This window comes from Pseudomonas sp. MF6767, from assembly GCF_016405475.1.
Taxonomy (GTDB): domain Bacteria; phylum Pseudomonadota; class Gammaproteobacteria; order Pseudomonadales; family Pseudomonadaceae; genus Aquipseudomonas; species Aquipseudomonas paracarnis.
The window spans coordinates 1-56,659 of sequence record NZ_JAEKCY010000005.1 but is presented as its reverse complement, the minus strand read 5'-3'; the positions used below and the strand labels follow the sequence as shown (position 1 = coordinate 56,659).

56 protein-coding genes and 2 rRNA genes (1 of these 58 cut by a window edge) are annotated in these 56,659 nt (G+C 60.2%); 13 read left to right on the top strand and 45 right to left on the bottom strand.

Annotated elements, in window-relative coordinates; all coding sequences use genetic code 11:
* From araH to JFT58_RS10500, 5 genes are all read right to left on the bottom strand, one after another.
* Window positions 1–527: the 5' portion of an L-arabinose ABC transporter permease AraH gene (araH, locus tag JFT58_RS10520; protein ID WP_054897942.1), read on the bottom strand. The gene continues 439 nt to the left of window position 1, outside the view; the window shows 527 of its 966 coding nt (coding positions 1–527); its start codon is at window positions 525–527; its stop codon lies beyond the left edge, outside the window.
* Between the two features lie 22 nt (window positions 528–549).
* Window positions 550–2,049, bottom strand: coding sequence for an L-arabinose ABC transporter ATP-binding protein AraG (gene araG / locus JFT58_RS10515; RefSeq protein WP_140915352.1), 1,500 nt, complete (start codon window positions 2,047–2,049; stop codon window positions 550–552).
* Window positions 2,046–3,026 carry a substrate-binding domain-containing protein gene (locus JFT58_RS10510; protein ID WP_082423423.1) on the bottom strand — a complete coding sequence of 327 codons (981 nt, stop codon included), beginning with the start codon at window positions 3,024–3,026 and terminating at the stop codon, window positions 2,046–2,048. Before JFT58_RS10510 ends, araG begins: the two co-directional genes overlap by 4 nt.
* Window positions 3,027–3,058: 32 nt before the next feature.
* On the bottom strand, window positions 3,059–3,880 hold the full coding sequence (locus JFT58_RS10505; protein WP_054897940.1) for an SDR family oxidoreductase: 822 nt from the start codon (window positions 3,878–3,880) through the stop codon (window positions 3,059–3,061).
* 267 nt (window positions 3,881–4,147) lie between these two features.
* Entirely contained in the window at window positions 4,148–4,627 is a 480-nt protein-coding gene (locus JFT58_RS10500; RefSeq protein WP_034128422.1) for a GNAT family N-acetyltransferase, read from the bottom strand.
* 188 nt (window positions 4,628–4,815) lie between these two features.
* Between JFT58_RS10500 and JFT58_RS10495 the strand changes: the two genes are divergently transcribed.
* The 4 genes from JFT58_RS10495 to JFT58_RS10480 all read left to right on the top strand — a co-directional run bounded on the left by JFT58_RS10495 (window position 4,816) and on the right by JFT58_RS10480 (window position 7,183).
* A complete protein-coding gene (locus JFT58_RS10495) occupies window positions 4,816–6,012 on the top strand; it encodes an MFS transporter (RefSeq protein ID WP_034128423.1) in 1,197 nt (398 codons plus the stop codon).
* An 85-nt stretch (window positions 6,013–6,097) separates the two neighbouring features.
* Entirely contained in the window at window positions 6,098–6,436 is a 339-nt protein-coding gene (locus JFT58_RS10490) for a hypothetical protein (protein WP_034128424.1), read from the top strand.
* A 51-nt stretch (window positions 6,437–6,487) separates the two neighbouring features.
* Window positions 6,488–6,754 (top strand): hypothetical protein, encoded by a 267-nt coding sequence (locus JFT58_RS10485; RefSeq protein ID WP_032895690.1) that lies wholly within the window; start codon window positions 6,488–6,490, stop codon window positions 6,752–6,754.
* Between the two features lie 48 nt (window positions 6,755–6,802).
* Window positions 6,803–7,183: a hypothetical protein gene (locus JFT58_RS10480; protein ID WP_054897938.1), complete on the top strand. Its 381-nt coding sequence runs from the start codon at window positions 6,803–6,805 to the stop codon at window positions 7,181–7,183.
* Between the two features lie 116 nt (window positions 7,184–7,299).
* Here JFT58_RS10480 and JFT58_RS10475 read toward each other — a convergent pair whose 3' ends face one another.
* From JFT58_RS10475 to JFT58_RS10380, 20 genes are all read right to left on the bottom strand, one after another.
* Window positions 7,300–8,211 carry a PfkB family carbohydrate kinase gene (locus tag JFT58_RS10475; RefSeq protein WP_034128426.1) on the bottom strand — a complete coding sequence of 304 codons (912 nt, stop codon included), beginning with the start codon at window positions 8,209–8,211 and terminating at the stop codon, window positions 7,300–7,302.
* On the bottom strand, window positions 8,204–9,670 hold the full coding sequence (locus tag JFT58_RS10470) for a purine-cytosine permease family protein (RefSeq protein ID WP_103299809.1): 1,467 nt from the start codon (window positions 9,668–9,670) through the stop codon (window positions 8,204–8,206). The genes JFT58_RS10475 and JFT58_RS10470 overlap by 8 nt, the downstream gene beginning before the upstream one ends.
* Window positions 9,671–9,800: 130 nt before the next feature.
* A complete protein-coding gene (locus JFT58_RS10465) occupies window positions 9,801–10,802 on the bottom strand; it encodes an ADP-ribosylglycohydrolase family protein (RefSeq protein ID WP_034128428.1) in 1,002 nt (333 codons plus the stop codon).
* Entirely contained in the window at window positions 10,799–11,512 is a 714-nt protein-coding gene (locus JFT58_RS10460; RefSeq protein ID WP_054897937.1) for a GntR family transcriptional regulator, read from the bottom strand. The genes JFT58_RS10465 and JFT58_RS10460 overlap by 4 nt, the downstream gene beginning before the upstream one ends.
* 70 nt (window positions 11,513–11,582) lie before the next feature.
* On the bottom strand, window positions 11,583–12,143 hold the full coding sequence (locus JFT58_RS10455; RefSeq protein ID WP_034128430.1) for a DUF1285 domain-containing protein: 561 nt from the start codon (window positions 12,141–12,143) through the stop codon (window positions 11,583–11,585).
* A 16-nt stretch (window positions 12,144–12,159) separates the two neighbouring features.
* Window positions 12,160–12,765 (bottom strand): DUF4823 domain-containing protein, encoded by a 606-nt coding sequence (locus tag JFT58_RS10450; RefSeq protein ID WP_034128431.1) that lies wholly within the window; start codon window positions 12,763–12,765, stop codon window positions 12,160–12,162.
* Window positions 12,766–12,876: 111 nt separating this feature from the next.
* Window positions 12,877–13,845, bottom strand: a complete 969-nt coding sequence (locus JFT58_RS10445; protein ID WP_019817203.1) for a GTP 3',8-cyclase MoaA — start codon at window positions 13,843–13,845, stop codon at window positions 12,877–12,879.
* Between the two features lie 139 nt (window positions 13,846–13,984).
* Entirely contained in the window at window positions 13,985–14,650 is a 666-nt protein-coding gene (locus tag JFT58_RS10440; RefSeq protein WP_034128432.1) for a TetR/AcrR family transcriptional regulator, read from the bottom strand.
* A gap of 445 nt (window positions 14,651–15,095) precedes the next feature.
* Window positions 15,096–15,881 carry a TatD family hydrolase gene (locus JFT58_RS10435; RefSeq protein WP_054897936.1) on the bottom strand — a complete coding sequence of 262 codons (786 nt, stop codon included), beginning with the start codon at window positions 15,879–15,881 and terminating at the stop codon, window positions 15,096–15,098.
* Between the two features lie 62 nt (window positions 15,882–15,943).
* A complete protein-coding gene (locus JFT58_RS10430; RefSeq protein WP_034128434.1) occupies window positions 15,944–16,933 on the bottom strand; it encodes a DNA polymerase III subunit delta' in 990 nt (329 codons plus the stop codon).
* Window positions 16,926–17,558, bottom strand: coding sequence for a dTMP kinase (gene tmk, locus JFT58_RS10425; RefSeq protein ID WP_054897935.1), 633 nt, complete (start codon window positions 17,556–17,558; stop codon window positions 16,926–16,928). The genes JFT58_RS10430 and tmk overlap by 8 nt, the downstream gene beginning before the upstream one ends.
* A 19-nt stretch (window positions 17,559–17,577) precedes the next feature.
* Complete coding sequence (mltG, locus tag JFT58_RS10420) at window positions 17,578–18,714, bottom strand: endolytic transglycosylase MltG (protein WP_034128436.1); 1,137 nt, start codon at window positions 18,712–18,714, stop codon at window positions 17,578–17,580.
* Window position 18,715: 1 nt separating this feature from the next.
* Complete coding sequence (pabC, locus tag JFT58_RS10415) at window positions 18,716–19,531, bottom strand: aminodeoxychorismate lyase (protein ID WP_054897934.1); 816 nt, start codon at window positions 19,529–19,531, stop codon at window positions 18,716–18,718.
* A complete protein-coding gene (fabF, locus tag JFT58_RS10410) occupies window positions 19,531–20,775 on the bottom strand; it encodes a beta-ketoacyl-ACP synthase II (RefSeq protein WP_034128438.1) in 1,245 nt (414 codons plus the stop codon). Before fabF ends, pabC begins: the two co-directional genes overlap by 1 nt.
* A gap of 110 nt (window positions 20,776–20,885) precedes the next feature.
* On the bottom strand, window positions 20,886–21,122 hold the full coding sequence (acpP, locus tag JFT58_RS10405; protein WP_003175607.1) for an acyl carrier protein: 237 nt from the start codon (window positions 21,120–21,122) through the stop codon (window positions 20,886–20,888).
* Window positions 21,123–21,313: 191 nt separating this feature from the next.
* On the bottom strand, window positions 21,314–22,057 hold the full coding sequence (gene fabG / locus JFT58_RS10400; protein WP_003189275.1) for a 3-oxoacyl-ACP reductase FabG: 744 nt from the start codon (window positions 22,055–22,057) through the stop codon (window positions 21,314–21,316).
* A 24-nt stretch (window positions 22,058–22,081) separates the two neighbouring features.
* Window positions 22,082–23,020 (bottom strand): ACP S-malonyltransferase, encoded by a 939-nt coding sequence (fabD, locus tag JFT58_RS10395; RefSeq protein ID WP_054897933.1) that lies wholly within the window; start codon window positions 23,018–23,020, stop codon window positions 22,082–22,084.
* Window positions 23,021–23,146: 126 nt separating this feature from the next.
* Window positions 23,147–24,157 carry a phosphate acyltransferase PlsX gene (gene plsX, locus JFT58_RS10390; protein ID WP_082423422.1) on the bottom strand — a complete coding sequence of 337 codons (1,011 nt, stop codon included), beginning with the start codon at window positions 24,155–24,157 and terminating at the stop codon, window positions 23,147–23,149.
* A gap of 4 nt (window positions 24,158–24,161) precedes the next feature.
* Entirely contained in the window at window positions 24,162–24,344 is a 183-nt protein-coding gene (gene rpmF / locus JFT58_RS10385) for a 50S ribosomal protein L32 (protein ID WP_003179396.1), read from the bottom strand.
* Between the two features lie 13 nt (window positions 24,345–24,357).
* Entirely contained in the window at window positions 24,358–24,888 is a 531-nt protein-coding gene (locus tag JFT58_RS10380; protein ID WP_003175611.1) for a YceD family protein, read from the bottom strand.
* Between the two features lie 105 nt (window positions 24,889–24,993).
* Here JFT58_RS10380 and JFT58_RS10375 point away from each other — a divergent pair, with 105 nt between their 5' ends.
* Window positions 24,994–25,572, top strand: a complete 579-nt coding sequence (locus tag JFT58_RS10375; RefSeq protein WP_054897931.1) for a Maf family protein — start codon at window positions 24,994–24,996, stop codon at window positions 25,570–25,572.
* 131 nt (window positions 25,573–25,703) lie between these two features.
* Here JFT58_RS10375 and JFT58_RS10370 read toward each other — a convergent pair whose 3' ends face one another.
* From JFT58_RS10370 to rluC, 3 genes are read right to left on the bottom strand one after another with little or no spacing between them, the layout of a single operon-like run.
* On the bottom strand, window positions 25,704–26,687 hold the full coding sequence (locus JFT58_RS10370) for a S49 family peptidase (RefSeq protein ID WP_054897930.1): 984 nt from the start codon (window positions 26,685–26,687) through the stop codon (window positions 25,704–25,706).
* 21 nt (window positions 26,688–26,708) lie between these two features.
* Entirely contained in the window at window positions 26,709–27,371 is a 663-nt protein-coding gene (locus JFT58_RS10365) for an HAD-IA family hydrolase (RefSeq protein WP_034128443.1), read from the bottom strand.
* On the bottom strand, window positions 27,358–28,317 hold the full coding sequence (rluC, locus tag JFT58_RS10360) for a 23S rRNA pseudouridine(955/2504/2580) synthase RluC (RefSeq protein WP_034128444.1): 960 nt from the start codon (window positions 28,315–28,317) through the stop codon (window positions 27,358–27,360). The genes JFT58_RS10365 and rluC overlap by 14 nt, the downstream gene beginning before the upstream one ends.
* A gap of 758 nt (window positions 28,318–29,075) precedes the next feature.
* Between rluC and rne the strand changes: the two genes are divergently transcribed.
* Window positions 29,076–32,234, top strand: coding sequence for a ribonuclease E (gene rne / locus JFT58_RS10355; RefSeq protein WP_435531708.1), 3,159 nt, complete (start codon window positions 29,076–29,078; stop codon window positions 32,232–32,234).
* Between the two features lie 551 nt (window positions 32,235–32,785).
* On the opposite strand, the gene JFT58_RS10350 is transcribed toward rne, so the two are convergent.
* The 3 genes from JFT58_RS10350 to JFT58_RS10340 all read right to left on the bottom strand — a co-directional run bounded on the left by JFT58_RS10350 (window position 32,786) and on the right by JFT58_RS10340 (window position 35,818).
* Window positions 32,786–33,370, bottom strand: coding sequence for a nucleotidyltransferase family protein (locus JFT58_RS10350; RefSeq protein WP_054897928.1), 585 nt, complete (start codon window positions 33,368–33,370; stop codon window positions 32,786–32,788).
* A complete protein-coding gene (locus JFT58_RS10345) occupies window positions 33,367–34,353 on the bottom strand; it encodes an XdhC family protein (protein WP_054897927.1) in 987 nt (328 codons plus the stop codon). Before JFT58_RS10345 ends, JFT58_RS10350 begins: the two co-directional genes overlap by 4 nt.
* Before the next feature lie 133 nt (window positions 34,354–34,486).
* On the bottom strand, window positions 34,487–35,818 hold the full coding sequence (locus tag JFT58_RS10340) for a dicarboxylate/amino acid:cation symporter (RefSeq protein WP_003189258.1): 1,332 nt from the start codon (window positions 35,816–35,818) through the stop codon (window positions 34,487–34,489).
* 338 nt (window positions 35,819–36,156) lie between these two features.
* Here JFT58_RS10340 and JFT58_RS10335 point away from each other — a divergent pair, with 338 nt between their 5' ends.
* Entirely contained in the window at window positions 36,157–37,155 is a 999-nt protein-coding gene (locus JFT58_RS10335) for an AraC family transcriptional regulator (protein WP_054897925.1), read from the top strand.
* Between the two features lie 32 nt (window positions 37,156–37,187).
* On the opposite strand, the gene JFT58_RS10330 is transcribed toward JFT58_RS10335, so the two are convergent.
* Genes JFT58_RS10330 through JFT58_RS10320 form a run of 3 tightly spaced genes read right to left on the bottom strand, consistent with a single transcriptional unit; the run spans window position 37,188 to window position 39,535 of the window.
* A complete protein-coding gene (locus tag JFT58_RS10330) occupies window positions 37,188–38,534 on the bottom strand; it encodes an ATP-binding protein (protein ID WP_019817208.1) in 1,347 nt (448 codons plus the stop codon).
* Window positions 38,531–39,208, bottom strand: coding sequence for a response regulator (locus tag JFT58_RS10325; RefSeq protein ID WP_003193559.1), 678 nt, complete (start codon window positions 39,206–39,208; stop codon window positions 38,531–38,533). Before JFT58_RS10325 ends, JFT58_RS10330 begins: the two co-directional genes overlap by 4 nt.
* 18 nt (window positions 39,209–39,226) lie before the next feature.
* Window positions 39,227–39,535, bottom strand: coding sequence for a hypothetical protein (locus JFT58_RS10320; protein WP_054897924.1), 309 nt, complete (start codon window positions 39,533–39,535; stop codon window positions 39,227–39,229).
* 138 nt (window positions 39,536–39,673) lie between these two features.
* On the opposite strand from JFT58_RS10320, the gene JFT58_RS10315 reads away from it, so the two are divergent.
* Window positions 39,674–40,393, top strand: coding sequence for a 4'-phosphopantetheinyl transferase family protein (locus tag JFT58_RS10315; protein ID WP_054897923.1), 720 nt, complete (start codon window positions 39,674–39,676; stop codon window positions 40,391–40,393).
* A 79-nt stretch (window positions 40,394–40,472) separates the two neighbouring features.
* On the opposite strand, the gene JFT58_RS10310 is transcribed toward JFT58_RS10315, so the two are convergent.
* Together JFT58_RS10310 and JFT58_RS10305 are read right to left on the bottom strand one after the other, a co-directional pair.
* Window positions 40,473–42,083: an ATP-binding protein gene (locus JFT58_RS10310; protein ID WP_054897922.1), complete on the bottom strand. Its 1,611-nt coding sequence runs from the start codon at window positions 42,081–42,083 to the stop codon at window positions 40,473–40,475.
* Window positions 42,080–42,805 (bottom strand): response regulator, encoded by a 726-nt coding sequence (locus JFT58_RS10305; RefSeq protein ID WP_054897921.1) that lies wholly within the window; start codon window positions 42,803–42,805, stop codon window positions 42,080–42,082. The genes JFT58_RS10310 and JFT58_RS10305 overlap by 4 nt, the downstream gene beginning before the upstream one ends.
* An 861-nt stretch (window positions 42,806–43,666) precedes the next feature.
* Between JFT58_RS10305 and JFT58_RS10300 the strand changes: the two genes are divergently transcribed.
* Complete coding sequence (locus JFT58_RS10300; protein WP_032895655.1) at window positions 43,667–46,561, top strand: ribonucleoside-diphosphate reductase subunit alpha; 2,895 nt, start codon at window positions 43,667–43,669, stop codon at window positions 46,559–46,561.
* A 257-nt stretch (window positions 46,562–46,818) separates the two neighbouring features.
* On the opposite strand, the gene flgE is transcribed toward JFT58_RS10300, so the two are convergent.
* The 6 genes from flgE to JFT58_RS10270 all read right to left on the bottom strand — a co-directional run bounded on the left by flgE (window position 46,819) and on the right by JFT58_RS10270 (window position 51,880).
* Window positions 46,819–48,141: a flagellar hook protein FlgE gene (flgE, locus tag JFT58_RS10295; protein ID WP_054897920.1), complete on the bottom strand. Its 1,323-nt coding sequence runs from the start codon at window positions 48,139–48,141 to the stop codon at window positions 46,819–46,821.
* Window positions 48,142–48,171: 30 nt separating this feature from the next.
* Complete coding sequence (gene flgD, locus JFT58_RS10290) at window positions 48,172–48,891, bottom strand: flagellar hook assembly protein FlgD (protein WP_034128455.1); 720 nt, start codon at window positions 48,889–48,891, stop codon at window positions 48,172–48,174.
* 16 nt (window positions 48,892–48,907) lie between these two features.
* Window positions 48,908–49,351: a flagellar basal body rod protein FlgC gene (gene flgC, locus JFT58_RS10285; protein WP_032895649.1), complete on the bottom strand. Its 444-nt coding sequence runs from the start codon at window positions 49,349–49,351 to the stop codon at window positions 48,908–48,910.
* 3 nt (window positions 49,352–49,354) lie between these two features.
* On the bottom strand, window positions 49,355–49,762 hold the full coding sequence (gene flgB / locus JFT58_RS10280; protein WP_034120825.1) for a flagellar basal body rod protein FlgB: 408 nt from the start codon (window positions 49,760–49,762) through the stop codon (window positions 49,355–49,357).
* Window positions 49,763–50,077: 315 nt separating this feature from the next.
* Window positions 50,078–50,905, bottom strand: coding sequence for a protein-glutamate O-methyltransferase CheR (cheR, locus tag JFT58_RS10275; RefSeq protein WP_014719581.1), 828 nt, complete (start codon window positions 50,903–50,905; stop codon window positions 50,078–50,080).
* 42 nt (window positions 50,906–50,947) lie between these two features.
* Window positions 50,948–51,880, bottom strand: coding sequence for a chemotaxis protein CheV (locus tag JFT58_RS10270; protein ID WP_034128456.1), 933 nt, complete (start codon window positions 51,878–51,880; stop codon window positions 50,948–50,950).
* A 74-nt stretch (window positions 51,881–51,954) separates the two neighbouring features.
* Between JFT58_RS10270 and flgA the strand changes: the two genes are divergently transcribed.
* The 4 genes from flgA (at window position 51,955) to JFT58_RS10250 (ending at window position 54,549) form a co-directional block, all read left to right on the top strand.
* A complete protein-coding gene (flgA, locus tag JFT58_RS10265) occupies window positions 51,955–52,719 on the top strand; it encodes a flagellar basal body P-ring formation chaperone FlgA (protein ID WP_054897919.1) in 765 nt (254 codons plus the stop codon).
* 141 nt (window positions 52,720–52,860) lie between these two features.
* Window positions 52,861–53,184 (top strand): flagellar biosynthesis anti-sigma factor FlgM, encoded by a 324-nt coding sequence (flgM, locus tag JFT58_RS10260; RefSeq protein WP_054897918.1) that lies wholly within the window; start codon window positions 52,861–52,863, stop codon window positions 53,182–53,184.
* A 48-nt stretch (window positions 53,185–53,232) separates the two neighbouring features.
* Window positions 53,233–53,703: a flagella synthesis protein FlgN gene (locus JFT58_RS10255; protein WP_034128459.1), complete on the top strand. Its 471-nt coding sequence runs from the start codon at window positions 53,233–53,235 to the stop codon at window positions 53,701–53,703.
* A 96-nt stretch (window positions 53,704–53,799) separates the two neighbouring features.
* Entirely contained in the window at window positions 53,800–54,549 is a 750-nt protein-coding gene (locus tag JFT58_RS10250) for a flagellar brake protein (RefSeq protein WP_054897917.1), read from the top strand.
* A gap of 60 nt (window positions 54,550–54,609) precedes the next feature.
* Here JFT58_RS10250 and JFT58_RS10245 read toward each other — a convergent pair whose 3' ends face one another.
* The 3 genes from JFT58_RS10245 to JFT58_RS10235 form a co-directional block, all read right to left on the bottom strand.
* On the bottom strand, window positions 54,610–55,983 hold the full coding sequence (locus tag JFT58_RS10245; protein WP_034128461.1) for an MFS transporter: 1,374 nt from the start codon (window positions 55,981–55,983) through the stop codon (window positions 54,610–54,612).
* Between the two features lie 334 nt (window positions 55,984–56,317).
* Window positions 56,318–56,433, bottom strand: a 5S ribosomal RNA gene (gene rrf / locus JFT58_RS10240).
* Between the two features lie 151 nt (window positions 56,434–56,584).
* Window positions 56,585–56,659 (bottom strand): 23S ribosomal RNA (locus tag JFT58_RS10235); the annotation flags it as partial.

Below are 56,659 nucleotides of genomic sequence, written 5' to 3'. Positions count from 1 at the left end.
ATGATCGGCACCGGCACGCCCAGCAGCTGGCCGTTGCCGAACACGAAGAACCCTTCGTTCATCACCCCCACCGCCTTGCCGTTGGAGAAGATGTAGGCCAGGCCACGTACGATCTGCATGCTCGCCAGGGTGGCAATCAACGCATTGATGCGCAGCTTGGCGATCACAATGCCGTTGATCAGCCCTACCACCAGGCCCATGGCCAAGGCCGCCGACACGCCGAGTACCACGCTGTCGGTGTCACGCATCACGATGCCCGCCACCACCCCGGCGCAGGCGATCACCGAGCCTACCGACAAGTCGAAGTGCCCTGAGGCCAGGCAGAACAACATGGTGCACGCAGCAATACCGACAGTCGAAATCGCCAGGCCCAGACCGCGCATGTTCAGCGGTGAGAGGAAGTTATCGATGAACACCGCGCTGAGCACAAAAATGCCCAGTGCCGCCAGCAGCATCACCCAGTCATCGAGAAATTTGCGCTGATTGAAACCCGGCCAGAAACCCTTTGCAGTTTTTACCTCAGACATAGCCAAACCCTCTTATTCTTGTTCAAGCCCGCGACTGTGGCAGCGCCAGTTGCAGCAGGCGCGCTTCATCCGCTTGGGCGCGGGGCAACTCACCGGTCAAGGCGCCTTCACTCATCACCAGGATGCGGTCGGAGATGCCCATCACCTCCATCAGGTCGCTGGACACCACGATCACCGCAATGCCACTGGCCGCCAGGTTATGGATGATCTGGTAGATCTCCGACTTGGCGCCGATGTCGATACCCCGGGTGGGCTCGTCCAGCAGCAGGACCTTCATCGGCATCGACAACCAGCGGCCAAGGATGGCTTTCTGTTGGTTGCCACCGGACAGGTACAGGATTTTCTGCTCGGCACTCGGCGTCTTGACCTTCATGGCCTGGATCTGCCGCTCGGCGTTGTCCCTCTCCCAGCCGTCGCGCAGCAACCAGCCGAACGAGGCATGGGCACTACGGGCGCTGATGTTGATATTTTCCGCCACGCTGGACAGCGGAATGATGCCTTCCTTTTTGCGGTCTTCCGGACACAGCAATACCCCGGCGGAGATGGCGTCCCGGGGTGAGCGCAGTTGCAGCGCTTGCCCGCACAGTTCCAGGCTGCCGGCACTGGCGCGCTCTAACCCACTGAGCAGGCGAAACAGCTCGGTACGCCCCGCGCCCACCAGCCCGAACAGGCCCAGGATCTCGCCCTTGCGCACCTGAAAACTGATTGGTTCACGCAGGCCAGGACCGAGCAAGCCGTCTACCTTGAGCGCCACTTCGCCCTGCTCACGCGGTCGGTAATCGTAGATATCCTGGATATCGCGACCGACCATGCAGGTCACCAGCTGATCGTGGGTCAACGTGTTCATGTCCTCGAACGTGCGCACGTAGCGACCGTCCTTGAACACCGTCACTGCGTCGCAGATACGGAACACTTCTTCCATACGGTGCGACACGTAGAGCACCACTTTGCCCTCCTCGCGCAGGCGCGTGATGATCGCCATCAAGCGCTCGATTTCCCGCGCCGAGAGGCTACTGGTCGGCTCGTCAAAAGCGATCACATGGGCGCCACGGGACAGCGCCTTGGCGATTTCTACCAGTTGGCGCTGGCCCAGGGACAGGCGCCCGAGTTTCTCGTCGGGGTCGATTTCATCGGCCAGCCCCTTGAGGCAGGCCAGGGCCTGCTTGCGCAGCAGGCGCCGGTTGACCACGCCAAAGCGCGTGGGTAAATGCCCGAGGAACAGGTTCTCGGCCACGCTCATTTCCGGCACCAGATGCAGCTCCTGGTGAATCACCGCCACACCGCTGGCGATGCTGTCGGCGGCGCATTTGAAGGCCATGGTCTGCGCGCCGATCTGCACCGTACCGCTGGACGGAATGTAGGCGCCGCCGAGGATTTTCAGCAGGGTCGACTTGCCGGCGCCGTTCTCGCCCATCAGCGCGTGCACCGAATGCGGCCGCGCTTCAAAGCTGATCTGCGCCAGGGCTTTCACACCGGGAAACTCCTTGCCGATGCCATTGAAACGCAGGGCCGCGCCGCTCATTTCCACAGGCCGATCTTGGTCAGTTCTTCCTGGAAATTGGCGCGGGTGATCAAGGTCACTTCGTCCATGGCGGTGTATTTGGCCGGTTCCTTGCCGGTGGTGACCCACTCGTACATCGCCAGCGCGGTGTTATAGCCCTCGATATGCGGGCTGGGCAGCATGGAGCCGAAGAAACCGCTGTCGGCTTTCTTCAATTCGCCAATGGCGTCGGTGCCATTGATGCCGATGCCGATGACGTTGGCGGCCTTGAAGCCGGCACTTTCGGTGGCGCGCACGCCGCCGAGCACGGTGTTGTCGTTCATGCCGCCGATGATCAGGTTCTTCGCCCCGTTCGGCAGCTTGACCAAGGCCGAGTTGGTGGCGTCCATGCTGCCGGGGACGTCGAGGGTTTTCAGCGCAGCGGTGAGGATGTGGTCCTTGGGAATACCGGCCTCCTCGAGGGATTTGATCGAGCCGTCTGTACGCTTCTTACCGGTGTCGAGTTCGTTGAAGGTATTGATCACCGCATAGGTGTCCTTCCAGTCCCAACCGCGTTTTTTCGCTTCGGCGGCCATGGCGGCGCCCTGCTTCTGGCCCACTTCAAACGCGGCCATTCCCAGGTATGGCACGTCTTCCATGAAGTTGCCCTTGGCATCGACAAAGCGGTCATCCACGGCCATCACTTTCAAACCGTTGACCTTGGCCTTGGCAACGATGGCCGGGCCCAGGGACACGTCCGGCGGGCAGATCACAAAACCCTTGGCGCCATTCGCGGCCAGGCTGTCGATGGCCGACAAGGTTTTTTCGCCATCGGGCACGGCGATCTTGATCACAGTAAAACCATGCTCTTTGCCGGCTTTTTCCGCGAATGCCCACTCCGTTTGAAACCAGGGTTCCTCGGCCTGCTTGACCAGGAAACCGATCTTCACTTCTTCAGCCGATACCCAGCCGCAGAACGCCATTGCCAGTGCCACGGCACCGAGTGTTTGCTTGAACATGGACCACCTCCTTCTTGTTATTGGAAAACGCTTTAGTCGTGGTACATCACAGACCGCCCGCCATCGATCATCAGGCAAGTGGCGTTGATAAAGGGCGCCTCGTCGGTCGCCAGGAACAGTGCTGTCATGGCCACTTCGATGGGCTGGCCAATGCGTTTGGGCGGGTGCAGGTCGAACGCACGCTGGCGTTCGGCGTGGGGGTCTGGGAAACCGTTCCAGTAATCGACGTTGAGCTGGGTTTCGATATAGCCGGGGGCGATGGCATTCACGCGGATGCCCTTGGGCGCGTACTCGATGCCCAGTGCACGGGTGAGGCCGAGCAGGCCGTGCTTGGCCACAGGGTAAGGAAAGCAACCGGGAATGATGTGGCTGGAATGGGTGGACGCGATATTGATGATGTTGCCGATGCCCTGCTCGATCATGTGCGGCAATACCGAACGGCAGCCGTACCAGGCGCCGTCGAGGTCGATGGCGAAACAGCGGCGCCAGTCCTCTTCGCTCATCTCCAGCGGGTCACGGAACACGTTGACCCCGGCACAGTTGACCAGCACATCCACGCGGCCAAAGCGCTCGATGGCCAGGTTGACCAGTGCCTGCCATTGATCCTTGGAGGTGATATCAACCGGTTGGGCGTAAACCTGCGCGCCGCGTTCGCGCCAATGAGCGGCGACTTTCTCGACTTTGTCGCCCTGGATATCCGCAATGATCAACCGCGCCTGCTGGGCCTGGAAACAGGCAACGATGGCTTCGCCAATGCCTTGGGCGGCGCCGGTGACGATCACCACCTTGTTCTTCAGCCGCTCGCCATAAGTCGGCTCGGGCACGGCGGGTAGGGACAACGGTTGCGCCTGCATCGCTTCACCTTTTTATTTTTTGTAGTGAGTGCTGATGCTGGCGACTATAAACTCATCGCCTGAAATATCTCAATATATAAATTAAGATCCCATATATTGAGAAAAATAAAAAAATGTTCGAGCGGGTTAGCTGTGGCGAGGGAGCTTGCTCCCGCTGTCTGCGCAGCAGACTCCCGCTTTTGGGGGGCGCTTCGCACCCCAGCGCAAGCAAGCTTGCTCGCCACAGGAAAGCTCACATCTGGTTTTAGTGTTTACATAAATGAGGCGTCAGCCTTGGGCAAAGTCGCGCAGGGCATCGCCTTCCATGCGATAACGCACCCATTCTTCCTGAGGCTGGGCGCCTATGGATTTGTAGAAGGCAATCGCTGGCTCGTTCCAGTCCAGCACGCTCCATTCAAAGCGCCCGCAACCGTTGTCACAGGCGATCTTGGCCAAGTGGCGCAGCAACTTCTTGCCGGCCCCGCCGCCGCGTTGTTCCGGGTTGATGTACAGATCTTCCAGGTACAGGCAGTTACTGCCCAGCCACGTCGAGTAACTGAAAAAGAACACCGCAAAGCCAATCGGCAAGCCGTCGCGCAAGCAGATAAGGCCATGGGCCGTGGCGCCTTCGCTGAACAGGCTGCGTTCGATATCCACCACGCTGGCGATCACTTCATGCCGGGCTTTCTCGTACTCGGCCAGTTCAGTGATAAAGGTCAGGATTTGCGCAGCATCGCTGGGCACGGCGGGGCGAATCTCGATGGTCATGGGCGAGCCTTGGGCAAATTCAAAGGCCACATACTAAGACGGTTTGATGGCCGTTTGCAGTGCAATTGATGCCAATCAGCGCGTTTCACTCCGGCGCGGGGTGAAGCAAGCATCAGCAACCACAGAACAAAGCCTGGGGACGCCCATGGTAAACAATGGGCATAAATCCAACGATCAGAGACCTGCTCATGCACGCCACGCCACCAGTGGGCACGAAGACATTCGCGCTGTTCTGCCTCGCCAGTTTCCTGCTGTCACTGTCTTACGGCTCGACCTTTTTGTTGTCACTGCTGATCCATGCCCGTGGCGGTAATGAACACGACGCGGGCAGTGTCATTGCCACGGCAATGCTCAGCACCTTCGTAGCGGTGGTGCTTTCCGGGCATCTGGCCGATGCGATGGGCGCGGCGCGAGCGATTGCGAGCACCGGCCTATTGTTAGTGGTGGCCTGCCTGGGGTTTGCCCTGACGCCAGGGTTTGGCCAGGGCTTGATGCTGTTTGGATTGTCCCTTGGCTTGGGCTGGGGCGTGTTCTATACCTTGGGTCCGATCATCGTGACGCTGCTGGTGGAACCCCGCCAGCGGGCCAAATATTTCGCCTTGCTCTCGGGCAGTATGTTGAGCGGCATAGGTTCCGGCCCTTTGCTGGGACGCGCCGCCACTGCGCTGGACCTGCCCCTGACAACGGCGTTTTATATTGCCGGGCTCGCCAGCCTCGCCGGGGTGGTGATGTTCTGGCGCATGGGCTCTCGGTTGCGACAGCACGCGAATGTACCGACCTCCAGGATTTCCTGGGCTGCAAGCCGCCGCGTACTGTCTTCCAAGGCGGCGTTCGCCATCCTGATGGTTGGCCTGGGTGGCTGCGTATTCGGGGGGCTATCTTCGTTCCAGACCAGCTATGCCGTTGCCCATAAGCTGGACTATTCGCTGTTCTTCGCGGGTTTCCTGACAGCGGCAATTATCAGTCGCCTGCTGATCGCCGGTTTCGTGGTCAAGCGCGATGCGTACCAGGCTGCCTGCGTATTATCCGGGGTGATGCTCGGCGCGATCACGCTGTTCGCGTTTGGTGTCAGCGGCAACCTCAGTTATGTGCTCGCCGCCGCCACGCTAGGGATCGGGTATGGCCTGACGTATTCGGTGATTAACGGCCTGGTGGCCAACGAAGCGCCCAGCGGCACCACTTCCCAGGCGTTATTGCTGTTCAGCCTGGCGTACTTTATCGGCGTCTTCGGGTTTCCCTGGTTCGCAGGCAAGATCATCGTCGACTTCGGCCTTGCGACAATGATGCTGAGCGTACTGGTGATCGCCGCACTCAACTGGACGATCACAGTGGCGCGCTTGGTAGCGCGCCGACTATCGGCACATAAAGTGATACATGTGAGCTGATACCGTTCGTCGCCATCCCGGCACGATCGGCAAACGCGGGCAGACCAATACAGGGTAAGGACATTAATCATATGGAGACACCCTGATGAAAAATTCCAAATTTGCTGCCCTCGCCCTCACCGGCCTGTTGTCTGCCGCGTCCTTGAGCGCCTTTGCGGCTAGCTCGACCACTGGCCCCACCGATCCAACGCCGGACGCCACTACCGAGTCGCAAAAATCCATGGGCACCGGCCTGGATACCAACGGTGGCGCGATCATCGACAACAGCGCCGACCCACGCACCAAAGGCAACGACACCCAGCGCCAGGCACCGCCTGCCGTAGGCAACGGCAAGATGGGCCCTGGCACGAGCAACAATGAGCCGAAGATCAACAAGGGCGACGACTCGAACATCCCCGGCGCGCAGAAACAACCAGCGCCTTGATGCACCCTTGGTACGACCAACACCCGACCATTTCCCAGTGAAGAGGTACGCATGAACGTCGATAGAAACCTTGAAAAAGAAGTCCTCACCCGCCTGCTGCACGCCCATCCGCAAGGCTTGGGCAAGGAGGTGCTGGACAATTACCGCGGTGAAAAAGAGGTCGCCAGTGTCTTGGCGTTCCTGCAGGACCGCGGGCTGATCAAGGATGGGCATGTGACCACCGACGACGCCGGCGAATACGCGTTGAACCTGCCGATCAAGCTCACCGCTTCTGGTGTGGATGAGGCGCGCAAGCTCGACGCTCAAAGTACTCAGTAATCCATTTCTGGCCTGGCCCCGCGACTGGGGCCAGAGGGAGTTTTAGCGATGCCTCGTGGAAGCAAAGCCAAATACACCGACGAACAGAAACGCAAGGCCGCTCATATCGAAGACAGTTATGAGCATAAGGGGTTGCCCAAGGACGAAGCCGAAGCCCGCGCCTGGGCGACCGTCAACAAACAGTCCGGCGGTGGTGAAAAAGCCGGCGGATCAGGCAGGCGCAAAGCACCGGCCAAGAAAACCCAGGACCGGCAGGAATCGGCCAAGCGTGCCGCTGCCAGCCGTGAAGGCCACCCGCGCAGCAGTGGGGCTTCGCTGGGTACGCAGACTAAGGAAAGTTTGATGAAAGAGGCGAGGGCCAAGGATATTCCTGGGCGCTCAACCATGCGCAAAGATGAGTTGGTTCAAGCGCTGAAAAAAGCAGGTTAAACGCAGAACCCGTTGTGGGAGCGGGCTTGCTCGCGAATGAGGTGTGTCAGTCAGCACATGCTTTAACTGATACACCTCCTTCGCGAGCAAGCCCGCTCCCCTAGGGTTGTGCGTATTTATTCAGCCAGCAATGCGTCGACTTCGGTGACGCCAGGTGAAGTGGCCGGCCCCCAACGCGTCACCGCCAACGCCGCCGCTGCGTTCGCTCGACGCGCCGCCTCAACGGGTTTCAAGCCCTGCGCCAACCCGGCGATAAATACCCCTGCATGCGCATCCCCCGCACCATTGCTGTCTACCGCCTGCACCTTGAAGCCAGGTACATGCTCAGTCTCTACCCCGCGCCCTACCCAGCAACCATTTGGTCCATCACGCACAACCAGCAGTGCCTGCAAGTGCTGATTCAGCATGGGCAGCGCCTGACTCATATCCGCCGCCCCGGTAAACGCGAGGGCTTCAGGGCCATTGCTGGTCCAGATGTCGATACGCGGCAACAAGGCACGCATCAACGCCGAGTCCGGCGCCTTGACCAGCGGGCCCGGGTCGAATACCACCACGATCTCTCGCGGAAGCGCCAGCAGCCAGTCAAGCAACGGCTGCGCCTTACCTTCAAGCAGCAAGCTGTAGCCACTGACGTACACATAATCATCGATACGCGGGACGATCTGAGCCAAGTCGTCGGCACTCAGCTCCCCCTCGGCGCCGAGATGGGAGATGAAGGTGCGTTCGGTGCTCGCTTCAGTCAGCGACACGCACAACCCGGTATCTTTGCCAGCGCTGGCCGCCAAGGCCATTTCAACACCTTCGGCCTGCATCGCGGCACGCGCCAGCTCGCCAAAGCGCCCATCGCCATGGCGGCCCAGATAAACCACCGGCAACCCATTGCGCCGTGCCGCAGCCATTACGTTGAAACCGCCACCGACTTGGAAACTGGCGGAGTTGGCCAGCACGTCACCGCCGCTTGCCGGCAGGGTGTCGAGGCCCATGACCAGGTCGACAATGACCTGGCCGGTGTGCAGCAATCTAGACATTGGCGCTCTCTGCTAAACCCGGACGACGGTCAGACGCTCCGCCCAAGACTGCATATATTCCGCCAGCCACCACGAAGGTCACGATCCAGCCGAGCCCGTTGTGGCCCAGCCAGGAGTCGGACAGCGGCCCGGCAAACCAGATGTTTTCGGCGGTGGTGCCGATGGTGGTGAAGCTGAACCCCAGCACAATGGCCACGGCCCAGGCGCCAAATGCACGCCACTCCACGCCACCGCGATACCAGTAGGCACTGCTGGCGCTGACGTCCAGCAGGTCGGTGGGGCTGTAGTAATGACGGTGAATCAGGTCGACCACGAAAATCCCAACCCACGCCGTGATCGGCACCGCCAGCAGCGAAATGAAGGTAATGAACGGGCCATAGAAGCTATCGGCGATCAGCATGAAATAGATGGAGCCGGCAAAAATCGCCACGATATCAACGATCACTGCATGCACGCGCTTGACCTTCAAGCCCAGGGTCAGGGTAGTGAGGCCGGCCGAGTACACCGACAGGTTGTTCGACAGCAACAGGCCGCCGAACGCGGTGATCAGGTACGGCACGGCCATCCAGGTCGGCAGCATGTCGCGGATCGCGATGATGGGGTCGGTGGCCGATGCCAGGTCATTGTTACCCACCGACAACAGGCCACCCAGGGTGATCAGTAGCACCAGCGGGATACCTGCACCAAACGCGGCGGAGGCCACCAGGCGCACGGCCTTGACGCTGCGGTGCTGGTAACGCGACATGTCTGCACCGGCGTTGGCCCAGCCGATACCGGTACCCGCAGCCATGGTGCCTACGCCAATGATCATCGCGCTCAACGGCGCCGGGGTGGCGTTGAACACCGCGCTCCAGTCGATGGTGGCACACAGAAAGCCGCCCACCAGAATGTTCAGGCCGCCGAATACGTAGGTGGCCCACTTCTGGATCACCAGCAACGTGGCGTGGCCCAGGCCCGATACGGCCAGGGTCAACAGCACGAAGATGGCAATGAGGATCAGGGTGAGCACCGGCGCGCTCTTGGCCTCCACTGCCGAGCCGAACAGGATGGAGCTCAACGACAACAATACGAAGGCTGCGGTGGTGGTGTTGACGGTTTCCCAACCCAGGCGGGACATCAGCGACACCAATGTCGGGCCGATATTGCCGCGCACACCGAAAATGGCGCGGGACAAGGTCAAGCTGGGCGCACGACCACGGCGACCGGCGATGGAGATGATGCCCACTACGGCAAAGGAGCCCGCGGCGCCAAGAATCGCGACGATGATCGCCTGCCAGATGGCCAGGCCACGAAACGCCACCAGCGTTGCACCAAGGGGCAAACCGAGGATGCTGATATTGGCCGCGAACCACACCCAGAACAGTTGCAGCGGATGACCGTTGCACTCGCCTTCCGGGACCGGCTCAATGCCGCGTGTTTCCAGTTGCCCGGCGGTTTGGCCGGAAGAGGGGCTGCTCATTAAGGGGGGCTCCTGATGCCTGTATTGTTGTTGTGGTTGTGGCAGCGAGTCGAATCTTTATCCAGTCTTCCTGACCCAACGCTTTTGAATGTGGGAGCTGGCTTGCCAGTTCCCACATTTGGTTCCGTGTTTATCGCAAGGCCAATAACCCTTGGGCCAGCGGCTGCAAGTCCAGGCCATTGACCCGCTTGACCTGTTCAACCAACGCCTCAGGCCAGCACTGCATACCCAGGCACGCCCCCAGCATGGCGCCGAGGATCGCGGCAATGGTGTCGGTGTCGCCGCCCAGGCTGGCCGCCAGGCACAGGGCTTCGAAGGCGTTCATATCACCCGACGCCACTTGCTGGGCCAAGGCAAACGAGACCACCACCGATTCCTGAGAAGCCACCGAAGTACCAATCAACTCGTAAAGCAGGTCGGCAAACAACGCTTTGTCGCCGCTGCCGACGCTCAGGGTGCGAGCCCAACTGATGCGGGTAGAAATGCGTCCGCCCGCGATCCAGTGACCATGGCTTTCGGCCTGTCGGGCAATCTGGGTCCCGATATTCAGGGCTTCCCCCAGGTCCACGCCATTGATGCCAGCCGAGACCACCGCCGCCACGGCCGCAGCGCTGGAAATACCCAGGTTGGTGTTATGGGTGACCTGGCATGCCTGGATCACCGCCTGGATAAACCGCGCCGGGTCGCTGACATCGACGGCGATGCCCACCGGGGTGATGCGCATGGCCGCACCATTGGTGGTGCCGTAGCGCCCGGATTCCTCCGGAGTATGACCGGCGAGGATCATGTCGATTGCGCGTTTGGTGGACGGCCCGAGCAAGTCCTGGGAACCCTTGGCGCGCATCCCCGCTTCCCAGTCGATCAGGCGCTGGGCAAGCACGGTGGGCTCGATCTTGCCCTGGCCTTGCACCAGTAACTCGGCAACCAGGATGGCTTGTTCGGTGTCATCGGTGATGGAACCGGCAGGCATGTTGGGCGCAATGGGCTGGTCCGCGTCGGCATCTTCCAAGGCGGTGATAGCACCGAAGCGCTTTTGTACCTGCTCGCGGCTCAAGGATTGGGTGGGCATGCCCAAGGCATCGCCCAGGGCCAGGCCATAAAAGGCGCCAAGTGCGCGATTTTCTCGGCTCATTTCGACGCTCCAAACTGCAGATGCAGGCGAAAGTGCAACGGGTCAAGCAGGCTTTCGACATGCTCCATGAAGCGCTCGCGACGATCATAGGTGGTGCGCGACGCCTTGAGAAATACCGTACCGCTGGGGCGCCCGAGTAATTCGGCGTCTTCATCGCTCAGGGGTTCAGCACCGATCCACTGGTCACCGTCGGCCCCGACGTAGCCGTAGGCGGCCAGAGTGATGGTCAGGGAATTATCGATCAGCCCAATGTGGGGCAGGTTTTCCAGATCGCCAACGGCCGGCATCAACGAGCGTTCCAGCGACACCGCTGTACCGTCAGCCGTGCGCCGGAGGCGGTCGAGGGTAATGAACTGGTCGGTGCCGAAACGGCTGAACAGATGCGGGCGCGTCACGGCTTCGAAACGCAGGACGTCGGTGCTTACATGGGCGCCCGTATCGGCCAAGGCCTGGGCCCAACCGCTGCGTTGGTCCAACACCATGCCGTCAAAGGTGACAATCGAACCGACGCCGCTCTGGGTGGCGATGTAGTTGCGACGCTTGAGCTCGGCCAGCGCCTCGCGCAGCGTGCCGCGGCTGACCGCAAACTCCTCGGCCAGTTGGTGCTCGCCCGGCAACAGAAAGCCGTCGGCCATGACTCCACCTTCGATACGGCGGATGAGCTCATCGACGACGCGTTTTTTCTTATCAAATCGAACATGTCTAATCATGTACAAATTGATAACCGAAAGCGCGCGTTTACCGCAAGAGGATTATTTCAGGCTGAAGACAAAAACCGCCTCAGGGCTCCAGGCCGATGGGGAAAAACTCCCCGCTGCTCCAGACGCCAAGCCAGTTCTGACCGTTGATCGGACGGCTCACCGCCAGCTCCACCAACTGGTAAAAAACGTTTCTATGCACTAGGGCTTCGAGGTTGGTGCGAACGCGCACATAGGGGGCGGGTTCCTGGGTGATAGGGTCGGTCACCACCCGCAGCGGGTGCTCGAGACCTGCCTCGACCTGTTCGTCGACGTTGGTGGTAAAGCGTAATACCTGGCTTTCGCCCTGCCCTTGCACTTCCAGTGTCACTGCAACAAAGGGTGCGTCATCGACACGGATGCCGACCTTCTCCACGGGCGTCACCAGGAAATAATCATCGCCATCGCGGCGGATGATGTTGGAGAACAACTTGACCATCGGCTTTCGCCCGATAGGTGTGCCCTGGTAGAACCAAGTGCCATCGCGGGCGATGCGCATGTCGATGTTGCCGCAGAAATCCGGGTTCCACAAATGCACCGGTGCCGGCCCCTTGCCCTTGGGCAGTTGGGCCAATAGATCATTGGCCTTGGCGGAATCGGTCATGGCGGGCTCCTCTGTCTTACTGATCACTCATACCCAGCAAACCGCGGGCATATTGCGCCAGGGGGCGAGCGATCAAATCTTGTGGCGATGTGTCGTGGAACGTCAGTAAACCGCCACGACTGCGAATACGTGCAGTATCAATCAAATACTGGGTGCTGGTCTCGATCAACATGACTTGGATCACCCCGCTGTCCAGGCCAAGGCGGTCCAGGGCTTGCTGGTCGGTCCACTCGTCGGCGTTGCCGATACGGTCATCGGCTGCCGCAAAACGGCAATACAGCAGGTAGTGAGCACCGACGGCACGGGCTTCGGCCATGGCCTGTTCAAGACCTTCGGGCTGGCGGGCGCGACGCACCATGGGGAAATATTCAACGAAGCCATTGAATGCTTCCTCGGCCACCACATTGGGCCGCGGGTAGGCGCTGCCCGGCGGCACGAAGGCACCTTGGGCAATAAATACAAAGGAATCCGGCTGTATGCGCACCGAGGCGGTACGGCGCGTATCGCTGTGATCGAGCAGCCCGGCATCGCTCATCTGATAGCGGGTGCCTTCGGCCATATCACTGACGGTCATGCAACCGCCCAGGGCCAATGACGCCAGCAGCAAAACCAGACTACGCATCCTAATCCTCCAGAGGCCGGTGACAGGAAACCGGCGAATGGGGCGTGGGATGCAGAATCCGCGCCATTCAGCTGCGCTACAAATCAAATGTGTGAACCCGCAATATCTAGCTTAGCCACCAATGATCTTCATGATCGTGGCACCGCCGGAGAACGCCACTTCCTGCTTGTCGGCCAAGGCCTTCATCAACAAGCCCTGCAACGCCGGCAACGCCTGGTGACGCGGTTGATCGAGCAAGTCACCGACATAATGGCGATTGCTGGACGACAGGCACCCATGCAGCCAACCGGTGGAGGACAACCGCAACCGCGAACAGGTACGGCAGAACGGTACGCTCTCGTTGGCGATCACACCGAAGAAGCCTTTGCCCGGCACTTCGTAGCGTACCGCCGTCGCATCGACGGGTGCGTTGGCTTGCAGGTATTCATGTTGCTCGCCAATCAAGCTGAGCAGCTGTTGCAAGCTGACGAACTGTTGCAGGAACGCGTTGGAGTCTTTGGCCAGGTGCCCCATGCGCATCAGTTCGATAAAGCGCAGCTCGTAGCCACGCGCCAGGCAGTAATCGAGCAACGGCATCACCTGGTCCAGGTTCTGGCCGCGCAACGGCACCATGTTGACCTTGATCTTGATTCCGGCAGCACTGGCCTGGTCCATGCCATCGAGCACGGTGGCCAGGTCGCCGCCACGGGCGATACTGCGGAAAGCGTCGGCATCCAGCGTGTCGAGGGAGACATTGATGCGCCGAATACCGGCTGCCACCAGCAACGGCAGTTTACGCGCCAGCAGTTGGCCGTTGGTGGTCAGGCTGATGTCGCTCAGGCCCATCTGCCCTACCGCCCCCATGAAGGCTTCCAACTTGGGGCTGACCAACGGCTCACCGCCGGTAATGCGCAAGCGCTCGATACCCGCCGCTTCGATCAGGTAAGCCACGCCTCGGGCCATGGCCTCGGCCGACAGTTCATCCTGGGCAGCCACCAGCCGCTTGCCGTCAGGCACGCAATAGGTACACGCATAATTGCAGGCTGAAGTCAGGCTGATCCGCAAATTGCGAAAACGCCTGCCTTGACGATCAACGATCATGGATCACTCCGGCAGAGGATAATTCGGGCGCGCTAAAAGCTGACTCATAACTCAGCTTTTAGCAAGGTCCTTGCCTGAGTATATTCCTGGGTTACTGCGCCTGGCAGTAAATCGTTGCGCCATCACTGTGGCGAATGACTTACGTGGCAGGGGTGTCGCCGCTCTTCTCGGCGCCCGGCAGTTCCGGGCTGTGCTTGCGCTTGTTGCCCATGCGCACGCCGATGTCCATCAGGAATTGGAAGAAACCTTCCTGGTCTTCCAGCACATTGCTCCAGAACGGCGAGTGGTACAGCGCCACAGCGCCATGCACCAAGGCCCAGGCGGCGCAGTAGTGGAAATACGGTGGCACGTCTTCAAGCTTGCCTTCGCTGATACGGCCCTTGATCAACAGGGTCAGGCGTTCGAAGTTCGAGGCGCGGATCTTGTGCAGCTCCTCGACCATCTCCGGCACTTGGTGACCTTTGACCACCTTCTCTTCCAGGCGGTCGAACAGGCGGTAGCGCTGTGGGTCACGCATGCGGAACTCGAAGTAAGCGCGGGACAGGGCTTCCTTGTCTTTGTCGACATCCGCCGAATGCAGCAACTCGTTCAAATCACGCTCGTAGTCGAGCATCAGGCGCAGGTAGATTTCGGCCTTGGACTTGAAATGTTTGTAGATCGTGCCTTTGCCGATACCCACGGCATCCGCAATCATCTCGACGGTGACGCTGTCTTCACCTTGTTCGAGGAACAGCTTGAGCGCGGTGTCGAGAATTTCCTGCTCACGGCGGCGAAATTCACGGACCTTACGGGGTTCTTTGTGCATGAGGAAGAGTCTGCAAAGGTCGGAAATAGGGAGGGTTGCGCAGGGCCATGGATACGTGGCGATACGATTTACCCGGTGCGAGGGATTATCCCGACTGAACGGTCGTTGGGCAATGTCTATGTGAACCCGTCAGGCACATAACTTTCAATGCGCCAACGATTTCGCCGTTATCAGTCAGAAATAATACGCAACACCTGAACCTGCCCACCAGCCCACTGAGAACTCAAGCGAAGGCCGCGTATTCCAAATCTGTTTAAAAAACGATCAATCACGACTGGACTGAATAGGATAGTGGTCAATACTTCAACTGTCGGCGCGACATCTCCCCCAAGTGACGCGTCGACCTGGGTACCGACGGACTGCGTGCCCTTGTTTTACTCCTAATGGTCTTAGCCCGGATTCACCCCCCAGAACCCGGGTTTTTTTTGCCTGGAATTCGGCCGCCCTAACCGGCTACGTGGGCCAGCGGGAACAGGCGCTTGAAGTTCTCGGTAGTCTGCTCGGCAAAGCGTTCGTACGATTCGCCGCGCAGCATCGCCAGGTAATCAGCCACGTCACGTACATATTCGGGCAAGTTCGGTTTGCCGCGATGGGGGATGGGCGCCAGGTACGGCGAGTCGGTTTCCACCAGCAGGCGGTCGGCGGGCACCTGGCGGGCCACATCGCGCAGCGCGTCGGCATTGCGGAAGGTGACGATGCCCGACAGGGAAATATAGAACCCCAGGTCCAGGGCCGCCTTGGCCATGTCCCAGTCTTCGGTAAAGCAATGCAACACGCCAGCCTGCGGCAACGCGGCTTCACGCAGCAAGGCCAGGGTATCGGCACGGGCGCCTCGGGTGTGGACGATCACCGGCTTGCCCGTCTGCCGGGCGGCTTGCAGGTGCAGGCGGAACGAGGCCTGCTGCAACTCGGCAGCTTCAGGCTCGTAGTGATAGTCCAGGCCGGTTTCGCCAATGGCCACCACTCGCGGATGGTTGAGTTCGCCCAATAGCCAGTCCAGAGCAGGCGCTTCGCCTGGCTTGAGGTCAAGCGGGTGAATGCCCACCGAGCAATCGACGTCGGCGTAGCGATCAGCCAGGGCTTTGACGTCGGCGGCGTTGTCGGCGCTGACGCCAATGCACAGGAAGTGCCCTACCCCACGCTGGCGGGCAGCTTCAAGGGCGACGTCGAGGGAGCCGCCGTGCTGGGCAAGGTCGAGGCGATCAAGGTGGCAATGGGAATCTACGAGCATAGGAATCTGAGCTTAAGTCACAAAAGAGGTAGGGCCAACGATACACCCGTCAGCCACGGAATTTAACGGCGCCCGAGCAGGCCGACCCACTGCACCAGCAACGCCTCGAGCAACAGCACGCGGTTGAGGTTGGCCTTGCCGAGGACTTTCTGGCGCTGGGCGAGGATCCAGTCCTGGATGTTCAGTACTTTGTCCTGGGCACTTTTTTGCGCCAGGTATTGCACGACCTTGCGCATATCCGCCAGGCCCAGGCCGTTCTCATCCTGGGTGAGCTGGTAGCGCAGGATCAGGCTGGACCAGTCGCAGAACCAGTCGAACAACAGCAACAGCGGAATATCCTTCCAGGCGCTTTCGGCCAGTTGCGTGGCGGACAATTCCTGCTTGAGCAGTTTCTTCACGCCATCCACGACCAGTGCACGCTGTTCGCGCACGCCCTGAGCCTGCAGCTTCACTGCCGCCAAAGGCGAGCCAGCCGCCAGGGTCAGCAACTCGCCTCGTTCTTCTGCGCTGCATTCCGGCAACGCCTGCGCCAGCCATTGCAGGCTCATGGCTTCGCTGGGCAACGGGCAAGCCTGCTGCACGCAACGGCTGCGAATGGTCGGCAACAAGCGGCTGGACTGGTGGCTCACCAGCAACAGCACGGTATCGCCGGACGGCTCTTCAAGGCTTTTGAGCAAGGCGTTGGCCGCGTTGATGTTCATCGCCTCAACCGGCTCAATCAGCACCACTTTGCGCCCGCCCATCTGCGCGGTCTGCACCACGAAGCTCACCAAGTCGCGCACTTGGTCGACCTTGATGGCCTTGTCCGCTTCCTCGGGCTCCAGCACATAGTTGTCCGGGTGACTGCCAGCCTTGAGCAACAGGCAGGACTTGCACTCGCCACATGCCTCCAGATTGACCGGGCGTTGGCACAACAGGCTGCCCATCAGGCGTTCGGCGAGGTGGCGTTTACCGATGCCCACCGGCCCATGCAGCAGATAGGCGTGGGCGTGCTGGGCGCGCCCTGCCAGTTGCTGCCAGAGGCCGTCCTGCCACGGGTAGGACTCAGCCACGGCTACGCTCCAACAGGGTGGGCAGCAGCGCGTCGATAGCCTGTTGCACCTGACTCAGCGGCTGGGCGGCGTCCAATAGGTAATAACGTGTGGGCTCAGCCTTGGCGCGCTGCAGGAAAGCGCTGCGCACTGCATCAAAGAAGGCCTGGCCTTCCAACTCGAAGCGATCCAGACGACCTCGCGCACTGGCGCGGGCCATGCCCACTTCCACCGGCAGGTCGAACAACAGGGTCAGGTCGGGGCGCAGATCGCCTTGCACGAAGGTTTCCAGGGTGGTGATGCGCTCCATGGACAACCCCCGGCCCCCACCCTGGTAGGCGTAGGTGGAATCGGTAAACCGGTCGCAGATCACCACGGCACCCCGCGCCAGGGCCGGGCGAATCACTTCGGCCAGGTGCTGGGCACGGGCGGCAAACACCAGGAGCAACTCGGTGTCCGGATTCATCGGCTCGTCACCCGGGGTCAGCAGGACGTCGCGAATGCGCTCGGCCAACGGCGTACCACCCGGCTCACGGGTCAGCACCACCTCGATGCCCTGCGCACGCAGGCGCTCGGCCAGGTAGTCACGGTTAGTGCTTTTGCCGGCGCCTTCCGGGCCTTCCAGGGTAATAAACAAGCCAGTCACAGGCAGTCCTTAGTCAGAGTCATTGCGGGCTTTGCGGCGCGGTCGTGTCCGGCGCGGGCTCGATCGGAGCGTCGGGGGTAGGCGCATCACTGGAAGGTGCCGAATCTTCAGGCGGTTTCACCACCGGTGCCGGGCTGGAACGGTAATCGGCACGGCGCTTGAGTTGGAACTCACGCACGGCGGCATTATGCGCATCCAGGTTATCCGAGAATATATGGCTACCATCGCCACGGGCGACGAAATACAGGCTGCTGCCCGGTACCGGGTTCAGTGCTGCATGGATCGCCTCGCGACCGACCATCGCGATGGGCGTGGGCGGCAGGCCAGCAACCATGTAGGTGTTGTAGGGGTTGGCTTCCTTGAGGTGGGTGCGGGTCAATTTACCGTTGTAGCGCTCACCCAAGCCGTAGATCACGGTGGGGTCGGTCTGCAGCAACATGCCGATCTTCAGGCGACGCACAAAAACACCGGCAATCTGCCCGCGCTCCTGAGGCACCCCGGTCTCCTTTTCCACGAGCGACGCCATGATCAGTGCTTGGTAAGGGTCGGTGTAGGGCGCGTCGGCGGCACGCTTGCTCCACTCCTGGGCGAGTACATCGTCCAGGCGGTTGTAAGCTTTTTTCAGGAACTCGACATCAGTCATGCCGCGGACAAAACGGTAGGTGTCGGGGAAGAACCGCCCTTCAGGAAACACACCTGGGTGGCCAAGCTTATCCATCACTTCGCTGTCAGTCAGGCCCGCGAGGGTCTGCACGATCTTTTCATGCTTGGCCAGGGCGGTGCGCACCTGACGGAAATTCCAGCCCTCCACCAAGGTCAGGCTGTACTGCACCACTTCGCCGCGCTGCCACAGGCCGATCAAACCCTCGGCGGTAAGGCCCGGGCTCATGCGGTACTCGCCGCTGTGCAGTGGCTGGCCTTCGAGGTTGAAGCGCCAGTACAGACGCAACCAGAATGCATCGTCGAGCACGCCGTCGGCTTCCAGACGATTGAAGGTGCCCGTCGGCGTAGCGCCAGCAGGTACATCGAGCAACTGCTCCTGAGGCAGCTTCAGGGGCTGCTTGAGGGCAGAGTCGAGTTTCCAGGCAGAAAAGCCCACGAGCAAAGCCGCCGAGATCAGGCTGATCTGCAGCAGTAACACCAGTTTTCGTATCAACTCAAATATCCAATAGCGCGCGAACAATGCCCTGCAGTTTACGGGTGAGCGGCCCAACCGGCCAGCTCATCGCAGCGCAGCCTCGCACCGGCCAAATGCCATAAACGCTGTTGCAGACGAAGACTTCATCGGCCTGTTGCAACTGCTCCAAACTGATGTCGGCCACGGCCACCGGGACGCCCAGCGCTTGTGCCTGGGCCAGAACTTCGGCGCGCATCACGCCCGCAACGCCACAACGGCTCAGATCAGCGGTTAGTAACAAGCCGTTGCTCACCAGGAAAAGATTGCTGAATATGCCTTCGATCACCCGGCCAGATATATCCAGCATCAGGCCTTCGGCATGTTCGGTATCTTGCCATTCGGCACGCGCGATCACCTGCTCCAGGCGATTGAGGTGCTTGATACCGGCCAGCAACGGCTGCTGCGCCAAGCGCGTGGCACACGCGAACAGGCGCACGCCTTCGACTTCATGGGTGGGCGGGTAAACAGCGGGCGCGCTGCCCTGCAAGATGCGGCGCACCGGGGCGCCAGGGTTGATCCCGTAACCGCGCAAGCTGTCGCCACGGGTGAGGATCAATTTGAGAATACCGTCGCCAAGGGCGGCGGCGAAGCTCAGCACTTCGTGGCGAATCAACCCGTGATCCACCACCAATGCCAAACGCCTGCAACCCTCTTCCAGGCGTTGCAGGTGACGGTCGAGCAGCAACGGCTGCCCGGCCTTGACGGCGATGGTCTCGAACACCCCATCGCCATAGGCCAGGCCGCGATCTTTCAGGGGCACGCTGTCCGCTGGCTGACCGTCGACCCAGCTGTGCATCACTCGGCGAACCGGCGGAACACCAGGGAACCGTTGGTGCCACCGAAACCGAACGAGTTGGAAATCGCCACGTCGATCGGCATGGGCTGCGCTTCGTGGGGCACGAAGTTCAGGTCGCAGCCTTCGTCCGGCTCATCAAGGTTGATAGTCGGCGGAGCGACCTGATCCCTGATTGCCATCACACTGAAGATCGCCTCGACCGCGCCCGCCGCACCCAACAGGTGGCCGGTCATGGACTTGGTGGAGCTGACCGCCAGCTTATAGGCGTGCTCGCCGAACACCGACTTGATGGCCTCTGCTTCCGCCAGGTCGCCGGTCGGGGTCGAAGTGCCATGGGCGTTGATGTACTGCACCTGGTTGGGGTTGACCTTCGCATCGCGCAGGGCATTGGTGATGCAACGCGCAGCACCCGCTCCGTCGGACGGCGGTGAAGTCATGTGGTAAGCGTCGCCGCTCATGCCAAACCCGATCAATTCGGCGTAGATAGTGGCACCACGCGCCTTGGCGTGCTCCAGCTCTTCGAGCACCAGCGCACCGGCACCGTCGGAGAGCACAAAGCCGTCACGGCCCTTGTCCCACGGACGACTGGCACGGGTCGGCTCGTCGTTGCGGGTCGACAGCGCACGGGACGCGCCGAAGCCGCCCATGCCCAGGCCGCACGCGGCCATTTCGGCGCCGCCGGCGATCATCACGTCGGCTTCGTCGTAGGCAATGTTGCGTGCCGCCATGCCAATGCAGTGCGTACCTGTGGTACAAGCCGTGGCGATTGCGTAGTTCGGTCCCTGTGCACCCAGATGAATGGACAGGAAGCCGGAAATCATATTGATGATCGAGCCCGGTACGAAGAACGGTGAAATTCGACGTGGGCCAGTCTCATGCAAGGTGCGGCTGGTTTCTTCGATATTGGTCAGACCGCCAATACCTGAACCCATGGCCACGCCGATGCGGTCACGGTTGGCGTCGGTGACTTCCAGGCCGGCGTTACGCACAGCCTGAAACCCGGCAGCCAGGCCGTACTGAATGAACAGGTCGAGCTTGCGGGATTCTTTGATCGAGAGATATTCCTCGACATTGAAGCCCTTTACCGAGCCGCCAAAACGGGTGGAATAGGCAGAAAGGTCCGTGTGTTCGATCAGACCAATACCACTGCGGCCAGCCAGAATGCCCTGCCAACTGCTCGGCACATCCGTACCCAGTGGCGACAACATACCCATACCGGTGACTACGACGCGTCTACGCGACACAGCACTCTCCTTTTTCTAATGACGACACTTTTCATCGCCGCTAAAGAAAAAACCGCACGCCTTTACAGCAGTGCGGTTTTTCCCTGACAGCAAGCGACGACTACAAACTATTACGCCTGGTGGCTAGTAACGTAGTCGATGGCAGCTTGAACAGTAGTGATTTTTTCAGCTTCTTCGTCCGGGATTTCGGTCTCGAATTCCTCTTCCAGAGCCATCACCAGCTCAACGGTGTCAAGGGAATCGGCACCCAGGTCTTCTACGAAGGAAGCAGTGTTGACCACTTCTTCTTCCTTAACGCCCAGTTGCTCGGCGACGATTTTCTTGACGCGCTCTTCGATGGTGCTCATACCTTGTTTAACTCCTAATGGACAAATTCAGGCAGCTGGCCAGTGGGTAAGTGTATAGAAAGCCATTTCAGCTTTTCAACTGAAAGCTTCACCCTGTACCCGGTCGGCCACCTGCCTATAAATTAAGTTGCAGCTTTATAACGGATTTTAGACAGCTCGTATGACATTTTTTTGAAGCGATCCGTCACAATTTAACTCATGTACATCCCGCCGTTAACCGGGATTGTAGCCCCAGTCACGTATGCCGCACCGTCAGATGCCAGGAAAGTGACCACATTCGCGATCTCTTGGGCCTGGCCCAGACGGCCCAGCGGAATCTGCGTCAGCAAGGCTTCGCGCTGTGCTTCCGGCAGTTCGCGGGTCATATCGGTGTCGATGAACCCAGGGGCCACCGAGTTGACCGTAATCGACCGCGAGCCGACTTCACGCGCCAGTGCGCGGCTGAAACCTTCCAGGCCGGCCTTGGCAGAGGCGTAGTTTACTTGGCCTGCGTTGCCCATGGCACCCACTACGGAGCCAATATTGATAATTCGGCCCCAACGCGCCTTGGTCATGCCGCGCAAAACGCCCTTGGACAGGCGAAACAGACTGTTCAGGTTGGTATCGACCACGTCGTACCACTCGTCGTCTTTCATGCGCATCATCAGGTTGTCACGGGTGATCCCGGCGTTGTTCACCAGGATAGCCGGTGCACCGAACTGAGCAGTGATCTGGGCCAGTACGGCAGCCACGGACTCATCGCTGGTCACATTCAGTTCAAGACCGGTACCTTGCACGCCGTTTTCCTTCAGGGTCGCGGCGATACGCTCGGCGCCCGAGGCGGAGGTGGCGGTGCCGATCACAACGGCGCCCTGACGGCCCAGCTCCAGGGCGATCGCCTGGCCAATGCCACGGCTTGCGCCGGTAACCAGTGCAACTTTACCTTGCAGACTCATGCAGGCTTCTCCTAAGTACGGGATTCAGGCCAGTGCCGCGCGAGCGGCAGCGAAGGCTTCTGGGGTATTGAGGTTGGCGGTCGACACACCGTCGGCGCAGCGCTTGTTCAAGCCGGCCAGGACTTTGCCCGGGCCGCACTCGACCAGTTCGGTGGCACCGTTGGCGGCCAGGGTCTGGACCGATTCAACCCAGCGAACTGGCTTGTACAGCTGCTCCAGCAGGTCGCGCTTGAGGGTGTCGAGGTCGGCGGCCACGGCCGCGCTGACGTTCTGCACCAGCGGGATCTGCGGCGCCTGCCAGTTGATGGCAGCGATAGACTCGGCAAAGCGCTCTGCCGCCGGGCGCATCAGTTCGCAGTGGGACGGTACGCTCACCGGCAATGGCAGCGCTCGCTTGGCGCCACGGGCCTTGCAACCCTCGATGGCACGCTCGACGGCCGCCTTGGCACCAGCGATCACCACCTGACCTGGGGAGTTGAAGTTCACCGCGCTGACCACTTCGCCTTGCGCCGCTTCGGCGCAGGCCTCGATCACCACCGCGTCGTCCAGGCCCAGGATAGCGGCCATGCCGCCCTGCCCGGCCGGAACGGCTTCTTGCATCAGTTGACCACGACGCTCGACCAGCTTGACCGCTTCAGCCAAGGTCAGGCTGCCCGCGGCCACCAGGGCGCTGTATTCGCCCAGGCTGTGACCCGCGACGAAGGCAGGGCGTGCGCCGCCTTCTGCCAGCCACAAGCGCCACAGGGCGATCGAAGCGGTCAGGATGGCCGGCTGGGTTCTATCGGTTTGGTTGAGCAATGCTTCCGGCCCTTGCTGGGTCAGTGCCCACAGGTCATAACCCAGGGCGTCGGAAGCTTCCTTGAAGGTGTCCAGGATCAGCGGGTATTGCGCGCCCAGCTCGGCCAACATGCCGAGGGACTGCGAACCCTGCCCTGGAAAGACGAATGCGAGGGATGTAGACATGTAACAAGCCCCTAATGATCTGGTCGTCAAAAATGCTCGCGCCTACGGTGGGCGCGAACGAAACTGACTGATTGGATGGTCAATTGAACTGGCCGGTCACATTTAAGCACTCCCGGGCCAATTCGCCTAAGGCAACAGATCCTCGAGACGGCCGTGCAAGCGTTGCGGCAGGTTCTCCTGAATCTCGATCAAGGCCCGCGCAATTGCACTTTGAAAGCCCAGCACACCGGCCGAGCCATGGCTTTTTACCACAATGCCCTGCAAGCCAAGAAAGCTTGCACCGTTGTGCCGTGCTGGCGCCAGGTCAGCCTGCAAGCGTCGCATCAGGGGCAACGCCAAGGCTCCCACCATACGCGCCCCCAGGTTGCGCTTGAACAAAGCTTCAATACGCGTAGCAATCATGGTTGCCAGGCCTTCGCTGGACTTGAGCAGGATATTACCGACAAAGCCGTCGCACACCACCACATCAGCTTCACCACGGTACAAACCATCACCCTCAACAAAGCCGATGTAGTTCAAGCCCCGCGCGCTTTGTAGCAAGGTGGCGGCAAGCTTGACTTGCTGGTTGCCCTTGATGTCCTCGGTACCGATATTCAGCAGGGCAACCCTGGGTCGGGCCACGCCCAGCGCTTCGGCGGCCACCGAGCCCATTACGGCGAACTGCAGCAGGTGCTCGGCGCTGCAATCAACATTGGCGCCCAGGTCCAGCAGTTGGCAATAGCCCTTCTGCGTCGGGATCGCCGCCACCATTGCCGGCCGATCAATACCCGGCAGGGTTTTGAGCACGTGCCGCGACAAGGCCATCAACGCGCCGGTATTACCGGCACTGACACAGGCGTGCACCTTGCCATCACGCAACAGCTCAAGGGCCACCCGCATTGAAGAATCGGGCTTGCCACGCAGGGCAACCGCCGGCTTTTCATCCATGCTGATGGTTTCGCTGGCTGGCGTAATCGTCAGGCGCGCGCGATCCACCGCCGGATGGCTGGCAATCAGTTCTTCAAGTAGGGAGGGTTGACCGACGAGGGTCAGATGCAGCGAGGGCGTGGCAGACAGGCTGGCAATGCAGGCCTGAACAATGCTGCGGGGACCGAAGTCCCCGCCCATTGCGTCAATCGCGATGACTTGAGCAGACAAGTGATTACTCGTCAGCGCCCTTGTCGATCACTTTACGGCCACGGTATACGCCTTCTGGCGATACGTGGTGACGCAGGTGAACTTCACCAGTGGTCTTTTCCACGGACAGGGTGCTAGCCTCGAGAGCGTCGTGCGAACGGCGCATGTCACGGGCGGAGCGGGATTTTTTGTTCTGCTGAACAGCCATAATTGATTAACTCCTAAACGTTTGGGTCACGCTTTAACTGCGCCAATACACTGAACGGGTTGGACCGCGTTACCTCGTCCTCGCTCGGCTCGGCCTCGTCATCGAGACCCTCCGGCTGCTGGCATTCTTCCGGATGATGAGCAGGCACAATGGGCAAGGCGAGCAAAAGCTCCTCCTCGATCAGTGCATGCAGATCCAATGGATCTTCGCCCAGTTCCAGCACGTCATAACCTTTCGGCAACGACTGGGTATTCGCACCCTCTTTCACCACAGCATAACTGCATTCGCTGTGGATCGGCAGGGTGACCAGCTCAAGACAACGCTGGCAAACCATTTTGACTTCGGTGTCGATAACGCTGTGGATTACCACAGATTTACGTTCATCTCGTTCAAAAACGAATTTCGCCTGCACCGTACCGACAGTGTCGGAAAGCGGGTCGCAGAGTCTCTCCAAATCGGCCAGCAGCACTTCACCTTGAAGGGTGGTGCCACGATCAGCCAATTTGCGCGGGTCAACGTGAGGTGGAATCGGGTCATTCAACATAGGCGCAGCATTATAGGGATGCACCCGGCCATGTCAAAGGAAATTCAGCCCTGTGCGTCAGCCGGTCACGTCGCTAGAATCGGCGACTGCCTTGAGGAGACATATATGCTGCCTTTATTACTCGCGTCCAGCTCGGTTTATCGCCGGGAATTACTGAGTCGCCTGCACCTGCCGTTCACCTGCAGCTCGCCGGATATCGACGAAAGCCACCGCCCGGATGAATCCGCCATCGAACTGGTCAAGCGCCTGGCCGAACAAAAGGCCCGCGCCCTCGCCACCAGCCATCCTGGCCATTTAATCATTGGCTCGGATCAGGTCGCCGCACTGGAAGGCCGGATCATCGGCAAGCCGCACACCTTCGAAAATGCTCGCGAGCAACTGCTTGCTGCCAGCGGCAAGCGTGTGAGCTTCCTCACGGGCCTGGCACTGCTCAACAGCGAGACCGGGCGCTGCCAGGTGGACTGCGTGCCGTTTACCGTACACATGCGCGAACTGGATGCAGAGCGTATTGAGCGCTATCTGCGGATCGAGCAGCCTTATGACTGTGCGGGCAGCTTCAAAGCAGAAGGGCTCGGTGTGAGCTTGTTCCGGAGCACCGAGGGACCGGATGCGACCAGCCTGGTTGGGCTGCCACTGATTCGACTGGTGGACATGCTGCTGACCGAAAGCGTACAGATCCCTTGAAACCTTCGTAAAGCAATGTGGGAGCTGGCTTGCCTGCGATAGCGATGTACCAGGCGACACTTATATCGACTGATCCATCGCTATCGCGGGCAAGCCCGCTCCCACAGTTGATCTACACCTAGCTTGGAATTTCAGCGCAGGGACGGCCCCTGGAAGCCCATGTACAGCGCCAACTTCTCCGCCACACTGGCACCGAGTTTCTTGGAGAAGCGATCAAACGGCGATTCCTCGACCGTAAAATCCACCAACTCCTTCTCACCCACTATATCCCGCGCCACCGAGCTGGCGCTGCCCAAGCCGTCAATCAAGCCCAGCGGCAATGCCTGCTCGCCCGACCATACCAGGCCGGAGAACAGCTCCGGATGCTCTTTATCTTTCAAGCGATCCCCACGCCCCTGCTTGACGCTGGCGATGAACTGACGATGGGTAGTGTCGAGCACGCCCTGCCAGAACGCGGTTTCATCCGCCTTCTGCGGCTGGAAAGGATCGAGGAACGACTTGTGCTCACCCGAGGTGTAGGTGCGACGCTCGACCCCCAGCTTCTCCATGGCACCGACAAAACCGTAACCGGCCGCCGTCACACCGATAGAACCCACCAGGCTGGCCTTGTCGGCATAGATCTGGTCTGCAGCACTGGCAATGTAATAGGCACCCGAGGCACCCAAGTCGGAGATTACGGCATAGAGCTTGGTATCCGGATGCAAGGCGCGCAGACGACGAATCTCGTCATACACATAACCCGACTGCACTGGGCTGCCACCTGGGCTGTTGATGCGCAGGATAACGCCCTTGACCTTGGCATCCTCAAAAGCCGCGCGCAGGCTGGTGACAATATTATCGGCACTGGCGGGCTCCTTGTCGGCAATCACGCCGCGCACTTCAATCAAGGCGGTGTAGTGACTGCCACGGGTGGCGCTCTTTTCCATGTCCATCAGCGGACTGAACAGCGCCAGCATCCCAAGCAGGTACACAAAGGTCAGCAGCTTGAAAAAAATCCCCCAGCGCCGCGAACGCCGCTGTTCCTGGACGCTGGCCAGGAGGGTCTTCTCCAAAAGCTTCCAGCTTTTATCATCACTGCTCTGTGCCTTTTCAGGCGCCTTCCACTCGTCACTCATGCCATCAACCCCAGCAAAGACTTATCGGGCCCGGCTGAGCCAGACCTGCAGTTCGGAAAAATGATCAATCGTCAGCCTCGGCTCGTACTGCTGCAACGCCTCGGCAGACTGGGCGCCGTAGCTGACGGCGACACTATCCATGCCTGCATTGCGCGCCATCATCAGGTCGAAAGACGCATCACCCACCATCAATGCCTCGCGTGGCGTAACGCCACAGTGCGCAAGGATCTGCTCCAGCATCAAGGGATGAGGCTTGCTGGCGGTTTCATCCGCAGCGCGGGTGATATCAAAGTAATCTTCCCAGCCGTGAGCCTTGAGCACACGGTCCAGGCCGCGACGAGCCTTGCCGGTGGCGACCGCCAGGTGATAGCCCTCGGCACGAAACGCTTGCAGCGATTGCACCACGCCTTCAAACAGCGGCGAAGGGGTAGCTTCCAGCGCAATGTAGTGGTCGGCGTAGTGCTCGCGAAACGCTACCAACTCGGCGTCGCTGATGTCGGGGTACAGGGTGCGAATGGCTTCAGGCAAACCCAGGCCGATAATGCCCTTGACCGCCAGGTCCGTGCACAACTCAAAGCCCGAGCGGGTCGACGCCATGTGCATGGACTCGACGATGCGGCCAATGGAATTGGCCAGCGTCCCGTCCCAATCGAAGATCAGCAGCTTGTAGTCAAGGTGCGACACTCAAACGCTCCACGGTCTTGGCCCACATTTCATCGACCGGCGCCTGCAATTTCAGCTCGCCGCCATCGGGTAGCGGCACGGTGAGCATGTAGGCGTGCAGGAACAGGCGCTTGCCGCCCAGGTCGCGAATTTCCTTGGAGAAATCTTCGTCGCCGTACTTGGTGTCGCCCGCAATGCAGTGGCCCGCATGCAGGGTGTGCACACGAATCTGGTGAGTGCGGCCAGTGACCGGCTTGGCCTCGACCATCGTGGCGAAGTCACCGAAGCGACGCAACACCTTGAACAGGGTCAGGGCTTCTTTGCCCTCCTCGTCCACTTCGACCATGCGCTCGCCGGAGCGCAGATTGCTCTTCTGCAGCGGCGCACGCACGCTCTTGATCGAGCTGGCCCAATTGCCGCGCACCAGCGCCATGTAGCGTTTGTCCACACCATCGCCACGCAGGGCGGTGTGCAAGTGGCGCAACATGCTGCGCTTCTTGGCGATCATCAACAGGCCGGAGGTGTCACGGTCCAGGCGATGCACCAGTTCCAGTTCCTTGGCATCCGGGCGCAACTGACGAAAGGCTTCGATCACGCCGAAGTTCAAGCCACTGCCACCATGAACCGCAATGCCACAGGGCTTGTTGATCACGATCAGCTTGTTGTCTTCGAACACGATCGACGCTTCCAGGCGCTGCAACAACCCCTGGGCCAGCGGTACCGGTTCGTCGCGTTCAGGCACGCGCACTGGCGGCACACGGACGATATCGCCCGCCTGCAGCTTGTACTCAGGCTTGATGCGCCCCTTGTTCACGCGCACTTCGCCTTTACGCAAAATGCGATAAATCAAGGTCTTGGGCACGCCTTTGAGCCTGGCCAAAAGAAAGTTGTCGATGCGTTGGCCGGCATATTCCGGCGAGACCTCAAGCAGCTGGACGCTGGGGGTCGGGGGGGTGGTAGTCGTCATGGCGGCGATGATAACAATTTTTTATGGAATTGAAGCACTTAATCATTACTGCTATAGTCGCGAACGCCGCCAAAAGCGGCCTGGACAGAGGACATGCGGCAAACTGCCGGCCCTGACCATCGCAATTCATCAGGACGCGAGGCCGTCCTACGGGGCTTTCGCCACCCAGGAAGGCTCAAGATTGTAACAAGCGCAGGTGACATGAGGCCTGAAGCGAGTGCAGAAAGCAGAGTGAATACTCGCCTTTTGCGCCGATATTTACGGCCAGTTCACAAAGTGCAGTCAGTTTTGAGCCAGACCATGGCGAATGCTTCGGAAACAACGCCTGTTAAGAGCTGAGTGAGAGCGCAACCGCCCACACCTAGTCTTGTTTAGCCATGAGCGTGGACTCCCCATTGGAGAACACGGTAAATGCCAACCCGCTGCGGATTCTGCGCGCGGCAGCACCCGAATTATCAGGGATACGTGTAGGGTGGAGATGCACAACCGTCGGACCGTGTAGCACTAGGCTTATATTTAGACGCTTCATCTCGTCCACAGTCGCCGGTTGATTCCTCCTCCTGACCTTAGCTTTTGTTGAAGTGGTGCCTTTGTCACCACCGCTAACAAGCAGGACGCGTCCGTCGCGATACCCGCCCAATTGGCAGGTTTTGCTGGACACTGGAGTGGCCAACCACTCTTGACGCACCTGACACCGACCGTGAGAAGTCGTGTGTGCCGAACGCCGTTTCCGGCAGCCCGGAAACCGACGGTACAACATGAAAAGAATGCTGATTAACGCAACTCAACCCGAAGAGTTGCGTGTTGCACTGGTAGATGGCCAACGCCTCTACGACCTGGACATCGAATCCGGTGCACGCGAGCAGAAAAAGGCCAACATTTATAAAGGCCGTATCACTCGCATCGAACCAAGCCTTGAGGCTGCCTTTGTCGATTTCGGCTCCGAGCGCCACGGCTTCCTGCCCCTCAAAGAAATCTCCCGCGAATACTTCAAGAAAGCCCCTGAAGGCCGCGTGAACATCAAGGACGTCCTGAGCGAAGGCCAGGAAGTCATCGTCCAGGTCGAAAAAGAAGAACGTGGCAACAAGGGCGCAGCCCTGACCACCTTCATCAGCCTCGCCGGTCGTTACCTGGTGCTGATGCCGAACAACCCACGTGCAGGCGGTATTTCCCGTCGCATCGAAGGCGAAGAGCGCAACGAACTGCGTGAAGCGCTGAACGGCCTGATCGCACCGGCCGATATGGGCCTGATCGTGCGCACTGCAGGCCTTGGCCGCAGCAGCGAAGAAATGCAGTGGGACCTCGACTACCTGCTGCAACTGTGGACCGCTATCAAAGAGGCGTCCCTGGATCGTTCCGCGCCGTTCCTGATCTACCAGGAAAGCAACGTGATCATCCGCGCCATCCGCGACTACCTGCGCCAGGACATCGGCGAAGTGCTGATCGACAGCGTTGAAGCCCAGGACGAAGCCCTGACCTTCATCCGCCAGGTGATGCCGCAGTACGCCAGCAAGATCAAGCTGTACGAAGACAGCGTTCCGCTGTTCAACCGTTTCCAGATCGAAAGCCAGATCGAGACCGCTTTCCAGCGCGTGGTCGAGCTGCCTTCCGGCGGCTCCATCGTGATCGACCCGACCGAAGCCCTGGTGTCCATCGACATCAACTCGGCACGTGCGACCAAAGGCAGCGACATCGAAGAAACCGCCCTGCAGACCAACCTGGAAGCGGCTGAAGAAATCGCCCGCCAGCTGCGCCTGCGTGACATCGGCGGCCTGATCGTGATCGACTTCATCGACATGACCCCTGCCAAGAACCAGCGCGCCGTGGAAGAGAAAGTCCGCGAGTGCCTGGAAGCTGACCGCGCTCGCGTGCAAGTCGGCCGCATCTCGCGCTTCGGCCTGCTGGAAATGTCCCGTCAGCGCCTGCGTCCATCCCTGGGCGAGAGCAGCGGCATCGTCTGCCCGCGTTGCAACGGCACAGGCATCATCCGTGACGTTGAATCGCTGTCCCTAGCGATCCTGCGCCTGATCGAAGAAGAAGCCCTGAAAGACCGTACCGCCGAAGTTCGCGCACAAGTGCCGATTCCGGTTGCCGCCTTCCTGCTCAATGAAAAACGCAACTCGATCACCAAGATCGAACTGCGCACCCGTGCCCGTATCGTCATCCTGCCGAACGATCACCTCGAAACGCCGCACTTCGAAGTACAGCGCCTGCGTGACGACAGCCCGGAAGCCCATAGCGGGCAGTCCAGCTATGAAATCGCCGCGGCTGCCGCCGAAGTCGAAGAAGTCCAGCCAGCCGCTGCGACCCGCACCCTGGTTCGCCAGGAAGCCGCGGTGAAGACTGCACCGGCCCGTGCCAACGCACCGGTACCGACCGAAGCTGCCGCCCCGGTTGCCGCGCCGGCCGCGCTGCCTGAGCCAAGCCTGTTCAAGGGCCTGGTGAAGTCGCTGGTCAGCCTGTTCGCCACCAAGGAAGAGCCTGCTGCCCCGGTTGTGGTTGAAAAACCTGCCACCGAGCGCCCGGCGCGCAACGAAGAGCGTCGCAACGGTCGCCAGCAGAGCCGTAACCGCAACGGCCGCCGTGACGAAGAGCGCAAGCCTCGCGAAGAACGTGCCCCGCGTGAAGAACGCGCACCACGTGAAGAGCGTGCGCCTCGCGAAGCCCGCGAAGAAACCCCGACCGTCGCCCGTGAAGAACGTGCACCGCGTGAAGAGCGCGCCCCACGTACCCCACGCGCTCCACGTGAAGACCGCAAGCCACGTGGCGAGCGTGAAGAACGCGTGCGTGAACTGCGCGAGCCTCTGGACGCGGCACCTGCCGTTGCCGCTGCCGCAGCCGTTAGCACCGAAGAACGCCCGGCCCGCCAGCCGCGTGAAGAACGCGCACCACGCGAAGAGCGCCAACCGCGCCCGCCACGTGAAGAGCGTCAACCACGCGCCGAGCAAGCCGCTGCTGCCACCGAAGAAGAAGTACTGACCGGCGAAGAGCAGTTGCAGGAAGACGGCCAGGACAACGCCGAAGGCGATCGTCCACGCCGCCGCTCCCGCGGCCAGCGTCGTCGCAGCAACCGTCGTGAGCGTCAGCGTGATGCCAACGGCAACGTAATCGAAGGTTCGGAAGAAACCGGCGAGAACGCAGAAGCTGCCAACAACGAGCCAACAGGCGCCGAACTGGCTGCCGGTTTGGCCGTTACCGCTGCCGTTGCCAGCTCAGTCATCAGCGCACCTGCTGAAGCCCAGGCTCACGAGCAAGCCGAACGTGCTACCGCTGCCATCGAAGACACTGTTGCCGTAGAAGCGCCAGCCGCCGAAACCCCAGCGGTTGAAGCGCCGGTTGTTGAAGCGCCAGTCGTTGAAGCCACGACCCCTGTCGAAGCCCCAGCGGTTCCGGAAGTGGAAGTTGCCCCGGTTCGCGATGCACAGCCAGAAACCGACGTGGTTGCCGTTGAACCAGCTCCATCGGTTGAGCCTCAGCCAGTAGTCGAAGCGGCTGTAGAAGCTCCGGTGGTCGAAGAAGCTGCCCCGGCTGTGCGTGAAGTTCGCGAAGAACAGACCGCCTTCCAGTGGACCGCCGAACCGGCTGCACCGGTTGAAGCGCCAGCGCCTGCCCCAGTGGTAGAAGAAGCACCGGCACCGGTTGCTGAAGTCGTCGCCGAGCCAGCCCCAGTGGTTGAGCCGACGCCGGTTGCTGAGCCTGCGCCCGTGGTTGAAGTTGAAGCCCCAGTGGTTGCCGAAGTGGCCGCCCCTGTGGTTGAAGCTGCACCTGCAAGCGCCCTCACCGAAAACGGCCGTGCGCCGAACGACCCGCGTGAAGTGCGTCGTCGCCGCAAGGAAGCCGAAGCTGCTGCAGCCGCAGCCAAGGCGGTAGAGCACGAGGCCCAGGAAGCAGAGCACGAGCCTAAACCCCTCGTCTGATTCCATAAGCCACTAAAAAGCCCCGCCTGAGTGATCAGGCGGGGCTTTTTAGTGGCTGATTATCTCAACCTGGAATGCGATCACTGCGGGAGCTGGCTTGCCTGCGATAGCGTCGATTCAGCCAGCGTGGCGGTGACTGACACACCGCTATCGCAGCAGAGGTATCTACACAACTTTGTGGGCTGTAACGGCAGACGGTAACCACGATGCGAAGCGAGTCGCTCTTGATCTGCTTTTGATCTTAGGCGCCCCGTCAAACCACGCCGGCCGGTATTCGACAGGGATTTTGGGGGTGAACCGGCAGCGATTTAGCCGCCGTCAGGGCGGAACCTTAAGTGGCCGTTACCGCAGGAATGGATATGTACACAATCCAACTGTGTTGACTGTCAGGCCGCTATCGCAGGCAAGCCAGCTCCCACATTGGACGGTGGTGCGTCAGGTAGATAAGCGCCGGCTATCAGGCCGTTACGGGAGCAAGCTCCCTCGCCACAGGTCCAACGTCGGCTCTAAGTAGATACCTATGGCTATCGCAGGCAAGCCAGCTGCCACACTTAACCTGCAGTAAAACTCAACCGTTGCGGCACATCCACATCCCAATGCACACCAGGATCATCTACCTGCACTTCTCGCACCTGAGTTTGTGCAAACAACGGCCTGGCCCCACGATCCCCACTCAGAGCCATCAGCGCCGGCCCAAACCTGTGATGGAAAGCCACCGGGTGCCCGTACTGCCCGGCAGATACCGGCACAGTGATGCCCTCCACGCTGGCAATCACCCGTTCGATACTCGATGACTGAATAAACGGCATATCCCCCAACACCACCAGCCACCCATCCGCTGCACCGCTGGCCTTGACCGCCGTCGCAATGCTGTCGCCCATACCGCTCGAATCCAGCAGTACAACCTGACAGCCATAAGCCTCTGCCAGGCGGATAACCTCCCCGCGCTCCGGCGACGTCACTAGCCAGCGCGTTACAACACGCTTAGGCAAGTTGCGCAGCACCTGCTCGATGACCGGCCGGCTAACACCATCCAGCCCCACACACGCGGCGAGCAATTTGTCTTGATCAGCTCCAGCTTCAGCACGAAAACGACTGCCCTGCCCCGCCGCCAGCACAATCGCCGCCACAGTCACTCGGCCACCACTGCCATCGGTTTCTTCTGCATCGGTGCCACACCGTTCTTGATCGCAACAATTTCCGCCATCAGCGACAGCGCAATTTCCGCCGGCGTATGGCTGCCGATGTGCAGGCCGATCGGCCCGTGCAAGCGCGCAATGGCCTCCGCCGACAGGCCCAGCGCGGCCAGGTTCTCCCGACGCTTCTGGGTATTGACCCGCGAACCCAGGGCGCCGATATAGAACGCCGTGGAGTTCAGCGCCGTCAGCAACGCCATGTCATCCAGACGTGGATCGTGGGTCAGGCAAACAATAGCCGTGCGTTCATCGGTATGGATATTCAACACCGCCTCGTCGGGCATGCCCGGCACAAAGCGGCCATGCTGGTCTTCCCAGCCATAGACGAACTCTTCGCGGGGGTCGCAGATCAGCACTTCGAAATCCAGCAGACGTGCCATTTCCGCTACGTAGCGCGACAGCTGCCCGGCGCCGATCAACAGCAGGCGCCAGCGCGGGCCATAGATGGCGCGCAAGCGTTCGCCGTCGAAGCTCACCACGTCGGTCTTGCTGGCGGCGCTCAAGGTCACTTCGCCGGTGGCCAGGTTCAGCTCGCGAGCGACTATCTGATGATCTTCACAACGCGCCAGCAGCGTTTCGACCCAACCCCACTCTTCCACGCGCTCCTCGGTGAGCCGCAGGGTGCCGCCGCAGGGCAGGCCAAAACGCGCCGCCTCGTCGCGGGTGACGCCGTAGGTCACCAACTGCACGGGCGGGCCGTCAGCGGGTAAGCGGCCGTCCTGCAGGCGCGCGATCAAGTCATCCTCGATGCAACCGCCCGACACCGAACCAATCACCACACCATCACCGCGCAGGGCCAGCATCGCTCCCGGCGGGCGCGGCGCGCTGCCCCAGGTTTGCACCACGCTGTACAACATCACGCGCTGCCCGGCGCGGCGCCATTGCAGCACGCTGCGCAGGACGTTCAGATCCACACTGTCCATCAGGCCTCCGGTAAGTACTGTCGCGCTCACTGTAAACCAAAAATATCGGTTGTATCCCGCCAGAAACGCAAACGCCCCGAACCAGTCGGGGCGTTTACGGATAGCGCTGGCGTCAGTTCACGCCCGCAGCCACTTACTTGACGACAGGCGCCGGGCCTTCAGCCACGCCCAGGTCATCGAGCTCGCGGGTTTCGGAGATACCGGTACCGCCAGACGCCAGCTCGCTTTGCAGCTTGTCGGTGTCCAGTTCCTTGACCCACTTGGCCACAACGATGGTGGCAACTGCGTTACCCACCAGGTTGGTCAGCGCACGGGCTTCGGACATGAAACGGTCGATACCCAGGATCAGCGCCAGGCCGGCAACCGGCAGGTGGCCAACGGCCGACAGGGTGGCGGCCAGTACGATGAAGCCCGAACCGGTCACGCCAGCAGCGCCTTTGGACGACAGCAGCAGCACCAGCAGCAGGGTGATCTGGTGCGTGATGTCCATGTGGGTGTCGGTCGCCTGGGCGATGAACACGGCCGCCATGGTCAGGTAGATCGACGTACCGTCGAGGTTGAAGGAGTAACCGGTTGGAATCACCAGGCCGACCACGGACTTCTTCGCGCCCAGGCGTTCCATCTTGATCAGCATACGCGGCAGTGCGGATTCCGACGACGAGGTGCCCAGTACGATCAGCAGTTCTTCACGGATGTAGCGGATCAGCTTCAACACGCTGAAACCGTGAGCGCGGCAGATAGCGCCCAGCACCAGCACCACGAACAGAATGCAGGTGATGTAGAAGCAGATCATCAACTGGCCCAACTGCACCAGGGAACCGACACCGTAGGCGCCGATGGTGAACGCCATGGCACCCAGGGCACCGATTGGCGCGAGCTTCATGATCATGTTGATGATGTTGAACATCACATGGGCGAAGCGATCGATGAAGTCCAGCACCGGCTTGCCGTAGGCACCCAGGCGGTGCAGGGCGAAACCGAAGATCACCGAGAACATCAGCACTTGCAGGATGTCGCCGTTGGCGAAGGCGCCGACGATGGTGTTCGGGATGACGTTGAGGATAAAGCCGACGATGCTCTGGTCTTTACCGGCGGTGACGTAGGCCGCCACTTTGGAAGCATCCAGGGTCGCGACGTCGATGTGCATGCCGGCGCCCGGCTGCACCACGTTGACCACGACCAGGCCAATCAGCAGGGCGATGGTGGAAACGATTTCGAAGTACAGCAGCGCGTAGCCGCCGGTCTTGCCCACCGACTTCATGCTTTGCATGCCAGCGATGCCGCTGACCACGGTACAGAAGATGATCGGGGCGATGACCATTTTGATCAGCTTGATAAAGCCGTCACCCAGTGGCTTGAGGGCCACGCCGGTCTGCGGGTAGAAGTGGCCGAGCAAAATACCGATAACGATTGCAACGATCACCTGGAAATACAGGGATTTGTAGATTGGCTGACGAGTCGTCATTGCAAAGTTCCTCAATCGTCCCGTGTGGCAAATATCCGCCATTGCCCACGGCACTTGAATTGCGAACCCTCCTGCACTGGAGGGATTTGTTGTTTGCGAAGCCTGTAGGAGCAAGCCTGCGCTGTAATCCTTATCGCAAACAGCGTGCCACTTTGCTTAAACGCGCTGAAGGCCTTTAGACATGAGGGCTTTGGGTTCACGGGCGACTCCGGAGAGTGCAACACAGTGGCGGATTTCCGCCCACTCATCCTGTCTCGTCCTACAATTTGGCGGATATCCGCCTTGTCGCCCCACTGGGTGATGGCTACCATCCGCCACTCCATGGATGAGGCCCTTGCATGCGTGAACGTACCATCGCCAGCCATTACGCCCGAGCGGCCCTCGGCGGTGCGCGCCGAGCCGGTTTCGACTACTCGGGGGTGTTGCAGCAGGTGGGCATCACCCCGGAACTGCTGACCGAACCCCGCGCCCGCATCGCTCCAGAGCAATTTGCCCGCTTGCTGCAAATGCTCTGGCTGGGGTTGGATGACGAATACCTGGGGTTTGCCGAAGGGCCGAGCAAACGCGGCACTTTCGCCATGATGTGCCACGCGCTGATCCATTGCCGCACGCTGGAGAAGGCGCTGGAGCGCGGCTTATTGTTCTATAGCCTGTTCCCCCAAGGCCCACGCTGGCAGCTGACCAAAGAAGGCGACATGGCGCGCCTGAGCCTGGACGACTCACAGCTATGGGACCCGGACCACTTCCTCAGTGAATGCCTCCTGGTGATCTGGCATCGCCTGGGCAGTTGGTTGATCGGCCAGCGTATCCGGCTGCAGCAGGCCACCTTCAGTTACCCGATGCCGGCCCATGCCGGTGAATATGACCTGCTGTTCCCCTGCCCCCAGGTGTTCGGCGCGCCGACCAGCAGCCTGGTGTTTCCCAGCCGCTACCTGAGCCTGCCGCTGTTGCAGGATGAACGCACCCTCAAGCACTTCTTGCAGCGCTCCCCTGCCGACTTGTTGTCCCGGCCGGATGAAGGTGACAGCCTGAGCAGCCAGTTGCGCCGCCTGCTGAGCCGCGACCGCACGCCCTGGCCAGACCTGGAAGCCGTCGCCCAGCACTTGCACATCAGCCCACAGACCCTGCGTCGGCACCTGCGCGAAGAAGGCACGAGCTTTCAGGCATTGAAAGATGAGTTACGCCGGGATATCGCCATTTACCACCTGGGGCGGGCGGATTTGTCTTTGCAGGAGATCGCCGAGCAGTTGGGGTTTTCCGAACCGTCGGCGTTTCATCGGGCGTTCAAGAAGTGGACGGGGCTGACGCCGGGGGCCTACAGAGCGCAGGAGAGTTAGCGGTGTATTGCCTGCGATGAGGCCAGTGCAGATCACAAGGCAGGAAAGTGAATCCTGAACGCCGCCCCACCCAACGCTGAATCCCCCAACGTCAACCGCGCGTGATAGCTTTCGATGATGTCCTTGACCACCGCCAGCCCGATCCCCTGCCCCGGGTGCTGGCGATCTAGCCGTTCGCCGCGCTGCAGGATCCGTGCACGCTGGTCCGGTGGTACGCCGGGGCCGTCGTCTTCGATACACAGCTCAATGCCATCGAGGTTTTCCACCAGGCTGATACGCACTTGCTTGAGGCACAGGCGGTAGGCGTTTTCCAGCAGGTTGCCGAGCATTTCGAGCAACGCGCCCTTCTCGATGGGCACTTCGCAGGCCTGCGGTAAATCGAAGGTCACGGTGACCCGCTTGTCGCGGTAAACTTTTTCCAATGTATCGCACAGGCTTTGCACCACCGGTTCCAGGCGGACCTGGTGGCGCACCAGGCCACTTTTACGCAGGCTGGCACGCTGCAGTTGGTAACCGATCTGCTGGCTCATGCGTTCGATCTGCGATTGCAGCACCCACGCCTGGCTACGTTCTTCGGGGCGCTGGGCCATGTCTTCGCTCACGCCCTGCAACACCGCCAGTGGCGTTTTCAGGCTGTGAGCCAAGTCATCGAGGGAGTCGCGGTAGCGCGCACGCTGTTCGCGCTCGCTGTGCAGCAAGCGGTTCAGGGAGCCGGTCAGGCGCAGCAGTTCGCGGGGGTGTTCTTCGCTGAGGCTTTCGCGGGTGCCGCCTTCGATCTGGTCGAGTTCATGGCTCAGGCGTCGCAGGGCTTGCAGGCCCCAGGTCAGGCCCAGCCACAACAGCGTCAACAACACCAGCAAGGCCGCGCCGAACCCGAGGTAGAGGTTCTCGCGCAGGCCTTCGAGGGTCAGTTGGTATTCGCGTACCGGCTGCAGGGCGACAATGCTGAACGCCGCGCTCTTGCCTCCCAGCAGCCGGACCTCGACGTCATACACGAAAAATTCCTGGCCATTGGCCTCGCGAATGCGCGCAAACTCGTTGCCGCGCCCGTCGTAGCGCGGTTTGTAGTTGATGTTTTCTTCCTGGGTCGCCCGCGAGCGCCATACCAGATGGCCTTCCCGGTCGTAGATATAGCCCAGCAGCCGACTGTCGGTGAGGTTGAAACGCTCATCGGGCAACTGCGCCGGCATCAGCAGGCGGTTATTGTCGACCCGCGCCGCAGATATCAGGGTGGTCACATCCGACGCCAGGCGCTGTTCGATGGAATCCTGCAACGCCAGGCTGAACGCGCCTTGCATGGCCGGCAACAGGCCGAGCATAAACAGCACGGCCAGGGTGGCGGCCGCCAGCATCAGGCGCACACGTAGCGAACGAATCAACGGCAGCGCTCATTGAACAGGTAGCCCAGGCCACGCACGGTGTCGATCGGCTTGAACCCGGCCGGGCCTTCCAGCTTGCGGCGCAGGCGGCCGACCAGCACTTCGATCACGTTTGGATCGCGCTCGTCGTCATCCGGGTACAGTTGCTCCATCAAACGGTCTTTGGCGACCACTTGTTGATGATGACGCATCAAGTATTCGAGGATCCGATACTCGTAGGCGGTCAGCGCCAAGGGTTGCTCGTCCAGGGAGGCTTGCTTGCGGTTGAGGTCCAGCAGCAGCGGCCCGGCAACGATAGTCGACTGGGTAAAACCGCTGGAGCGGCGCAGCAAGGCGTTCATGCGTGCCTCCAGCTCTTCGAACTGGAACGGCTTGACCACGTAATCGTCGGCCCCGGCCGCCAAGCCTTCAACCTTGTCCTGCCAGTTGCCGCGGGCGGTGAGGATCAGGATCGGGAAGGTCTTGGTCTGGGTGCGCAACTGGCGAATCAGGTCCAGGCCGCCCATGCCGGGCAGGCCAAGGTCGATGATCGCCAGGTCATGGTTGAACTGGCCGGTCTGGTACAGGGCTTCTTCGGCATTGGCCACGGCTTCGACCACATGCCCGCTGTCGGTCAGGCGGGTAAACAGGTGATGACGCAGCAGCGCCTCATCTTCCACCACCAGCAATTTCATAAGGTTCTCCACTGCAATTCAACTAGCCGACAGGGGGATATCATAGCGGCCCTGCAGCTCTTGGGGGCGCAGTTTTATGCCATTGTAGTGGCCAGTCAGGTGCGCGTAGCCGCTGCGATAGTCGGGTTGCGCAGGGGTAGCGCCCAGGGCCTGGCCCCACGGCGCGGCCTGGGTGCCGGCGTCTTCGAAGCTGACACGATGGATCAGGTTGCTGGATTTCTTGGTTTTCTCGCTGCCAAAGGCCGCAAAGGCGCCATCGGACGCCTGCACGCCGGCAGCGGCGCCGAGCATGGTCAAGGCCAACATCAGCTTTTTGATCGCAGTCATGGTGGTTACCTCATACGCATTTAGGCTGTGGGGCCCAGACTACGCAGGCGCCCCTGAACTCCCCCTGAACGGGCTCTGAACCGCAGCTGAACCGCATCGGGCTATCCACTGGCGCACCAACTCGGCAAAATACCGCGCATGACGCCCCTACCCGCTTGCTGCACCCCACTCGATGATCATTGGCCGTTGCCGGTTTCTTTGCCGGGCACGGTGTTTTTGAGCACGCGATTCGACCCGGCTTTATTGAGCCACGGCGATTTTCAGCGCTGCGATGTGCCGCCGCCCGCGAGCATCCAACGCTCGGTCGCCAAGCGCCAGGCGGAATTTCTCGCCGGCCGCCTGTGCGCGCGCGAAGCGCTGCAACGACTCGATCATCTGCACTGCATCCCGGCCATCGGCGAAGACCGTTCCCCGGTCTGGCCAGGGCATATCAGTGGTTCCATCACCCACAGCACCGGGCACGCTGCGGCGATTGTCGGGCACAAGGCGCAATGGCGCGGGCTGGGCATGGACCTGGAGCATCTGCTGACGGTGGAACGGGCCGAACGCCTGGCCGGGGAAATTTTGACGGCCGATGAGCTCCAGCGCATGGCCGCCCTGCCCCGTGAGCAACACGCCTTGCTGGTGACGCTGACGTTTTCGGTGAAGGAAAGCTTGTTCAAGGCGCTCTATCCGATCGTGCACAAGCGCTTTTATTTCGAGCATGCCGAGGTGCTGGAGTGGTCAGCGGCTGGGAGGGTGCGGTTGCGGTTGCTGACCGATCTTTCGCAAGAGTGGGGCCATGGCAAAGAGCTGGAAGGGCAGTTTGTGGTGCAAGGGGAGCAGTTGTTGAGCCTGGTGGCTATCAGCGCCTGGTAGGCCACCATCGCGGGCAAGCCCGGCTCCCACATTGGGAACGCATTCACCTGTGGGAGCTGGCTTGCCTACGATAGCGGTTTCAGGGTTTATTCTGATCCCTGGGCCAGCTCAGGCTGAAACACGCCCCACCCAGGTTATTGCTCTTGCTGATCAACGCCCGCCCGCCGTGCCAATAGATAATCCGCCGCACGATCGACAAACCCAGGCCATGCCCGCCAGAGGCGCGGGTACGGCTGTCATCCAAGCGCAGGAACGGCGTGAAGATCCGCTCCCAGGCGCCTTCCGGCACACCGGGGCCGTCGTCTTCCACATCGATGCGACAGCGCACCTGCCCCACCTGATAACTGATCAACACCTGGCCTCTGGCGTGGCGCATGGCGTTACTCACCAGATTTTGCAGGGCACGGTGCAAGTAGCGCGGTTCAGCGTCGACCCAGGCGTCATCCCAATGTGCCGAGGACAGGCAAATACCCCGGGTGACGGTGACCTGCGGGCGCAATGGCGATAATTCGCCAATCACCTGGTCGAGCAATGCATTAAGGTCCACGCGCTGGAAATTCAGTTCCGGCGCACCCTGTTCCAAGCGGGCATAAGTGAGCATCTCGTCCACCAGGCCATCAAGGTCCTGGATATCGCCATCCATACCCTCCAGGTACTTGCGCCGCGCCTCGGGCGTGGCGGCGTCACCGATCATCTCCAGGCCAAAACGCAGGCGCGCGACCGGAGTGCGCAGCTCGTGGGAGACCGCCCGCACCAGCTCACGCTGAATCGCCAGCAATTGCTGCAGGTGCTCGGCCATGCCATTGAAAGCTGCCGCCAGCCGCCCGACCGAGTCTGCACCGCGAGCGGGTACGCGCACTTCCAGGTTGCCCTTGGCGATACGCGTAGCCGCCGCCTCAAGACCTTTGAGCCGGCGCTCAAGTTGACGCACCAGCAAATAGACGATCAAGCCGATCAAAGTCAGGCCGATCAAGGTGATCAGGATCAGCCATTGCGCCGGGTACGGGTTCATCTGGTACAGCGGGCCGATCTCCAGTACCCATGGGGTGCCGACCATGCCGGCAAACACGCGAATCGAATCGCCGCCCTTGCCCAGCGCCATCACCGTATCGCCCTCCGCGACGCGACGACGCTGGTCGTCGTCCATGTCGGCCTGGTCAAGGGCCATCAGGTGCATTTCAAAACCAAAACCCTTGGCGTGTTTGATGTCGGCCAGGCGCTGGGGCTGTTCGGCCACCGGGAAACGCACCAGTTCGTCGGCCAGCAGGTAAATAGTCGCACGGGCCAATTGCTCGCTGATCTGCTGCACTTCGCCGGTGAGCACCAATTGCTCTTGCTCGCTGACCAACCGCAGCACCCGCGCCGCATGAGGCCCGGTCTGCTCAACCAGGACCTGGCCGCGTTGCAGGCGGTTGCGCTGGCCCAGGTCCAATTGCGCATCGGTGAACGTGCGCAGCTCCAGCGGGATGCCCAGCAAGCGCTCCCACACCGCCAAGGCGCGCTGCCGTTCAATGGTGCTCATGGGTTGCAGGTTATCGCCCATCAACGCAAAGGTGCCGTGGGCCAGGCGCTCACGGTACTGGCCGCTGCGCACGTCATTAAGCAGGTGCAGTGCCAGGGCGCCGAGCAACGCCACCAGGATCAGCGCCGCGCACATGCCGCCGTAGATGCGCAGGAAGATCGAGTTCACAGCGGCATATCGGCAGCGGCTTCGGGGACGAACAGGTAGCCTTTGCTGCGGATGGTCTTGATCAGGCGTGGGTGGAGCGGATCGTCGCCGATCTTTGGCCGAATGCGCGAGATACGCACGTCAATGGAACGATCCTGGCCGTCATAGCCGATACCACGCAGCGCTATGAAGATTTCTTCGCGGGACAGGATGCGCCCGGCGTTCGCGACCAGCAGCCACAGCAAGTCGAATTCAGCGCTGGTCAGTTCGATGCTGCCCTCATGCAACCAGGCTTCGCGCAAGGCATTGTCCACCACCAATGGGCCAAACTGCAGGCGGCGTTGATGTTCCATTGCGGGCGGCAAGACCGGCTCGCTGCGGCGTAGCAGCGCCTGGATACGCGCCAGCAACAACCGCGGGCGCACGGGTTTGCACACGTAGTCGTCGGCGCCCATGTCGAGGCCCAGCACCTGGTCCATGTCGTCGGTGCGCGCGGTAAGCATCAGGATCACGCCGTCATAGCGCTCGCGCACTTTACGGCAGATGCTCAGGCCGTCTTCGCCGGGCAGCATCAGGTCGAGGATCACCAGGTCCGGCTGCTCGGCGATGATGCGCGCCGCGGCCTTGGCACCATCGCCTTCCACGGACACACGCAGGCCATTGCTTTCCAGGTACTCACGGGTCAACTCGGCGAGTCGCTCGTCGTCCTCGACGATCAGTATCTGCCAGGCTTCTTGCTCCATGCAGTGTCCTCTTTTTTATAAGACGTTCTTCTGGCCGACACAATCGAATGTGAAATACGGTCGGTGTGGGAGCTGGCTTGCCTGCGATGGCGGTGGGTCAGCGCGCCTGTTGGTGGCTGATACACCCCCATCGCAGGCAAGCCAGCTCCCACATATTGATCCTGCGCAGGCATAGCCTGTTTGTCATGTTTTGAAGGCATAACAAAGGCCGATTGTAGCCATGCACCGGCCCTTGAACACAAGCCGGGAAATCCATTCGGTCATGGCGATTTTTTGTGGTAGGGTTCGCGCCCTCAAAATTCCCGCCGGCAGTTTCTACCCGGGAATATTCGGTGACAAACGGTGTAATCCAGTAGTAATGCGGCCTACACGGGTGTTCCATGATTCATACACATTTTACCCACAGCGTTATCCACAGGTAGTGCGTTGCTAAGCCCCCGAAAACGCATTATCTTGTACCTCGGCGCTAAAAAAACCCTACATGTAGGGTTTTCAGCGAAAAGACCAAACACAGATCAGACAAGAAACTCAAGCGCTTTCTTGCTCGTGCTTGGTTGAACCAAAGCATTTTTTGAAAGCCCAAACCGCGCACGCGGATGGCAACCGTTTTCCAGCCCGATTGGCAGAAAACGGTACGGGTGTTGCAGGGCTTGAATGGGGCCACTGTTACCCACCAGGAATACGGCTAAGGGCTCCCCGGCCCCGAACCAAAGACTTCGGCATGGAAGCGGCGCGATGAGCTCCCTTCCTCCTGTCCCGAAGTTGTTATGCCAGGCCCAGGCCTGCTGTAAGTGCTTCAGGACGGAACGGTGGGCACCGTGATGGTGCCCAAATAAATATAGAATGTGGAGACCCCCCCTCATGCAAACCGACACAACTCGCGAGAACCCGCAGGGCTCCGTGCCGCAGGCCGCTGATTCGAACCTGGATCTGTCCGCCACTGCACCTGGCCAACTGCGCGTGATCAAGCGTAACGGCACTGTCGTTCCTTATACCGATGACAAAATCACCGTCGCCATCACCAAAGCGTTTCTTGCAGTTGAAGGCGGCACCGCTGCCGCTTCGTCGCGCATCCACGACACCGTTGCACGCCTGACCGAACAGGTCACCGCGACCTTCAAGCGTCGCATGCCATCGGGCGGCACTATCCACATCGAAGAAATCCAGGACCAGGTAGAACTGGCCCTGATGCGTGCCGGCGAGCAAAAAGTGGCCCGCGACTACGTGATCTACCGTGACTCGCGCGCCAAGGAGCGTGCCGTACGTTCCCCGGCCGAAGAAGCCGCCGTACAAGCGCACCCGTCGATCCGCATCACCCTGGCCGACGGCAGCTTTGCCCCGCTGGACCTGGGCCGCCTGAACACGATCATCACCGAGGCCTGCGAAGGCCTGGAAGAAGTCGACGGTGACCTGATCCAGCGCGAAACCCTGAAGAACCTGTACGACGGCGTGGCCCTGACCGACGTCAACACCGCGCTGGTGATGACCGCCCGTACCCTGGTCGAGCGTGAGCCGAACTACTCGTTCGTGACCGCCCGCCTGCTGATGGACACCCTGCGTGCCGAAGGCCTGGGCTTCCTGAAAGTCGCCGACAGCGCCACTCACCACGAGATGGCCGACCTGTACGCCAAGGCCCTGCCGGCCTACATCGCCAAAGGTATCGAATTCGAATTGCTGAACCCGGTCCTGGCCACTTTCGACCTGGAAAAACTCGGCAAGGCGATCAACCACGAGCGTGACCAGCAGTTCACCTACCTGGGCCTGCAAACCCTGTACGACCGTTACTTCATCCACAAGGACGGCATCCGCTTCGAACTGCCGCAAGTGTTCTTCATGCGCGTGGCCATGGGCCTGGCGATCGAAGAGAAGAACAAAGAAGACCGTGCGATCGAGTTCTACAACCTGCTGTCGTCCTTCGACTACATGTCGTCGACCCCGACCCTGTTCAACGCCGGCACCCTGCGTCCACAGCTGTCGAGCTGCTACCTGACCACCGTGCCGGATGACCTGTCGGGCATCTACCACGCGATCCACGACAACGCCATGTTGTCCAAATTCGCCGGTGGCCTGGGCAACGACTGGACCCCAGTGCGTGCACTGGGCTCGTACATCAAGGGCACCAACGGCAAGTCCCAGGGCGTCGTACCGTTCCTGAAAGTGGTGAACGACACCGCCGTTGCCGTGAACCAGGGTGGCAAGCGCAAAGGCGCTGTATGTGCCTACCTGGAAACCTGGCACATGGACATTGAAGAGTTCATCGAGCTGCGCAAGAACACCGGTGATGACCGTCGTCGTACCCACGACATGAACACCGCCAACTGGATCCCTGACCTGTTCATGAAGCGCGTCTTCGATGACGGCAAGTGGACCCTGTTCTCGCCATCCGAAGTGCCGGACCTGCACGACCTGACCGGCAAGGCCTTCGAAGAGCGCTACGAGTACTACGAAGCCCTCACCGAGTACCCAGGCAAGGTCAAGCTGTTCAAGACCATCCAGGCCAAAGACCTGTGGCGCAAAATGCTGTCCATGCTGTTCGAAACCGGCCACCCATGGTTGACCTTCAAGGACCCATGCAACCTGCGCAGCCCGCAGCAGCACGTGGGCGTGGTCCACAGCTCGAACCTGTGCACCGAGATCACCTTGAACACCAACAAGGACGAGATCGCCGTTTGCAACCTGGGCTCGATCAACCTGCCGAACCACATCGTCAACGGCAAGCTGGACACCGCCAAGCTGGAGCGTACCGTCAACACCGCCGTACGCATGCTCGATAACGTCATCGACATCAACTACTACTCGGTGCCACAGGCGCAGAACTCCAACTTCAAGCACCGTCCGGTTGGCCTGGGGATCATGGGCTTCCAGGACGCGTTGTACCTGCAGCACATCCCTTACGGTTCCGATGCAGCGGTCGAGTTCGCCGACAAGTCCATGGAAGCGGTCAGCTACTACGCGATCCAGGCTTCCTGCGACCTGGCCGACGAGCGCGGCGCCTACGAGACGTTCCAGGGTTCGCTGTGGTCCAAGGGCATCCTGCCGCTGGATTCGCAACAGATCCTGATCGAAGCCCGTGGCCAGAAGTACATCGACGTCGACCTGAACGAAACCCTGGACTGGGCACCGGTACGTGCCCGTGTGCAGAAAGGTATTCGTAACTCCAACATCATGGCCATCGCACCGACCGCCACCATCGCCAACATCACTGGCGTGTCGCAGTCGATCGAACCGACCTACCAGAACCTGTATGTGAAATCGAACCTGTCGGGCGAATTCACCGTGATCAACCCGTACCTGGTTCGCGACCTGAAAGCTCGTGGCCTGTGGGACTCGGTCATGATCAACGACCTGAAGTACTACGACGGTTCCGTGCAGCAGATCGAGCGCATCCCGCAAGAACTCAAAGAGCTCTACGCGACCGCCTTCGAAGTGGACACCAAGTGGATCGTTGACGCCGCCAGCCGTCGTCAGAAGTGGATCGACCAGGCCCAGTCCCTGAACCTGTACATCGCCGGCGCTTCGGGCAAGAAGCTGGACGTGACCTACCGCATGGCGTGGTACCGTGGCCTGAAAACCACTTACTACCTCCGTGCCCTGGCCGCCACCAGCACCGAGAAGTCGACCATCAACACCGGCAAGCTGAACGCAGTGTCCAGCGGCAACCACGGTGATGACTCGGTACTCGCAGCGCCAGCCGGCCCGGCACCTGTGCCAAAGGCCTGCGCGATTGACGAGCCGGATTGCGAAGCTTGCCAATAAGCTGAACCTGCCCTGGGTTTAACCACCCGAGGCAGAAAAGCCCCCGATACACCTAGGGTGTATCGGGGGCTTTTTCTTGGGCGGGCATAAAGCCCTTGTTGCGGTATTGCTGTTCGGTCAATACCTGGATGGACAGCATGAAGCAGATGCAAATGTGGGAGGGGGCTTGCTCCCGATAGGGTGTCAGTCAATGGATACTTGGCTGATTCACCGCTATCGGGGGCAAGCCCCCTCCCACATTTTAAAGCGCTAACCTATCAGGTCATCTGAATGATGGTCTGCATGATGGTGCTTTGGGTGGAGATGGTCTTGGCGTTCGCCTGGTAGTTGCTCTGGGCCTTGATCAGGTCCACCAGCTCGTTGGTCAAGTTGACGTTGGAGTTCTCCAGGGAGGAGGCCTTGATCGACCCCAGAGTGCCAGATTCCGGGGCGTCGTAGCCCGGCTGGCCCGACGCGAAGGTCTCTTTCCAGGTCGTACCGCCGGCGGGCTGCAGGCCCTGCTCGTTGTTGAAGCTGGCCAGGGAAATCTGGCCGATGGCCTTGCTCTGCTGGTTACTGAAGGTGGCGAAGAGCACGCCGCTGCCATCGATCTTCAGGCCGGTGATCTGGCCGGTGGCGTAACCATCTGTGACCGGCGGGTTACGGTAGCTGGCCGAGTTGTACTGGGTGACGGTGCCCATGTTGATGGCGATGCCGTCCTTGTTAGCCGTCGCATCGTTAGCTTTCCATACGCCATCGGTCACCGTGCCAGGTATCCAATCCTTGATGGTCAAGGTGTTACCGGCAACACCGCCGGTCACGATGCTCTTGAGGTTACCAGCACCATCGAAGCTCAATGTCGACGGCACAGGCGCCTTCACGTCAGCACCGGTACCGGTACCGGTAGGAGCCGAACCATCAGGATTGCGGCCATCGATCAAGGTGTAGGCCTGCCACTGGTTGGCATCGGTTTTGACCAGGTACTGCACCATCGGGTGCGCATTGCCCTGGGAGTCGTACAAGGTGGTGCTGTATTGCGTGGTGAAGCTTTCGGACTTGGTTGGATCAAACGGGTTCTTGGACTGATCGATCACCGGCGACGAGGAGTTCAGGTTGCTGGAAGAGTCCACCTTGGTAGACGCCTTCGGCGGCAGGTTCGCCAGGTTCAGCTGCAGGTCAACCAGGCCGCCTTTGGTGATTTTGCCATTCTCGTCCGCGGCATAGCCTTGCAGGCGCGAGGTGCCGGTATTGTTGGTGATATAGCCGTCTTTGTCCGCACGGAAAGCACCGCTACGGGTGTATTCCAGCGAACCGTCGCTGCCCTTCTGCACGAAGAAGCCACCACCCTGGATCGCCATGTCGAGGATGCCGCCACTCCCGTTGACGTCGCCCTGGGTGAACTGCTGGGACACCGCCGCCAGGTTCACACCGTTGCCGATGCTGTTCTGGCCGGTGCCCAGCTTGGAGGCCGCGTAGATATCCGCGAATTCCGCACGGGATGACTTGAAGCCAGTGGTCGCGACGTTGGCGATGTTGTTGCCGGTCACGTCCAGTTGTTTGTTGGCCGCATAGAGGCCGCTAAGGCCGATGTTAAAAGACATGTTTCTCTCCTCTGCCGTATTTAGCCGGCTCTATGTACCGATAGTCTGAATTTGCGACAGCTTGACGCTGCCCATGCCGCCTGCAAGGTTGAGCAGCATTTCGCCGCCGGTCTTGCTCAGGGTCACGCTGGTGACCGTGGCTGGTAGCGAGGTGGTCAGGGCCACCGCGTCACCTTTGTCGTTCTTGGTGGAGGCATTGAAGGTGTAGGTGCCGGCTGGGGCGACCTCACCCTTATCGTTCTTGCCGTCCCAGATAAAGCTCTGGCTGCCGGCACTCTGCGCGCCCATATCCACGGTACGTACGACGTTGCCGTCCTTGTCGGTGATCTTGACGGACACGTTGCCCACCGCCGATGGCACCGCCACTGAACCGTTCATGCTCTTGCTGGTATCCACCATGGCTTTGTCGGTCTGGATAATGATCGACCGCCCCACCAGCGACGAAGCCTGCAGCGCTTGAGAAGAGCTGAAGTTGCTGGAGATGTTGTTCACCGAGTCGTTCAGGGTGTTGATGCCTTCCAGGCTGCTGAACTGGGCAAGCTGGGCCACGAACGCGCCGTTGTCCTGGGGCGACAGCGGGTTCTGATTTTTCAGCTGGGTCACCAGCAACTGCAGGAATGCGTCCTTGCCCAGCGCCTGGTTACCCGTGGCAGCTTTGGAAACATTCGATACATTGTTCGAAGCGTCCTTGACCTTGGAGTTGAACAGGTCCTGGACAGCCGTGTTGTTTGACGTATCAACGATGGCCATTATTTGGCGCCCCTTATCACTGACCCAGGGTCAGGACCTTCTGCATCATGGTTTTGGCGGTGTTCATCATTTCCGCGTTGGTCTGGAACGAGCGGCTGGCGGAAATCATGTCAGCCATTTCCTCGACCACGTTGACGTTGGGGTAGTAGACGTAACCCTTTTCGTTCGCGGCAGGATGGTTGGGCTCGTAACGGGCCTCCAGGTTGCTCTGGTCTTCGACCACGCCCAACACCTGCACGCCGGAGCCGGCGGCGTCCTGATTCTGGAACAGCGACTCGCTGCCGCCTGCCTGGCCACCCTGGAACATGGTGGCGAATACCGGATGGCGGGCGCGATAGGTCTGGTCAATACTCGAGGAGACGGTCTCGGCGTTGGCGATGTTACTGGCGACGGTGTTCAAACGCGTGGTCTGCGCGCTCATGCCACTGCCGGCAATATTGAAAACACTGGACAGGGACATGGCTTACTCTCCGCGCAGGGCTGACATCAGCCCTTTGAATTTGCTGTTGAGCAGGGTGAAGCTGGCCTGGAAGTTCACCGAGTTTTCGGCGTAGTTCGATTGCTCCAGCTGGGCGTCAACGGTGTTCTGGTCGATCGACGGCTGCATCGGCGTGCGATACAGCAGCGACTCGTCACCATTGCCCAGGCCTTGCGCTTCGATATGACGGCTATTGGTCATGTTCAAGGCGAAGGTGCCGTTCTTGGTCTTGTCCTGTTGTGCGGCGAGCACGGCGGAGAAGTCCAGGTCCCGAGCCTTGTAGTTCGGGGTGTCGGCGTTGGCGATGTTGTTGGCCAGGACTTCGGCACGCTGGGCGCGGAAGCCCAGGGCTTGTTCGTGGATACCGAGCGCTTTATCGAAGCTGATGCTCATGGCGGAAACCTTTAGGCTGACCTGCTGTTCGTTAGCAGGGTTATAGCAAGGTGTATGCCAAACTTGCGAAAGCCCCGTATATAAAGGGTTTCGAGGGAAGTTGCCGGCGACTATGCCAGAAAAGCGGCAAGCGATTTCCGCGTAGTGCCAGTAAAGCGGCAATGGGCAGTTGCCGCTTTACGCCAGCTTGCCGAGAAAACAAATGTGGGAGCTGGCTTGCCTGCGATGGCGGAGTGCCTGCCGACCTATTCGTCGACTGACAAAACGCTATCGCGGGCAAGCCCGGCTCCCACAGTTTTATTGCATACACCCAGGCTACTTGGCCTGGTAGATGATCCCTGGGCTGCATTGCACCATCTGGAAGTGATCCGGCAGCCCATTGAGCGCCTCGGAAGCACCGAGGAACAGATAACCTCCGCGCTTGAGGGTGCCGTGGATGCGCAACAGAATGTCTTTCTTCACTTCAGCCGAGAAATAGATCAGCACGTTGCGGCAGAACACCATGTCGAACTTGCCTAGGCTGGCGTAGCTGTCGAGCAGGTTGAACGAGCGAAATTCGACGCGGTTCTTGATCGGCGCCTTGATCGCCCAACGCCCCGCCCCTTTGGGATCGAAGTAACGTTGAAGGCGCTCCTGGGACAAGCCTCGGCCCAACGCCAGGCTGTCGTACTCACCGGTCTTGCAATTGGTGAGCATAGTGCCGGACAAGTCCGTGGCCACAATTTGCGCGCCGGCTTTCAACTGGCCCATGTTGGTCCGCTCGAACTCGTCGATGGACATCGAGATCGAGTACGGCTCCTGCCCCGAGGAACAGGCCGCCGACCAGATACGCAGGCGCTGGCCCGGGCTGGCCTTGATGGCTTCCGGCAAGACTTTGTTCTTGAGCACTTCAAAGGGATAGGTATCGCGAAACCACAAGGTTTCGTTGGTAGTCATGGCATCGACCACCATTTCCTTGAGCCCACTGCGCGGCTGCCCCTGGATCCGCTGGACCAACTCACCCAGGGACTTGATGCCCTGCTGTTCCATCAGCTTGTTGAGACGGCTGGATACCAGGTACTGCTTGTTTTCACCGAGCAATATGCCACAGGCTTTTTCCAGGAAGACCCGGAACTGTTCGAAATCCAAATTACCCGTAGACAATGATGCCGCCTCTTAAATCGTGTGACCGCCGGGGGAAATCCCCTAGCCGTGATCTGCTGCCTTGATCCGGTCGACTACCCGGGATGCGAGGTCATCAGGACGGAACTTGGCCAGAAAGTCATCCGCACCGACCTTCTTGACCATTGCCTGATTGAATACCCCCGACAACGAAGTATGCAGGATGATATGCAACTTTTGCATGCGTGGATCGTTACGTATTTCGGCCGTGAGCGTGTAGCCATCCATTTCCGGCATCTCGATGTCAGAGATCATCATCAAGAATTCTTCTTCAGGCCTCTTGCCTTCGTCTGCCAGCTTGCGCAGGTAATCCAAGGCCTGGCGGCCATCATTGAGGGCTACCACCTCAACCCCGACCGTTTGCAGGCAACGCGTGACCTGCTTGCGCGCTACAGAAGAGTCGTCCACGGTCAACACCCGCAGCGAAACCGCCTTGTGTGCCGTTTCGGCATCCACCACCCCGACGGAAATGGTTTCCGAGGTGGGGGCCACTTCGGCGAGGATCTTCTCCACGTCGATGATTTCCACCAACTGGTTATCGACCCGCGTCACCGCCGTCAGGTAGTGATCGCGCCCCGTGCCCTTGGGCGGCGGATGGATCTCTTCCCAGTTCATATTGACGATGCGCTCCACCGAGCGCACCAGGAAACCCTGGGTCTTGGTGTTGTATTCGGTGATGATCACGAAGGGGTTCTGGCGGTCTTGCAAACCCGCGGCCCCCGTGGCCATGGCCAGGTCAAGAATCGGAATGGTCGCGCCACGGATGTTGGCCACGCCGCACACCACTGGACTGGACTTGGGCATGATCGTCAACTTGGGACATTGCAGCACTTCACGCACTTTAAACACGTTGATGCCATACAACTGTTTGCCATCCAGGCGGAAAAGCAACAACTCCAGGCGATTCTGCCCTACCAGCTGTGTGCGCTGGTTTACTGAATCCATTACACCTGCCATGCCCAGACTCCTAAATCCTAGGGGTACGACGCGTACCCAACACTAAACGGCACGAGCTTTGCTATTTACTGAGTATGGATATTAAAACGACAGTTTCCCGACACCCTGGCCGCTCACGCTACCGTAGACTGCTCTGCGCCGCGATGGCACTGCTTGTCTCGGGCCTGGGCGTCACGGCCCGTGCCGACAACGTCACCCTGCCTGATCTACTTATCGGCGTCACCCAAGGCTTTCTTGAGTTCACTGTAGAAGATTATCTGGCGACTACCCAGACGCCGGGGCGTTATGAAATTCAGGTCAACCAGTTGGACCCTCGCTTGCGCATGCCAATGTGCGACAAGGAATTGACAGCCACTCTGGAAAGCCCCGCCCAGCCCATCGGCCGTGTGACCGTAAAGGTACGCTGTGAGGGCGCCTCGCCCTGGACGGTTTTCGTACCAGCTCAGGTCAAGCTGTATCGCGATGTGGTGGTAGTGGCGCGACCATTGAAGCGCACGGGTATCATCGGCTACGACGACGTGGCGTTGCGCGAGCGGGATATCAGCTTGATCAACCAGGGCTACCTGACGTCGCTGGACCAGGCCATCGGGCAGAAACTCACCCGGCCAGTGGTCACCGACCAAGTCCTCACGCTGGTTCATCTGGAACAGGCCGAGGTGATTCGCAAGGGTGACCAGGTGGTAATTTCCGCCAGCAGCGGCGGCCTGAACGTCAGGATGCCGGGCGAGGCGCTGTCAAATGGCGGCATGAGCGAACAGATCCGCGTCAAGAACCTCAACTCCAATCGCGTGATCAAGGCGCGGGTCACGGCACCAGGCCAGGTCGAGGTGGCGCTATAGATGACTGGAATCAAATGCCAGCTTTTCCTACACTGTGTGCTGGATATTGAGCCGTACAGGTTTATTGTCAATCGAGCCTAAAGTTTGCCTGGGTATGGCCGAAAACATGGCAAGCGTCCAAATACCCAGAGGTTTTTCAACATGGTCATTGATTTCAGTCGTTTGAATAACACCCCGGCCTTGCCCGGCAATACGCGCACCGCCGGTGCCAAGGACAGCGTAGAGGCCAAGCCGCAGCCCTTGCCTGCCAAAGCAGAACAGGCCGCCGCCAGCCAGAGTGGGGAATCGGTACACCTGAGCAATGAGGCTCAACAGTTGCAGAAGGTCACTGACTCGCTGCGCGATCAACCCGTCGTCAATAAAGCCCGCGTGGCCGAGTTGAAACAGGCTATCGCCGATGGCAGCTATAAAGTCGACAGCAACCGTGTAGCCAGCAAGCTGCTCAACTTCGAAGCCGAGCGCTAGGCAAACGCCTGCGCTGGGCTTTTGGACGCTTAAAACCCAAGGCCAGCCATGCACCACGACGAACATTTGCTCCAACTGATCATTGATGATCTGGCGCCGACGCAACAATTGCTCGAGCTGCTCAAGGAAGAATCACTGGCCTTGTACGGCCGGGATATGCCCTTGCTGGAAGAAATCCTGGCGCGCAAACAGTCCCTGATTGTCTTGCTCGAACAGCACGGCAAAAAACGCAGCGAGATTCTGATCAGCCTGGGCCTGCCCGCCGATCATGATGGCCTGGCACAACTGGCCAGCCACTCCTCAGTCGGCGATCAACTGCTGGCACAAAGCAAAGAACTCAATCATTTGCTCGCCCAGTGCCAGGAAGCCAACCTGCTCAACGGCCAGTCGATCCAGCTTCAGCAAGCCACCACCGCCAATCAGTTGCGCATACTGCACGGCGGAGAACCTCCGGCCCTGTATAACGCCCAAGGCTCCACCTCACGCCTGATCAAACCAAGCACCCGCAGCCAAGCCTGACGCCGGTTTACAGCGCGACCTATCCAAGGCGCGCTACATACTGGCAAAATGCCGGTTCTTGCGTGTAGTCGTATTTTGCCTGGAGATGGAAGAACCGTGTTCAACGCCCTTAATGCGGAAGATGCACCGCAGCCACCCAAGGTGCTCACCACGCCTCTGGAAATCGCCAGCACGTTGCGGATGCTGCAAGAAAGCCATGACCCGCTGATCATCACCTTCCACGAACGTAGCCAGCGCTTCCAGAGCTACCTGGTGGACATCGACCGGGACAGCAAGACGCTGGTACTGGACGAAATGATTCCCCGCGACGGTGAACGCTATCTTGAGAATGGCGAAGCCTTCCGTATCGAAGGTTTCCATGAGGGCGTGCGGGTTGCCTGGGAAAGCAACGGCACCTTGACCATCAGCGAGAAAGGCGGCCACCGCATCTACAGCGGCAACCTGCCCGGCGAAGTGGTTTACCATCAACGACGCAATGCCTTCCGCGCCGCACTGAAACTCGCGCAATTGGTGGATATTCAGTTAGGTGGCGAGAAGCTCAAGGCCCCTGTCAGCGGTAAGCTGTTGGATATCTCGGCAACCGGCTGCAAATTGCGCTTTGAAGGCGACATCTCTGAGCGTCTGCAGTTGGGCCAGGTCTATGATCGCTTTATCGCCGCCCTGCCCTTCGGCAGCATGTCCACCTCCGTGGAACTGCGCTATCTACACTTCGAAGACAAGATCAACACCACCTTTGCCGGCGTGCGCTTTCATAACATGAGTGGCTTGGTGCAGCGACAAGTGGAACGCTTTGTCTACCAATTACAGCGTGAAGCTCGGCGCTTCGATAAAGACGACGATCTTTAAGCGTTAGACGCTGAGATAAAAAAACGGGCAGATCCTGATGGGATCTGCCCGTTTTTTCGTTCAGGGGCGTGCCCTGCTCAAGTCATGGGGATGTTCGTCCGGGTCTGGTGGCTCGTGCGGCTCTTCGCTCGTCGGCTCATCGGTTTCAGGGGCAGGCTCTGGCTCGGGCACAGTGACTTGCATCTGATCCTGTACCACCTGCTCATCCACCCGCGGGTCAAGGGCAGCCACCAAAGGCGAACTGGACATGCTGTCGGGCATCGCCACGTGATGCAGCGGCGCGTCATCGACCTGATGCAGGTTGGTCACCGCCTTGGGGCGAATGCGCCACACCAGGATCAATGCACACAGGCTGAAAAACGCATAGAGCATCTGGCTGCCGAATAGCTTCATTACCACACCGGCCAACAGCGGCCCTACGCTGGCGCCGATCCCGTAGGTCACCAGCAACATGGCCGTCAGCGATACCCGACGATCGCCTTCCACATGGTCGTTGGAAAAGGCCACTGCCAAAGGGTAAAGGCAGAACTGCACCAGCGAACAGAAGAAGCCTGCCACGAACAACACTTCCAGCGGAACCTGCGTCATGATTGCCAACGGCAAGGCCGTCACCGCCAGGCACAAGGCGAAGCAGCGAATCAGCAGCGCGCGGTCATAGCGGTCCGACAACCACCCCAGTGGCCACTGCACGACCAATCCAGCAAAAATGCAGCTACCCATGAACAGGCCGACTTGCTCGGTCGTCAGGCCCTGCTGAGAGGCGTACAGCGGTGCCAAGCCGTAGAACGAACCGACGATCAACCCAGCGCCCAACACGGTGCTGAGCGACTGCGGCACACGCTTGATAAAGAAACGCGGCTCCATCGGGGCCGGGTGCAGTGGGGCCGGGTGAATGCGTCGAGTCATTGCCACCGGGACCAGGCACAGCGCAAAGCACAACGCCACGAGCATCAACAGCTCAAGCCCAAGATGGGGATGCATGACCAGGATCAGTTGGCCCAGCACCAACCCAAGGTAGGACGCAATCATGTAGCCGCTGAACACTACACCGCGCTGCTTGGCATCCGCCTGCTCGTTGAGCCAACTCTCGATGACCATGTACTGGCACATCATCCCCAGGCCCACGATCATCCGCAGCACGATCCAGGCTGGCAGCCAATCAATCAAACCGTGCCCCAGCACCGCTGCACCGACGATGCCCGCGCAGGTGGCGTAGGCGCGAATATGCCCGACCCGGGCGATGAGGCGGTGTCCGAGCTTGCCGCCCAGCACCAAGCCAAAATAGTTGGCGGCCATCAGCGCACCGACCCACAGGCTGTCGACATTGTCTGCTGCCAGACGCAAAGCCAGATAAGTACTAAGTAGGCCGGAGCCGATCAGCATCATCAAAGAGGCGAAATAAAGGGCTCGAAAAGATTTCCAGATCTGGCGCATCGGCGTTCCGAGCGGCTCCTTGCGGTGAGGGGTAGGGCTATCAGCATGATAGTCCGGGGCGGTTGGATCCGGACAGGCAGCAGGGCCTGTTCCCGGCGATTATTTTGTTTCACAGCTCAGACGCTACGTGGGTGTCTGCGAGGTACATAACCGTGGAGATAAATACATGGCGCACCACCTGTGAACCTTGATAACACGCAAGGTTCGACTGGTATTCGGGTATCTGTACAAAAGGTTTCAATGGAACGCTATGCAGGCTTTGGAAGTTGGCGTGCTTTTAGAGCGCCCAAAACAAAACCCCAACTGCTTTCGCAATTGGGGTTTTGGAATTTAATCTTGACGATGACCTACTCTCACATGGGGAAACCCCACACTACCATCGGCGATGCATCGTTTCACTGCTGAGTTCGGGATGGGATCAGGTGGTTCCAATGCTCTATGGTCGTCAAGAAATTCGGGTACTGAGTCGTGGCCAGCTGGCCTCGCTTCAGCAAATTGGGTATGTGATAGATCGTGGTGTTTTGTGAGCGTCGAACTTTCGGTTCATTGCGTCTTCACACACCGCAATCTGGCCTTTCGACTCAAATTGCTTGGGTGTTATATGGTCAAGCCTCACGGGCAATTAGTATTGGTTAGCTCAACGCCTCACAGCGCTTACACACCCAACCTATCAACG

What these genes read in the sequence shown, in the direction of transcription:
- araG (WP_140915352.1), bottom strand. Translation starts at nt 2,049, where the DNA reads ATGAGCGGCGCGGCCCTGCGTTTCAATGGCATCGGCAAGGAGTTTCCC.
- JFT58_RS10510 (WP_082423423.1), bottom strand. Translation starts at nt 3,026, where the DNA reads ATGTTCAAGCAAACACTCGGTGCCGTGGCACTGGCAATGGCGTTCTGC.
- JFT58_RS10505 (WP_054897940.1), bottom strand. Translation starts at nt 3,880, where the DNA reads ATGCAGGCGCAACCGTTGTCCCTACCCGCCGTGCCCGAGCCGACTTAT.
- JFT58_RS10500 (WP_034128422.1), bottom strand. Translation starts at nt 4,627, where the DNA reads ATGACCATCGAGATTCGCCCCGCCGTGCCCAGCGATGCTGCGCAAATC.
- JFT58_RS10495 (WP_034128423.1), top strand. Translation starts at nt 4,816, where the DNA reads ATGCACGCCACGCCACCAGTGGGCACGAAGACATTCGCGCTGTTCTGC.
- JFT58_RS10490 (WP_034128424.1), top strand. Translation starts at nt 6,098, where the DNA reads ATGAAAAATTCCAAATTTGCTGCCCTCGCCCTCACCGGCCTGTTGTCT.
- JFT58_RS10485 (WP_032895690.1), top strand. Translation starts at nt 6,488, where the DNA reads ATGAACGTCGATAGAAACCTTGAAAAAGAAGTCCTCACCCGCCTGCTG.
- JFT58_RS10480 (WP_054897938.1), top strand. Translation starts at nt 6,803, where the DNA reads ATGCCTCGTGGAAGCAAAGCCAAATACACCGACGAACAGAAACGCAAG.
- JFT58_RS10475 (WP_034128426.1), bottom strand. Translation starts at nt 8,211, where the DNA reads ATGTCTAGATTGCTGCACACCGGCCAGGTCATTGTCGACCTGGTCATG.
- JFT58_RS10470 (WP_103299809.1), bottom strand. Translation starts at nt 9,670, where the DNA reads ATGAGCAGCCCCTCTTCCGGCCAAACCGCCGGGCAACTGGAAACACGC.
- JFT58_RS10465 (WP_034128428.1), bottom strand. Translation starts at nt 10,802, where the DNA reads ATGAGCCGAGAAAATCGCGCACTTGGCGCCTTTTATGGCCTGGCCCTG.
- JFT58_RS10460 (WP_054897937.1), bottom strand. Translation starts at nt 11,512, where the DNA reads ATGATTAGACATGTTCGATTTGATAAGAAAAAACGCGTCGTCGATGAG.
- JFT58_RS10455 (WP_034128430.1), bottom strand. Translation starts at nt 12,143, where the DNA reads ATGACCGATTCCGCCAAGGCCAATGATCTATTGGCCCAACTGCCCAAG.
- JFT58_RS10450 (WP_034128431.1), bottom strand. Translation starts at nt 12,765, where the DNA reads ATGCGTAGTCTGGTTTTGCTGCTGGCGTCATTGGCCCTGGGCGGTTGC.
- JFT58_RS10445 (WP_019817203.1), bottom strand. Translation starts at nt 13,845, where the DNA reads ATGATCGTTGATCGTCAAGGCAGGCGTTTTCGCAATTTGCGGATCAGC.
- JFT58_RS10440 (WP_034128432.1), bottom strand. Translation starts at nt 14,650, where the DNA reads ATGCACAAAGAACCCCGTAAGGTCCGTGAATTTCGCCGCCGTGAGCAG.
- JFT58_RS10435 (WP_054897936.1), bottom strand. Translation starts at nt 15,881, where the DNA reads ATGCTCGTAGATTCCCATTGCCACCTTGATCGCCTCGACCTTGCCCAG.
- pabC (WP_054897934.1), bottom strand. Translation starts at nt 19,531, where the DNA reads ATGCACAGCTGGGTCGACGGTCAGCCAGCGGACAGCGTGCCCCTGAAA.
- acpP (WP_003175607.1), bottom strand. Translation starts at nt 21,122, where the DNA reads ATGAGCACCATCGAAGAGCGCGTCAAGAAAATCGTCGCCGAGCAACTG.
- fabG (WP_003189275.1), bottom strand. Translation starts at nt 22,057, where the DNA reads ATGAGTCTGCAAGGTAAAGTTGCACTGGTTACCGGCGCAAGCCGTGGC.
- fabD (WP_054897933.1), bottom strand. Translation starts at nt 23,020, where the DNA reads ATGTCTACATCCCTCGCATTCGTCTTTCCAGGGCAGGGTTCGCAGTCC.
- rpmF (WP_003179396.1), bottom strand. Translation starts at nt 24,344, where the DNA reads ATGGCTGTTCAGCAGAACAAAAAATCCCGCTCCGCCCGTGACATGCGC.
- JFT58_RS10380 (WP_003175611.1), bottom strand. Translation starts at nt 24,888, where the DNA reads ATGTTGAATGACCCGATTCCACCTCACGTTGACCCGCGCAAATTGGCT.
- JFT58_RS10375 (WP_054897931.1), top strand. Translation starts at nt 24,994, where the DNA reads ATGCTGCCTTTATTACTCGCGTCCAGCTCGGTTTATCGCCGGGAATTA.
- JFT58_RS10370 (WP_054897930.1), bottom strand. Translation starts at nt 26,687, where the DNA reads ATGAGTGACGAGTGGAAGGCGCCTGAAAAGGCACAGAGCAGTGATGAT.
- rluC (WP_034128444.1), bottom strand. Translation starts at nt 28,317, where the DNA reads ATGACGACTACCACCCCCCCGACCCCCAGCGTCCAGCTGCTTGAGGTC.
- rne (WP_435531708.1), top strand. Translation starts at nt 29,076, where the DNA reads ATGAAAAGAATGCTGATTAACGCAACTCAACCCGAAGAGTTGCGTGTT.
- JFT58_RS10345 (WP_054897927.1), bottom strand. Translation starts at nt 34,353, where the DNA reads ATGGACAGTGTGGATCTGAACGTCCTGCGCAGCGTGCTGCAATGGCGC.
- JFT58_RS10340 (WP_003189258.1), bottom strand. Translation starts at nt 35,818, where the DNA reads ATGACGACTCGTCAGCCAATCTACAAATCCCTGTATTTCCAGGTGATC.
- JFT58_RS10335 (WP_054897925.1), top strand. Translation starts at nt 36,157, where the DNA reads ATGCGTGAACGTACCATCGCCAGCCATTACGCCCGAGCGGCCCTCGGC.
- JFT58_RS10325 (WP_003193559.1), bottom strand. Translation starts at nt 39,208, where the DNA reads ATGAAATTGCTGGTGGTGGAAGATGAGGCGCTGCTGCGTCATCACCTG.
- JFT58_RS10320 (WP_054897924.1), bottom strand. Translation starts at nt 39,535, where the DNA reads ATGACTGCGATCAAAAAGCTGATGTTGGCCTTGACCATGCTCGGCGCC.
- JFT58_RS10315 (WP_054897923.1), top strand. Translation starts at nt 39,674, where the DNA reads ATGACGCCCCTACCCGCTTGCTGCACCCCACTCGATGATCATTGGCCG.
- JFT58_RS10305 (WP_054897921.1), bottom strand. Translation starts at nt 42,805, where the DNA reads ATGGAGCAAGAAGCCTGGCAGATACTGATCGTCGAGGACGACGAGCGA.
- JFT58_RS10300 (WP_032895655.1), top strand. Translation starts at nt 43,667, where the DNA reads ATGCAAACCGACACAACTCGCGAGAACCCGCAGGGCTCCGTGCCGCAG.
- flgE (WP_054897920.1), bottom strand. Translation starts at nt 48,141, where the DNA reads ATGTCTTTTAACATCGGCCTTAGCGGCCTCTATGCGGCCAACAAACAA.
- flgD (WP_034128455.1), bottom strand. Translation starts at nt 48,891, where the DNA reads ATGGCCATCGTTGATACGTCAAACAACACGGCTGTCCAGGACCTGTTC.
- flgC (WP_032895649.1), bottom strand. Translation starts at nt 49,351, where the DNA reads ATGTCCCTGTCCAGTGTTTTCAATATTGCCGGCAGTGGCATGAGCGCG.
- flgB (WP_034120825.1), bottom strand. Translation starts at nt 49,762, where the DNA reads ATGAGCATCAGCTTCGATAAAGCGCTCGGTATCCACGAACAAGCCCTG.
- JFT58_RS10270 (WP_034128456.1), bottom strand. Translation starts at nt 51,880, where the DNA reads ATGGCAGGTGTAATGGATTCAGTAAACCAGCGCACACAGCTGGTAGGG.
- flgA (WP_054897919.1), top strand. Translation starts at nt 51,955, where the DNA reads ATGGATATTAAAACGACAGTTTCCCGACACCCTGGCCGCTCACGCTAC.
- flgM (WP_054897918.1), top strand. Translation starts at nt 52,861, where the DNA reads ATGGTCATTGATTTCAGTCGTTTGAATAACACCCCGGCCTTGCCCGGC.
- JFT58_RS10255 (WP_034128459.1), top strand. Translation starts at nt 53,233, where the DNA reads ATGCACCACGACGAACATTTGCTCCAACTGATCATTGATGATCTGGCG.
- JFT58_RS10245 (WP_034128461.1), bottom strand. Translation starts at nt 55,983, where the DNA reads ATGCGCCAGATCTGGAAATCTTTTCGAGCCCTTTATTTCGCCTCTTTG.